This is a genomic window from Acinetobacter sp. ABJ_C1_1 (assembly GCF_044684115.1).
GTDB classification, from domain to species: Bacteria; Pseudomonadota; Gammaproteobacteria; order Pseudomonadales; family Moraxellaceae; genus Acinetobacter; species Acinetobacter nosocomialis_A.
In genome coordinates this window covers 115035-165537 of record NZ_JBITPU010000007.1, presented here as the reverse complement: position 1 = coordinate 165537, position 50503 = coordinate 115035, and the positions used below count along the sequence as shown (strand labels likewise).

Annotated in this window: 49 protein-coding genes, 1 tRNA gene and 1 riboswitch; of the genes, 28 read left to right on the top strand and 22 right to left on the bottom strand. The window is 37.8% G+C overall.

The annotated features are described in order from the left end of the window. Positions 1-14: 14 nt before the first annotated feature. From ACG59Z_RS10760 to cysS, 3 genes are all read right to left on the bottom strand, one after another. Entirely contained in the window at positions 15-632 is a 618-nt protein-coding gene (locus ACG59Z_RS10760; RefSeq protein WP_400199266.1) for an ABC-three component system protein, read from the bottom strand. Between the two features lie 933 nt (positions 633-1565). Beyond that, positions 1566-1641: transfer RNA gene (locus ACG59Z_RS10755), tRNA-Gly, on the bottom strand. Between the two features lie 63 nt (positions 1642-1704). Continuing rightward, complete coding sequence (gene cysS, locus ACG59Z_RS10750) at positions 1705-3126, bottom strand: cysteine--tRNA ligase (RefSeq protein WP_400199265.1); 1422 nt, start codon at positions 3124-3126, stop codon at positions 1705-1707. A gap of 214 nt (positions 3127-3340) precedes the next feature. Between cysS and ACG59Z_RS10745 the strand changes: the two genes are divergently transcribed. The 11 genes from ACG59Z_RS10745 (at position 3341) to ACG59Z_RS10695 (ending at position 14086) form a co-directional block, all read left to right on the top strand. Continuing rightward, complete coding sequence (locus ACG59Z_RS10745; protein ID WP_039248373.1) at positions 3341-4318, top strand: SIS domain-containing protein; 978 nt, start codon at positions 3341-3343, stop codon at positions 4316-4318. 3 nt (positions 4319-4321) lie between these two features. Next, a complete protein-coding gene (locus tag ACG59Z_RS10740) occupies positions 4322-4861 on the top strand; it encodes an HAD family hydrolase (RefSeq protein WP_004709751.1) in 540 nt (179 codons plus the stop codon). A gap of 37 nt (positions 4862-4898) precedes the next feature. Further along, on the top strand, positions 4899-5447 hold the full coding sequence (gene lptC / locus ACG59Z_RS10735; protein ID WP_263613331.1) for an LPS export ABC transporter periplasmic protein LptC: 549 nt from the start codon (positions 4899-4901) through the stop codon (positions 5445-5447). After that, positions 5431-5979 carry a lipopolysaccharide transport periplasmic protein LptA gene (gene lptA / locus ACG59Z_RS10730; RefSeq protein WP_343569285.1) on the top strand — a complete coding sequence of 183 codons (549 nt, stop codon included), beginning with the start codon at positions 5431-5433 and terminating at the stop codon, positions 5977-5979. Before lptC ends, lptA begins: the two co-directional genes overlap by 17 nt. Further along, positions 5979-6725: an LPS export ABC transporter ATP-binding protein gene (gene lptB, locus ACG59Z_RS10725; RefSeq protein WP_212511667.1), complete on the top strand. Its 747-nt coding sequence runs from the start codon at positions 5979-5981 to the stop codon at positions 6723-6725. Before lptA ends, lptB begins: the two co-directional genes overlap by 1 nt. A 273-nt stretch (positions 6726-6998) precedes the next feature. Continuing rightward, entirely contained in the window at positions 6999-8465 is a 1467-nt protein-coding gene (locus ACG59Z_RS10720) for a TolC family protein (protein WP_263613333.1), read from the top strand. Continuing rightward, the gene (locus tag ACG59Z_RS10715) at positions 8462-10597 is read left to right on the top strand and encodes a type I secretion system permease/ATPase (RefSeq protein ID WP_263613334.1); all 2136 of its coding nucleotides are present in this window, start codon (positions 8462-8464) and stop codon (positions 10595-10597) included. The genes ACG59Z_RS10720 and ACG59Z_RS10715 overlap by 4 nt, the downstream gene beginning before the upstream one ends. Positions 10598-10600: 3 nt before the next feature. After that, positions 10601-11791, top strand: a complete 1191-nt coding sequence (locus ACG59Z_RS10710; protein ID WP_263613335.1) for an HlyD family efflux transporter periplasmic adaptor subunit — start codon at positions 10601-10603, stop codon at positions 11789-11791. Positions 11792-11884: 93 nt separating this feature from the next. Then, positions 11885-12484: an IMPACT family protein gene (locus tag ACG59Z_RS10705; protein ID WP_400199259.1), complete on the top strand. Its 600-nt coding sequence runs from the start codon at positions 11885-11887 to the stop codon at positions 12482-12484. After that, positions 12477-13088 carry an acyltransferase gene (locus tag ACG59Z_RS10700; protein WP_289737369.1) on the top strand — a complete coding sequence of 204 codons (612 nt, stop codon included), beginning with the start codon at positions 12477-12479 and terminating at the stop codon, positions 13086-13088. The genes ACG59Z_RS10705 and ACG59Z_RS10700 overlap by 8 nt, the downstream gene beginning before the upstream one ends. Positions 13089-13243: 155 nt before the next feature. Continuing rightward, complete coding sequence (locus ACG59Z_RS10695) at positions 13244-14086, top strand: universal stress protein (RefSeq protein WP_263613338.1); 843 nt, start codon at positions 13244-13246, stop codon at positions 14084-14086. Positions 14087-14202: 116 nt separating this feature from the next. Here the strand turns inward: ACG59Z_RS10695 and ACG59Z_RS10690 are convergent, their stop codons facing one another. The 5 genes from ACG59Z_RS10690 to mutS all read right to left on the bottom strand — a co-directional run bounded on the left by ACG59Z_RS10690 (position 14203) and on the right by mutS (position 19827). Beyond that, positions 14203-14871 (bottom strand): O-methyltransferase, encoded by a 669-nt coding sequence (locus ACG59Z_RS10690; protein WP_002051063.1) that lies wholly within the window; start codon positions 14869-14871, stop codon positions 14203-14205. 193 nt (positions 14872-15064) lie between these two features. Next, a complete protein-coding gene (locus tag ACG59Z_RS10685; RefSeq protein WP_263613339.1) occupies positions 15065-15787 on the bottom strand; it encodes a D-Ala-D-Ala carboxypeptidase family metallohydrolase in 723 nt (240 codons plus the stop codon). 131 nt (positions 15788-15918) lie between these two features. Next, a complete protein-coding gene (gene fdxA, locus ACG59Z_RS10680; protein ID WP_002051033.1) occupies positions 15919-16242 on the bottom strand; it encodes a ferredoxin FdxA in 324 nt (107 codons plus the stop codon). A gap of 344 nt (positions 16243-16586) precedes the next feature. Then, complete coding sequence (locus ACG59Z_RS10675) at positions 16587-17117, bottom strand: GNAT family N-acetyltransferase (RefSeq protein WP_400199271.1); 531 nt, start codon at positions 17115-17117, stop codon at positions 16587-16589. Between the two features lie 64 nt (positions 17118-17181). After that, positions 17182-19827 (bottom strand): DNA mismatch repair protein MutS, encoded by a 2646-nt coding sequence (mutS, locus tag ACG59Z_RS10670; protein WP_400199256.1) that lies wholly within the window; start codon positions 19825-19827, stop codon positions 17182-17184. A gap of 427 nt (positions 19828-20254) precedes the next feature. On the opposite strand from mutS, the gene ACG59Z_RS10665 reads away from it, so the two are divergent. The 7 genes from ACG59Z_RS10665 (at position 20255) to ACG59Z_RS10635 (ending at position 27710) form a co-directional block, all read left to right on the top strand. Continuing rightward, positions 20255-20857 carry a hypothetical protein gene (locus ACG59Z_RS10665; protein ID WP_400199254.1) on the top strand — a complete coding sequence of 201 codons (603 nt, stop codon included), beginning with the start codon at positions 20255-20257 and terminating at the stop codon, positions 20855-20857. Positions 20858-21055: 198 nt separating this feature from the next. Further along, positions 21056-21994 (top strand): CDF family Co(II)/Ni(II) efflux transporter DmeF, encoded by a 939-nt coding sequence (gene dmeF / locus ACG59Z_RS10660; RefSeq protein ID WP_400199252.1) that lies wholly within the window; start codon positions 21056-21058, stop codon positions 21992-21994. Between the two features lie 99 nt (positions 21995-22093). Then, positions 22094-22293: riboswitch (yybP-ykoY riboswitch) on the top strand. Between the two features lie 10 nt (positions 22294-22303). Beyond that, a complete protein-coding gene (locus ACG59Z_RS10655; protein ID WP_263613344.1) occupies positions 22304-23302 on the top strand; it encodes a sodium:calcium antiporter in 999 nt (332 codons plus the stop codon). A 363-nt stretch (positions 23303-23665) separates the two neighbouring features. Then, positions 23666-25039: a putative bifunctional diguanylate cyclase/phosphodiesterase gene (locus ACG59Z_RS10650; protein WP_396464206.1), complete on the top strand. Its 1374-nt coding sequence runs from the start codon at positions 23666-23668 to the stop codon at positions 25037-25039. 267 nt (positions 25040-25306) lie between these two features. Continuing rightward, complete coding sequence (locus tag ACG59Z_RS10645) at positions 25307-25762, top strand: hypothetical protein (RefSeq protein ID WP_396464207.1); 456 nt, start codon at positions 25307-25309, stop codon at positions 25760-25762. 577 nt (positions 25763-26339) lie between these two features. Further along, positions 26340-27272 (top strand): lauroyl acyltransferase, encoded by a 933-nt coding sequence (locus tag ACG59Z_RS10640; protein ID WP_396480744.1) that lies wholly within the window; start codon positions 26340-26342, stop codon positions 27270-27272. 201 nt (positions 27273-27473) lie between these two features. After that, positions 27474-27710, top strand: a complete 237-nt coding sequence (locus ACG59Z_RS10635; protein WP_396480746.1) for a hypothetical protein — start codon at positions 27474-27476, stop codon at positions 27708-27710. A gap of 133 nt (positions 27711-27843) precedes the next feature. Here ACG59Z_RS10635 and ACG59Z_RS10630 read toward each other — a convergent pair whose 3' ends face one another. After that, positions 27844-28311, bottom strand: a complete 468-nt coding sequence (locus ACG59Z_RS10630; protein WP_022574763.1) for an Lrp/AsnC family transcriptional regulator — start codon at positions 28309-28311, stop codon at positions 27844-27846. A 118-nt stretch (positions 28312-28429) separates the two neighbouring features. Between ACG59Z_RS10630 and ACG59Z_RS10625 the strand changes: the two genes are divergently transcribed. From ACG59Z_RS10625 to ACG59Z_RS10615, 3 genes are all read left to right on the top strand, one after another. Next, positions 28430-29290 carry an EamA family transporter gene (locus ACG59Z_RS10625; RefSeq protein ID WP_400199247.1) on the top strand — a complete coding sequence of 287 codons (861 nt, stop codon included), beginning with the start codon at positions 28430-28432 and terminating at the stop codon, positions 29288-29290. 604 nt (positions 29291-29894) lie between these two features. Further along, positions 29895-30455 (top strand): TetR/AcrR family transcriptional regulator, encoded by a 561-nt coding sequence (locus tag ACG59Z_RS10620; protein ID WP_400199245.1) that lies wholly within the window; start codon positions 29895-29897, stop codon positions 30453-30455. Positions 30456-30630: 175 nt separating this feature from the next. Continuing rightward, positions 30631-31935 (top strand): MFS transporter, encoded by a 1305-nt coding sequence (locus ACG59Z_RS10615; protein ID WP_347009693.1) that lies wholly within the window; start codon positions 30631-30633, stop codon positions 31933-31935. A gap of 162 nt (positions 31936-32097) precedes the next feature. Here ACG59Z_RS10615 and ACG59Z_RS10610 read toward each other — a convergent pair whose 3' ends face one another. From ACG59Z_RS10610 to ACG59Z_RS10585, 6 genes are all read right to left on the bottom strand, one after another. Then, complete coding sequence (locus tag ACG59Z_RS10610; protein ID WP_400199243.1) at positions 32098-32823, bottom strand: aspartate/glutamate racemase family protein; 726 nt, start codon at positions 32821-32823, stop codon at positions 32098-32100. A 1-nt stretch (position 32824) separates the two neighbouring features. Beyond that, positions 32825-33847 (bottom strand): D-cysteine desulfhydrase, encoded by a 1023-nt coding sequence (locus ACG59Z_RS10605; protein ID WP_289737815.1) that lies wholly within the window; start codon positions 33845-33847, stop codon positions 32825-32827. 17 nt (positions 33848-33864) lie between these two features. Then, entirely contained in the window at positions 33865-34656 is a 792-nt protein-coding gene (locus ACG59Z_RS10600) for an ABC transporter ATP-binding protein (protein WP_114271502.1), read from the bottom strand. Continuing rightward, positions 34656-35435: an ABC transporter permease gene (locus ACG59Z_RS10595; protein WP_114271503.1), complete on the bottom strand. Its 780-nt coding sequence runs from the start codon at positions 35433-35435 to the stop codon at positions 34656-34658. Before ACG59Z_RS10595 ends, ACG59Z_RS10600 begins: the two co-directional genes overlap by 1 nt. Positions 35436-35444: 9 nt before the next feature. Continuing rightward, positions 35445-36524 (bottom strand): ABC transporter substrate-binding protein, encoded by a 1080-nt coding sequence (locus ACG59Z_RS10590; protein WP_114271504.1) that lies wholly within the window; start codon positions 36522-36524, stop codon positions 35445-35447. A 335-nt stretch (positions 36525-36859) separates the two neighbouring features. Further along, on the bottom strand, positions 36860-37297 hold the full coding sequence (locus tag ACG59Z_RS10585; protein ID WP_400199237.1) for a DUF2147 domain-containing protein: 438 nt from the start codon (positions 37295-37297) through the stop codon (positions 36860-36862). A 295-nt stretch (positions 37298-37592) separates the two neighbouring features. On the opposite strand from ACG59Z_RS10585, the gene ACG59Z_RS10580 reads away from it, so the two are divergent. Together ACG59Z_RS10580 and ACG59Z_RS10575 are read left to right on the top strand one after the other, a co-directional pair. After that, positions 37593-37847 (top strand): transporter suffix domain-containing protein, encoded by a 255-nt coding sequence (locus tag ACG59Z_RS10580; RefSeq protein ID WP_396482277.1) that lies wholly within the window; start codon positions 37593-37595, stop codon positions 37845-37847. A 232-nt stretch (positions 37848-38079) separates the two neighbouring features. Then, positions 38080-38550 (top strand): spore coat U domain-containing protein, encoded by a 471-nt coding sequence (locus ACG59Z_RS10575; RefSeq protein ID WP_039248326.1) that lies wholly within the window; start codon positions 38080-38082, stop codon positions 38548-38550. A 51-nt stretch (positions 38551-38601) separates the two neighbouring features. Here the strand turns inward: ACG59Z_RS10575 and ACG59Z_RS10570 are convergent, their stop codons facing one another. The 4 genes from ACG59Z_RS10570 to ACG59Z_RS10555 all read right to left on the bottom strand — a co-directional run bounded on the left by ACG59Z_RS10570 (position 38602) and on the right by ACG59Z_RS10555 (position 43116). Next, complete coding sequence (locus ACG59Z_RS10570) at positions 38602-39285, bottom strand: hypothetical protein (protein WP_400199234.1); 684 nt, start codon at positions 39283-39285, stop codon at positions 38602-38604. A 48-nt stretch (positions 39286-39333) separates the two neighbouring features. Next, positions 39334-41505: a TonB-dependent siderophore receptor gene (locus ACG59Z_RS10565; RefSeq protein WP_400199233.1), complete on the bottom strand. Its 2172-nt coding sequence runs from the start codon at positions 41503-41505 to the stop codon at positions 39334-39336. Between the two features lie 158 nt (positions 41506-41663). Continuing rightward, a complete protein-coding gene (locus ACG59Z_RS10560; protein WP_400199231.1) occupies positions 41664-42248 on the bottom strand; it encodes a GNAT family N-acetyltransferase in 585 nt (194 codons plus the stop codon). A gap of 49 nt (positions 42249-42297) precedes the next feature. Further along, positions 42298-43116 carry an isocitrate lyase/phosphoenolpyruvate mutase family protein gene (locus ACG59Z_RS10555; protein WP_400199229.1) on the bottom strand — a complete coding sequence of 273 codons (819 nt, stop codon included), beginning with the start codon at positions 43114-43116 and terminating at the stop codon, positions 42298-42300. A gap of 315 nt (positions 43117-43431) precedes the next feature. On the opposite strand from ACG59Z_RS10555, the gene ACG59Z_RS10550 reads away from it, so the two are divergent. Continuing rightward, complete coding sequence (locus ACG59Z_RS10550; protein WP_240060858.1) at positions 43432-44136, top strand: SDR family oxidoreductase; 705 nt, start codon at positions 43432-43434, stop codon at positions 44134-44136. Positions 44137-44257: 121 nt separating this feature from the next. On the opposite strand, the gene ACG59Z_RS10545 is transcribed toward ACG59Z_RS10550, so the two are convergent. Next, complete coding sequence (locus ACG59Z_RS10545) at positions 44258-44578, bottom strand: pyrimidine/purine nucleoside phosphorylase (RefSeq protein ID WP_004702576.1); 321 nt, start codon at positions 44576-44578, stop codon at positions 44258-44260. 238 nt (positions 44579-44816) lie between these two features. Here ACG59Z_RS10545 and ACG59Z_RS10540 point away from each other — a divergent pair, with 238 nt between their 5' ends. The 3 genes from ACG59Z_RS10540 to metC all read left to right on the top strand — a co-directional run bounded on the left by ACG59Z_RS10540 (position 44817) and on the right by metC (position 47477). Beyond that, on the top strand, positions 44817-45287 hold the full coding sequence (locus ACG59Z_RS10540; RefSeq protein WP_004702573.1) for an Lrp/AsnC family transcriptional regulator: 471 nt from the start codon (positions 44817-44819) through the stop codon (positions 45285-45287). A 41-nt stretch (positions 45288-45328) separates the two neighbouring features. Continuing rightward, positions 45329-46057 (top strand): AAA family ATPase, encoded by a 729-nt coding sequence (locus ACG59Z_RS10535; protein WP_400199225.1) that lies wholly within the window; start codon positions 45329-45331, stop codon positions 46055-46057. 238 nt (positions 46058-46295) lie between these two features. Continuing rightward, positions 46296-47477 (top strand): cystathionine beta-lyase, encoded by a 1182-nt coding sequence (gene metC, locus ACG59Z_RS10530; RefSeq protein WP_400199223.1) that lies wholly within the window; start codon positions 46296-46298, stop codon positions 47475-47477. A gap of 176 nt (positions 47478-47653) precedes the next feature. On the opposite strand, the gene ACG59Z_RS10525 is transcribed toward metC, so the two are convergent. Then, positions 47654-48376 (bottom strand): type 1 glutamine amidotransferase, encoded by a 723-nt coding sequence (locus ACG59Z_RS10525; protein WP_400199221.1) that lies wholly within the window; start codon positions 48374-48376, stop codon positions 47654-47656. 749 nt (positions 48377-49125) lie between these two features. On the opposite strand from ACG59Z_RS10525, the gene ACG59Z_RS10520 reads away from it, so the two are divergent. Beyond that, positions 49126-49338, top strand: a complete 213-nt coding sequence (locus ACG59Z_RS10520) for a cold-shock protein (RefSeq protein WP_002054492.1) — start codon at positions 49126-49128, stop codon at positions 49336-49338. A gap of 78 nt (positions 49339-49416) precedes the next feature. Here the strand turns inward: ACG59Z_RS10520 and ACG59Z_RS10515 are convergent, their stop codons facing one another. Further along, positions 49417-50445, bottom strand: a complete 1029-nt coding sequence (locus ACG59Z_RS10515; protein ID WP_263613361.1) for a MerR family transcriptional regulator — start codon at positions 50443-50445, stop codon at positions 49417-49419. Between the last annotated feature and the right edge of the window lie 58 nt (positions 50446-50503).

Sequence of the window (50503 nt, the reverse complement as noted above, 5' to 3'; positions counted from 1 at the left end):
ATTATAAACTAACATTATTTATCCCAACATATGTGGCAGTTTCCTGCAAGAAAATATAAGAAATTATTTATTTGTTTAAAGTGATGTGAAAAGTCTGTTTGACTAATCGTTTCTTCAAGAGGGTTTAAAATGTGATTTTCAATTGCTAAATTAATCTCATATTGAGATTTTCCTTCTTTAATCAATGGGCTGATAAATCTAGTAAAATTCTTTTTTATTAAATAGAGAATGTTGGCAATTAAATATCTAGTTGCTTGATTTTGTTCAGTTTCAATAATGAATTTTGTTGCTAATTCTTTACTTAATAAAGCTTCGTCTATTTCATCTTCTCGATCTGCTGCGATTAACTTTTCTTCCAAATCTCTAATATCTCTAGTTGAATGGTTTTGATATAGTTGTAAGTAAATATTAATGTCACTTAAATATGAATCTATATTTTCACCATTTTGAACTTTATCGATGAGATTTTTGTAACTCTGTTCTAGGGAGGTGAATTTTTTTACCGTAGAATTTAAGTTTACATTACTAGCGTTAATTAAGGTGCCATGATTATTGAGTGGACCATTTGCCATAATACTATTTTGTAAACTATTCTGTCGTTGTTCAGCCCGATCCCCCAATAATCCTGACATTTAAATTTTACTCCTTTCCATTATTTTCTTTTATGGTATTGTCATTCCCATTAATAAAGGATCCATTAACCATCATTGAGTTATCTACTTTATTTTTTGATTGGGTTTTAGAGTTATTCTTAAAAATAAAAGTTAAGAAGCTTCCAGTCCCGAGCCCAGCAATAAAAGTAAATATATAATTTAAAACCTCATTAAGTTCCATACACTTTCTCTCTTTGTTAAGTAGTAAAATTTATTCTGAATGACATCATGTGCCTGACTTCGATACCTATTATTCTTAATTAGTGAGTTACTGTAAAGCTATTCTTTAAAAGATATCTTTATCATGATTGTAGAGATATTAAACATTGGCTTCGTATGAGCTATTTTAGAGAGTACATAAAAGCCCGATTTAAGCGGTATAATGTATCTAATGTAGGTATGCCATCTTTTTAAAAATCTATTTCTACATTATTTATTTGTACAGTTATACCAAAAATTTCTCCAGAATTTTAAGATATATAGGCCGTATGTATTTGATCTATGAAATATAGCCTTATCATGAATGTCTTTATTCCAAAAAGTAGTCTATATAGTGAAAAATAGAAACTGTTTATAAACTCAAATCCCTAATTAAAATATTTTAAAAATCTTCATCATTTATCAGCAAAAGGCTATTCTTAATAATTGAAAAATTTTACCGGCAGTAATTGAGTAAGATAAGAGTATCAACTTTAGACAAGAGCTTTTCATAAACACTTATTAGAATATTCAGGTTAAGTTGTGAGAGAAGAACAGAGTGATGCTCGGTTTGATCTACTAATCAACTATAATAAGATGATGTTGCTACGGGAATATAGGATGTTTTTTAATAAGGGTTATATCTATTTAAAGCTAACCAATAGACAATAAAAAAACCACCTAATCCTTTCGAATTAAGTGGTTTTTAAATTTTGGAGCGGGAAACGAGACTCGAACTCGCGACCCCAACCTTGGCAAGGTTATGCTCTACCAACTGAGCTATTCCCGCAATGTGAGCACATTATAGAGTGTTTCATTAAAGTGTCAACACTCTTGTGATCTAATTGAACGTTTAATCAGCACGACGCCAAACTGTACCTTGACGCGTATCTTCAAGTACCACACCTTGGTCGAGCAAAGACTGACGAATACCATCTGCTTTCGCAAAGTCTTTAGCTTTTTTCGCATCAACACGTTGTTGAATAAAATCTTCAATTTCAGCATCAGACAAAGCAAGCGCTTCTTGTCCAATATCTGATTTTAAGAAATCATCTACATTGTGTTGTACCAAACCTAAAATGTTGGTGAGGTGACGTAATGTTGAATAAAGCACAGTCGCTTGGTCAGCTTGCTCTTCTTTTACAGCACGGTTTAACTCTTTGTTGAGTTCAAACAATACCGCCATTGCTTCAGCAGTATTGAAATCATCACACATTGCATTGTTAAAGCGTTCAATAAAACTTTGATCAAGCGTTTCAGTTGTCGTTTGACCATACACTTGTTGATAAGCTTTAAATGAATGATAGAAACGAGTTAAAGAAGTTTTTGCTTCTTTAAGCGCTACATCAGAGAAGTTCACAGGGCTACGGTAGTGTGAAGACACAATAAAGTAGCGGATCACTTCAGGATGGAACTTCTCCATCACATCACGAATAGTAAAGAAGTTGCCTAAAGACTTAGACATCTTTTCGCCATCAACATTAATAAAGCCAACATGCATCCAGTAATTTACATACTGCTCACCAGTTGAGGCTTCACTTTGTGCAATTTCATTTTCATGGTGTGGGAACATTAAATCTGAACCGCCACCATGAATGTCAAAGTGATTGCCTAGGCAGCAAGTAGACATTGCAGAACATTCAATGTGCCAGCCCGGACGGCCATTACCCCATGGAGATGCCCAAGATGGTTCATTTTCTTTTGCATGTTTCCAAAGTACAAAGTCAAACGGGTGTTTCTTTTCAACTTCTACGTCAACACGTTCACTTGCGCCAGCTTGCATATCATCAAGCTTACGTCCAGAAAGACGACCGTATTTTTCAAATTTGGTCACTTCAAAATACACATCGCCATTTGAAGCAGGGTAAGCCGAGCCTTTATTGACTAAATTGCCAATCATATTTTGCATTTGCTCAATATATTCAGTGGCTTTTGGTGCTTCATCTGGAGCTAAACAGCCTAAGTTCGCTGCATCTTCATTCATTGCATCAATGAAGCGAGTAGTGAGCTGTTGAATGGTTTCGCCATTTTCATTTGCGCGCTTGATGATTTTGTCGTCAATGTCGGTAATGTTGCGAATGTAGCGAACATTCCAACCCTGACTACGTAAAAAGCGAATAATGTAGTCAAATGCAACCATAACTCGAGCGTGCCCGATATGACAGTAGTCGTAAACGGTCATACCGCAGACGTACATATCGATGTGACCTTCTTTGCGAGGTACAAATTCAACTTTTTTTCGTTGCTCAGAGTTATATAAAACAAACGGTTGCATAAGGGTTTTCAAACACTCAACAAAAATAGTGTTACATCATAACTGATGCATCATTTTTAAAAAAGTTTTATGCATTAATTTTATAAGCTTGTGAAATCTTATACATTTAAAAACGTGTAACTGATTGAGTTATGCTAGAATGCCTCCAAATCTTTTGATTAAAATCACCGATCTCAATTGAGAGATCAGATCAATTATTTTGAGTCAAACTCGTATGCCTAATCCTACAGATTTCCAAAGCAGTGCATTAGCTACATTGCGTATTGAGCAACAAGCCATAGATGTATTAGCAACACAAATTGATGACCGTTTTAACCGTGCTTGCGAAGTACTGTTGCAGTGTAAAGGTCGTGTTGTGATTACAGGTATGGGTAAATCTGGGCATATTGGTCGAAAAATGGCGGCAACATTTGCATCTACAGGTACGCCGTCTTTCTTTATGCATCCTGGTGAAGCAGGCCATGGCGATTTAGGCATGCTAGTTCGCGGTGATGTACTTATTGCAATTTCCAACTCAGGAAAAAGTGATGAAATCATGATGTTGATGCCTCTTATTAAACATCTTGGCGTACCAATGATTACCATTAGCCGTGATGATAAAGGCCCAATGCCGCAAAATGCTGATATCGCTTTAACCTTAGGTGAGTCAGATGAGGCTTGTCCTTTAGGCTTGGCACCAACTTCAAGTACGACAGCCACTTTGGTTTTAGGCGATGCATTAGCAGTTGCTTTGCTTGAAGCACGTGGTTTTACTGCTGATGACTTTGCGCGTTCGCATCCGGCAGGTGCATTAGGTAAACGTTTACTTCTACATGTAAAACATTTAATGCATACAGGTGAAGAGTTACCAAAAGTTTCACCTGAGACTCCAATGAATCAAGTGCTTTATGAGATTTCAAATAAGCGTTTAGGTTTAACGACAATTGTTGACGAACAAGACCATTTGCTTGGTATTTTTACAGATGGGGACTTACGTCGTCTCATCGATAAACAGCAAGGGTTTGATGTGAATTTACCTGTGTCTGAAGTAATGACAAAAAAACCGTCAACTATTTCTCAAGAAGCACGTGCTGTAGAAGCGTTACAACAACTTAACCAGAAAAAAATCAGTCAGTTTGTGGTGGTCGACGACCAAAATAAAGTGATTGGTGTAATTAGTATGCATGATCTTATTCAGGCAGGGGTGAATTAATCCATGGCATCGTATGCATTGTTAGAACAAGCACGTCATTTGCAGGCATTGGTTCTGGATGTTGATGGTATTTTAAGTGATGGCTTTGTGACGTTAACCAACACGGGCGATGAAATTAAATCATTCGATATTCGTGATGGTTTGGGTATGAAACTTGCGCAACAAGCGGGTATGAAAGTCATCATCATTACAGGCCGAAAAAGTAATATCGTCGATAAACGCATGTCTGACTTAGGTGTTGATTTAGTTTTTCAAGGCCGTGAAGACAAAGGCTCAGCACTTCGTGAAGCTTGTGCACAGTTTAATATTTTGCCTTCAGATTGCTTATATATGGGCGATGATTGGCCAGATCTTTCAGCATTTGCGATTGCCGGAATGAGTGTTACGGTTCCAAATGGACATGAAGAAGTACGCCGCCGTGCGCATTTGGTGACCCAAGCCATGGGTGGTCGTGGAGCTGTTCGTGAAGTCTGTGATATGTTGCTGATCGCAAAAGGCATTTACCAAGAACTTCTTGAAAAATATCTTGCAGTACCGCATTAATAACAAGATTACTTAAAAAGGTAGGCTATTCCTGCTCATGGATACCAGAGTTTTATATATTGTTGCTGTAGTCGTTGCTGCTGTGAGTGGTGGTTACTACTACTATAGTGGCAAGGCAAAAAAACTGGACATTGGTTCGGCGAAGAATATGACTTATTCGGCGCAGGGCGTCCATTTGACTCAAACTGATGATAAAGGCAATTTGTATATTCGTGCTGAAGTTCGTCAGCTTGAGCAGGATATGCAACAAAAAACGTCAAAGTTGGATCAACTTAATGCCTCTATGTATAAATTAGGTAAAGTTGATGCAACATTCTTTGCTAAACAAGCTTATGGCTATGATGATAATCAAAAGGTTGTTTTATCGGGTGATGTGGTCGCAACCAAGATTGCACCACAAGGAACAATTGAGTTCCAAACCGATGAATTAACTGGTTATCCAAAGACTCGAGATATTGAAACAAATCATCAAGTGATTGTTCAATCTCCACAAGGCGAGTTTGTGAGTAAAGGATTAAAAGGCAATTTGAATAACGGTCAGTACGAATTTTTTAATATTCGAGGAAAGTATGCACCAAAGTCTTAATTTAAAACGTTCTTCAGCTTTCCTAAAACAAGCTGCGGTAATTACATTCGTTGCTTTATCATCTGCTTCGACTTTTGCTTTGCCGTCTGACCGTAATCAACAAATTTCATTGGTTGCAGACCGTGCAACTTATAATGACAAAACTGGTTTGACGACTTACACGGGTAATGTTGTGATTGAGCAAGGTACGATGAAGCTTCAAGCTGACTCAATTGTTGCGAATCTAAACTCGAAACGTGAAATTCAAGTGATTACCGCTAAAGGTCGTCCAGCTAAGTTCCAGCAGCAAATCAATGCCAATAAGGGCGTTGCACGTGGTGAAGGGCAAACGATTGTCTATAATGCAGACACAGGCATTATTACTTTGTCTGGCGGGGCATACTTATATCAAGATGGTTCAAGTATTCGTGGTAACTCTCTGAAATATAGTATGAATAAAGGCGATGTTGAAGCTCAAGGTTCTACTTCAAACCGCGTACAAATCATTATTCCACCTTCAAGTTCGAAAAGTTTCCCAGGAGCGCGTGACTAATGCAGCAAGCTCTTCAACAACCGCAAACTTTGTGTATTAAACACTTAGCCAAAAACTATAGTAAGCGTTGGGTTGTCAAAGACGTCTCTTTTAGTATGCAAAGTGGACAGATTGTTGGTTTGCTTGGTCCTAACGGTGCCGGAAAAACGACCAGTTTCTATATGGTCGTTGGACTCGTGCGTATGGATAAGGGCGAGATTCATCTTGATGACTTGGATATGTCAGACCTAGCGATGCATGAGCGTGCACGTAAAGGTATTGGTTATTTGCCTCAAGAAGCTTCTATCTTTAGAAAATTGACGATTGCTGAAAATATTATGTCGATCTTAGAGACACGTAAAGATTTGAATAAGCAGCAACGTCAACAACGCCTTAATGAATTATTAAATGACTTTAAAATTAGCCATATTAAAGATTCATTAGGAATGAGTGTATCGGGTGGTGAACGCCGCCGTGCGGAAATTGCGCGTGCTTTGGCAGCAGACCCTAAATTTATGCTCTTGGATGAACCTTTTGCCGGCGTTGACCCAATTTCTGTGGGCGATATTAAAGACATTATTCAGACACTAAAAGATCGTGGCATTGGTGTACTCATTACTGATCACAACGTTCGTGAAACTTTAGCGATCTGTGAGCGTGCTTATATCGTAAGTGAAGGCTCAGTGATTGCTGAAGGCACACCACAAGAAATTTTAGACAACGAACAAGTACGTAAAGTCTATTTGGGTGATGATTTTACAGTTTAATTAAAGTCATTAATCTAATTGGTTAAAAAGAGGTCAAGGCCTCTTTTTTGTTTTTTGATGTTTTATAAATAAAAACAACTACATATACCACTCATTTAATAAAAAAATAATGTGTGATTTATTCGACCAATTATGCTGCTTTCATTGAAAAACTATGTAGAATGGAGAGGCTTTTAAACGATAACAAACAAGATCAACAAGATAAGCATGATTGGATATAACCAAAGAAGAGTAGAAGGGAAATGTAGAAAGCAGGCTTTCCTGAAAGGGCTGATGCTTCTAAGTACACTACATGTACCTGTTGTGATATATGCTGCTAAACCAAGTGAGCAATACCACACCCTGAAAGAAAACTTGTCACAACTTTTTGTCCCTAAAAGTAGTGATGATTTCAAAGTTGCCAAGATGCACGAGCTGAGTAATTTTAAGCTAGATCGTTCTATTGTGCAGGAATTTCCAACTGTTCAACTTAATGATAAGTCGGCTTCATCTTTTTCCAACTTGCCATCTCGAACGATGACATTGCAAGATGCGGTAAAAATTGCCATTCAGCGTAGTCCAGATATTTCACAATCTATTGCAACTTTAGCAGGTCAAAATTCAGGAGTTGACGTTGCTAAAGCCGGTTACTATCCCCAGCTAGCAGGCGGGATTTCAACTGGTGATTTAAGCAGTGGAGAACGTGGTAGGCAGCTACTTACTTTAAGTGCCACTCAAATGCTTTATGACTTTGGTAAAGTCAAATCAGGTGTTGATGTTGAGCAAGCTAAGGTTCAAGTTGAACAAGCCAATGTTTTGGTCAGTGTTGATACTCTAGCTTTGGATGTTGCACAAACTATTGTGAATATTCAGCGTTATCTTCAGCTTAATAAAATTGCTGAACAGCAAATTGCCGGTATTCAACGTATTCAAGATATTGCTAACCTACGTGCAAACGCTGGTGTCGCGAGTCAGGCAGACCCAATTCAGGCGCAATCATACTTACAAGCAGCGCAGTCTACCTTGATTGCTCAGCAATCCTTATTACGTCAGTATCAACAGCATTTAAGAACACTACTCGGGGCAGATGTTACTCGTACTGGATGGATTATTTCCGAAGATCTAGTCAAGCAATCTGATCTTTATGGTGAGCCTGAGTTCAATACTATTCCTAAAATGATCGCCGCACAGGCAAGTGTTGAGGTCGCTAAAGCACAAAAAGAACAAACCCGTTTAACACGCTATCCGACTTTAGCCGTGAAAGGCTCAGTCAGTCAGGCGCTTAACGGTAAAAACCCAAATAATGACAAGGATGATGGTTTATATAGTTCGGTTATGCTTGAAGCAACAAGTCAGTTTTACCAAGGTGGTGCAACCGCTTCACAAGTAAAAATGGCAAGTTATGCAGAAGAAGCGGCTAAATCTAAAGTCAATTCTGTTTATTTAGATGTGTTAGATCAAATTAGAACAAGTCGTGAACAAATTGAAAATAAACAACGTCAAATGCAGGTTTTGGCGAGTCGCCAAGCAACGACGGTTCGTACACGTGAACTGTACCAAGAACAATATAAGCTCGGTACTCGCTCACTGGTCGATTTATTAAATGCTGAACAAGCCATTCATAGTGCAAACTCAGAACTCGAATCAGCACGTTATGACATTTATAACAGCATTGTTCAGTACATTGCAGCAACAGGACGTTCCCGCCAAGCCTATGGCTTAAATAATATTTCAATTCAGGGGTTCGAAGTACAACCATGATGACAAAAATAAATTACCAGCCTTGGTTACAGGCGGTCTTAACTATTGCCAAACACTATCGAATAGAACCGTCAGAAGAAAGAATTCGTTTACAACTTGATTGGAACCAAAACCAGAATCTAGACGATGTCTTACAGTTAATGACACGTCAGGTCGGTTTAAATCTTCGTAAGGCACCCTTTTCTTTAGACTTGTTAAATCCATGGCGTTTGCCGGTTATGGTGGAGTTTAATGATGGGCAAGTTGGTGTAATCGATAAAGCAGATACGCAAGGCAATGTCAGTATCCAGTTCAGTGGAGATCAGGGTCTTTCTCAAAATTTATCATTAGACGTTTTAAAAACGACGCTGAAAAATGTCTATATTTTGCGTCCAGAAACGTCTATTCCAGATGCGCGTATTGATGAATATATCAAGCCATACGAAGCAAACTGGTTCTGGTCCATCGTTTTAAGAGACTGGAAACGTTATATCGATATTATGTTTGCCTCTTTAATTGCCAATATTTTGGCACTGGCAACCATTATTTTCTCGATGCAAGTGTATGACCGTGTTGTGCCATCTCAGTCGATTCCGACTTTATGGGTTCTGGCAGGTGGTGTACTGATCGCGGCTCTTTTTGAGTTTACCTTGCGTGTTTCGAGGGTATATTTATCCGATATTATTGGTAAGCGTGCCGACTTACGTGTCTCAGACCGTGTATTTGGCCATGCTTTACGCATTAAAAATAAAGATCGCTCGAAATCTACAGGTAGTTTTATTTCCCAGATTCGTGAACTCGAAGGTGTTCGTGAACTGGTGACTTCAACCACTATTAGTGCAATTGCAGATTTTCCATTCTTTTTCTTGTTCCTGATTATCTTTGCGATTATTGGTGGGAAAATATTCTGGGTCATGTTGCTTGTTGTGCCTCTTATGATCTTGCCGGGTATTTTGGTACAAAAGAAATTGGCTCAGCTTGCTCAAGAAGGGATGAGAGAATCTTCAATCCGTAATGCAATTCTTGTAGAAGCAGTTCAGGGTATTGAAGACATCAAGTTATTACGCGCTGAATCACGTTTCCAAAACCAGTGGAACCACATGAACGAAGTTTCAGCCGACATTGGTATGAAACAGCGTAAAATTGTGGGTACGTTAATGGCTTGGACCCAAATGGTTCAGGGGTTAACTTACGCTATTGTGGTGTTAGTTGGCTGTTTTGCGGTAATGGAAGGGGAAATGACCACGGGTGCGCTCGTTGCATGTTCAATTCTTTCTTCACGTATGTTGGCACCAATTGCCCAAATTACAGGGGTTTTAGGTCGTTTACAGCAAGCAAAAGTTGCGAAACAAAGTCTCGATGAGCTCATGCAACGTCCAATTGATCAGGCTGATCGTGCTCATTTAGTTCATAAAGCTGTTTTAAACGGTAACTACGAATTAAAAAATGTAATGTTCCAATATGGTGATGACGACCCAAAACCAAGTCTTGCAATTCGTCATTTGCAAATTCGTGCTGGTGAAAAAATTGCAGTTTTAGGCCGTAATGGTGCCGGTAAGTCAACCTTGCTTCAACTTTTATCTGGCATGCAATCTCCAACTCAAGGAGCTGTGCATTTAGATGGTTTAGATCTTTCTTTAATTGACCCATCTGATGTACGCCGTGACATGGGATTACTAAACCAAAATGCCCATTTATTCTACGGAACAATCCGTGAAAACCTGACCTTAGGTGCACCGCTTGCAACCGATGAAGATATTCTTCGTGCTTTGGTCGTGACAGGCGCATTACCTTTTATTCAAGAGAAGAAAGAAGGGCTAGATCACTTAATTTTAGAAGGTGGTGTCGGTTTCTCTGGCGGTCAAAAACAAGCTTTATTACTTGCACGTTTATTAATTCGTCAACCTAATATTCTATTGCTCGATGAACCAACAGCAGCCATTGATGATGTTGCCGAGAAGCAACTGATTGATCATCTTAAAGGATGGTTGGCGCATCGTACATTGATTGTGGCAACACACCGCCGCGCTGTTTTAGAACTGGTTGATCGTATTATTGTCGTGAATGAGGGCAAGATCGTAATGGATGGGCCAAGAGATCAAGTACTTAATCAATCAACAGCCCAACAAAAACAAGTAAGCCAAGGGGGATAATTCATGAGCGAACAACAACAAGAACTCACCCGTTCAATGAATGTATCTTATAGTGAACCACCATTACCGCGTGCCAGTTTAGTGATTTGGATTGTAGGTATTGGGCTCGTTAGTTTGTTTATTTGGGCATGGTTTTTCCAGTTAGAAGAAGTATCTACAGGTACAGGTAAAGTTATTCCATCGTCTAAAGAACAGGTCATCCAGTCTTTAGAAGGCGGTATTTTAACTAAGCTGAATGTACAAGAAGGTGACATTGTTCAAAAAGGCGAAATCCTTGCTCAATTGGACCCAACCCGTTTTGCGTCAAATGTAGGTGAGTCGAGATCTTTATTGATTGCAGCTCAGGCAACAGCAGCGCGTTTACGTGCAGAAGTAAACGGTACACCGTTAGTTTTTCCTGAAATTGTCGCGAAAGATCCAAAGCTCGTGCATGAAGAAACAGCACTGTATGAGTCTCGTAGAGCGGATTTACAACAAACGCTTTCAGGTTTAAAGCAAGCATTAGAGTTGGTTCAACAAGAACTCGCCATGACTGAACCTTTGGTTGCTAAAGGGGCTGCCAGTGAAGTTGAGGTCTTACGTTTACGCCGTGAAGCGAATGATTTACGCAATAAAATGAATGATGCACGTAACCAATACTACGTTAAAGCTCGTGAAGAGTTATCTAAAGCAAATACTGATAGCCAAACTCAACAACAAGTCGTAATGGGGCGTAATGACAGTTTAGAGCGTGCTGTATTTAGAGCACCTGTGCGCGGCGTTGTAAAAGAAATTACAGTGACAACGCATGGTGGTGTCGTTCCGCAAAATGGTAAGTTAATGACGATTGTTCCAATTGATGAACAGTTGCTCATTGAAGCACGTATTTTGCCACGTGACATTGCGTTCATTCGTCCTGGTCAAGAAGCTTTAGTGAAGATTACAGCTTATGACTATTCAATTTATGGTGGTTTAAAAGGTAAAGTTACTGTTATTTCTCCAGACACGATTCGTGATGAAGTTAAACAAGATCAATTCTATTATCGCGTTTATATCCGAACTGATACAGATAAGCTCTACAATAAACAAGGTAAAGCTTTTGGTATTACACCGGGTATGGTGGCAACGGTAGATATTCGTACTGGTGAGAAAACTGTACTCGATTACTTGCTTAAACCGTTTAATAAAGCGAAAGAAGCATTACGAGAAAGATAATAGAAGAGGCCCCGAAATTCGGGGCTTTTTTTATAGGTTTGCTTCTACTAAATTCACGCTATAATTTGATTTTTATTATGCTTTATTTAATTTATGGCTTTTACGATTGCAGCACCGGTTACATTTGAAGAAGAAATTAAAAAAAGTAGATTTCAGGCGATTGTTGCGCCAGTAGAAAATGAACAGCAAGTAAAAGAATTTTTAGAACTAAATAAAGACATATCGACCACCCATCAATGTTGGGCATGGAAAATTGGACATAACGTTCGCTTTAATGATGATGGTGAGCCATCTGGTACAGCAGGACGTCCAATCTTGGCTACGATTGAAGGTAATGACTTAACGAATATCATCGTTATGGTGAACCGTTGGTATGGCGGTATAAAACTGGGAACAGGTGGTTTAGTACGGGCTTATGGCGGTTGTGCTGGGCAATCATTATTATTAGCTGAGCGTATTGAACTCATTGCAAAGAAAACCATTCACTTTTCTTGTCATTTTAATGAATGGGCGATTTTTCAATATGAGCTTTCGCAGCAGCAAATAGAATATCAGGAAACTTATACCGCAACAGGTGTAGATATTGAAGCGAGACTACAAGTCCACCAAATTGAACCACTTGCCTTGAAGCTCCGCGATGTCACTCGTGGCCGTGAAGAATTAAAAGTTGAGGAGGAATTAACTGATGACTGACTCCTTACTCAAATACCGTGAGCAACATAAGCACCGTTTAAATTATATGCCATGGCTATATTGGACACTAAAGCCTAAACATCGTGCTTGGGCAGAAGAATGGCAAAAAGAATATCAGGCATATTTAATGGATATGGAAACAGTCGAGATAGGAGAGAACTGTTTTATTTCACCGCTAGCCCATATTTTTGCCGAGCCGGGTCGCAAAATTACGATTGGTGATAATTGTTTTATTGCGGCCGACTGTAGTTTACATGGACCGCTTGAGATTGGTAACGAAGTCGCAATTAACCATCATTGTATTTTAGATGGTGGTCGAGCTGGTATTAAACTACATGATCAAGTGCGTATAGCTGCATATTGTCATCTCTATGCATTTGATCATGGTATGCAACTAGACCGCCCACTTTACCAACAGCCTGTTACTTCCAAAGGAATTGAGATTGAGCAAGATGTTTGGTTGGGGGCACATGTTGGAATTAAAGACGGTATTAAAATTGGTAAACACGCCGTTATTGGTATGAATAGTATGGTCACCAAGGATGTTGAACCCTACCATATTGTGGGGGGAAACCCAGCAAAATTTATCCGTTTAAGAGAATAATATAGTCTTAAGAGTGTAATAAAATGTTTGATCTTTAAACAAAAAAGCGGATTTTAATACATAAACCTTAACATACGGATTTTTATCTATGTTAAGTTAAAGCTAAGTTATAGAAAAATCTCCAAGGCAAATAGACCTGAAGAAGAGAGGCAAAAATGAACCGTGTGATTGCGTGTATTGACTCATCACCTTGTATTAATGCTATTGCAGATGCAGCGGCTTGGGTTGCGAAAGCGACTGGACGAGAGCTTGTGTTATTACAAATTCTAGATTATTACCCAGCAAGTTATCACTTAGGTGAAATTAGCGGTGTAATCGGCTTTGAAAGCAATGCAATGTTGCTTAAAGAGTTGGCTGAATTAGAGCAAAAACAAAGTGAACTCGCTTTAGATTACAGCAATAATTTACTCAGACATATCTCTGACTTAATCAAAGAAAAACACGGTATCACCTGCTCAAAAATTCAGGAAAAAGGGGATTTTTTAGAGCAAAGTTTTAATCTCTTACATGAAAACGATATTGTTATTTTGGGTAGGGTGGGTGAAAGAGCTGCCGAAAAACATAAACCTATTGGTAGTAATGTCGAGAACTTTATTCGAGGCGCAAATTGCACAGTTTTGACCATTGGCGAAAACTTCAAAGTACCGACTCGTTTTATATTCGCCTATGAATATTCGCCTACGTGTCAAAAAATGATGCGCCGTATTGCACAAAGTGATCTGTTACGGACTTTACAGTGCCATTTAGTGTATGTGGGCGACCATCCTGAAATATTGAATGAGCCAGAGCATTACCTGAAAGAGGCAGGCTTAGATGTAGTGACCGTTTACCGATATGGTGATGTAGCCCAAAATATTCTTGAATATCAACAAGAGCACGGCATTCAAATTATTGTGCTCGGTGCATTTAGCCATAGCAAAATTCATCAGTTCTTCTTGGGAAGTATTGCAACGACCATCTTCCGGAACGCGACTGTGCCTTTACTTGTGGCTAAATGATGAGATCAGCATATAGTTATCCGCAAATCTTGTGGATAACTATATGGAAAAGCAAGGGTAATAAAAGTAATTGATTGATTATAAATAATAAAATAAAAAAGATGATTTTTTGATCATTATTTCACAATTGCAATCGCGAAGCCGTCATGACCTTTTGAGCCAACCGTTTGCAAAGCTGTGCAAGACAGAATTTGCGGGTGGTTTTCTAGAGCTTTAAAGGTTTCACGGATACCTTCAATACTTGGTTTTTTGTTTTCAGGATTCAAAATATCACCAGCACGAATGACATTGTCTAGCACAATAATCGTGCCTGATTTTGAGAACTTAAGGCTGAGTTCTAGATATTCCGGATAGCCCTGTTTATCAGCATCAATGAAAATAAAATCAAAAGGTTCAATTGACTGTGGGTCAATTGCAGAAAGTATATCTGCAGCGCGGCCTGCTTTTAGCTCAACTTTTACAGGAAGGTTGGCATGGTCAATATTTTTTTGAGCCATTTCTGCGTGAGTATCACGGCCTTCAATGGTAAGTAAATAGCCATCTTCAGGGAGTGCGCGTCCTAACCAAATCGTACTGTAAGCAGCAAAGGTTCCAATTTCTAAGACACGCTTGCACTTATTCATCTGAATGAGCATTTGCAAGAACATCCCTTGGTTTGGAGCAACTGCAAGATGATTTGAAAAGCCGTGTTCGTCGGTATTTTTTAATGCAAAGTCGAGTCGAGGATCTTCGGGAATTAAATGTGAGTCGATATATTCGTCAATGTCTGTCCACAACTGCTGCATAGTCAAATTTACCTGTATGTTGATAGGCGTATTTTAAACGTTTATGACTAGAGTGCAAAAATCTTCGGATTAAGAAATTTTGGTTGATTAGGGAATGAACAAATTAGCAGTTAATTTAAGAGTGTTTCTTTATGAGAGCATTTAAAAGAAAGGAATAAAAAATCCCCTTATACTTGATAAAGGGATTTTAATTTTAGAAATTACACATTGAAGTATTGCGGGTTAAGTCAGGTCCCCAAGTACGATAGCCTTGAGTATCAATATGGATTTGTCCTGAACTATATAAACCAATACCTAAGTTTAAACTTTGACCATGTTGGGCCCAGAACTGACACAATTTAAACTTGGTGTTTTCAATAAACGCATAGTCTTGTGGCTGTGGAACTTCTGGTCCAATACGGAAATCGATGGCAGAGTTAAACAAATGTTTAGAAGAACTTGCACCACCAGCACATTGGTTTAAAGGTAAGTCACGATAAACCGAAGTCACTTCAAAGTCGGTTAAAACTTTGGCAGCAATTAAATATTTAAAGACACGTAAGGTTGATAAAGAATTATTCCAAAGTTCGCGGTTTGGTACAGCGTATTCCGAACTGCCACATTTTTGCCAATCACGAGCTGATCTTAATAATTCAAAACTTGGTACGATGCCTGCTACGTCATGACGTGCTAGAAATTTTTCATACTCGCGGACGCGTTCATAATGATCGCCAGCATTTAACCAAGAGCGATAGGAAGCAGGCTCAACTTTAGGCGGAATAGGACGTTCGATAATAACGCGTTCTTGAGGAATAAAGATGCGTTTACCACTTGGAGAGGTTTTGCCTGTTGTTGTGTGTTGGGGAGAGCTGGCACAACCCACCATAATCGCAGGGATTATGCATAGGGGCAGCAGACTCTGCAAAAACTTCCGCATAAGAAAAATCAAAAGCTTAATAAATATTGCGCCTATTTTAATGCAAAACAGTGCACAAATTACGAGGAATTTGCAATGAAATGTTTGAATAGGGTATAAAAAAGATCAGCGGTTGCTGATCTTTTTTGAAATTATTTTTCTAGATACTGTAACTTATCTGGTTTGCCGTTCCATTCTTCACGGTCAGCAGGTTGGTCACCAATTTGAGTAATGTTAGGCCATTTTTGAGAAAGTTCAGCATTTAATTCAATAAATACTTCTTGACCTTCCGGTAACTCATCTTCAGAGAAAATTGCATTTGCAGGGCATTCTGGTTCACACAATGCGCAGTCAATACATTCATCCGGATTAATCACTAGGAAATTCGGACCTTCGTAAAAACAGTCTACAGGACAAACTTCTACGCAATCTTGGTATTTACATTTAATACAATTTTCAGTGACAACAAAGGTCATGGCGACAGCTACCTAAAAAATATGGTTTCATTTCGAATAGCTTATTTTAGGCAAAAAAGGGGTAAACAAACAATTGCTTTTATTGATATTGTTTATTTATACATATGAAGATAAGTTAATACTTTGATATTTAAAACAATGTTGTAGGCTTAAGATCAGCCAAATTGTAAAATTAAAATAATAATATGTTTTTAAAAACAACAACTTGAATAAATTTTTTCTGATGACTTTAAATGTCATTTGGATCAAGGTATCTATTTGATTAGATACCTTAAATACAACGTTCACCTTTGAAATTTGTTTTACGGCACATTGATAGCTAAAAAATTGCTAAATAATGAACCTTAAAGCATACAAAGCAAATGAATGTCCTCTGGTTCTAACTCCCATAATTGCTGATCTGGGTGTTTTAATATTGCCGCGCCATGCTTCATATAAAAGTCGACTGTACGTTTACTTGGCGTAGCTGAAATATAAAGTTGAAGGGCACCTAGTTGCTTGGCCAATTCTTTTGCCGCTTGCATGAGCTTTGCACCAATGCCTTGACCTTGTTGATCGGCATCGACATAAAAATATTGCAGTAATTTTGCATCGGGATAATCAGCAATGTGTTGATTCGATACAACACTAATACCCACGAGCTGTTCAGCCGTATTAAAAGCACCTACAAATGAAGCACCTTGTTCATAGAGTTCTTTTAATTTTGGTGGGTCATTTTCTAAATGATATGCATCCCAATGTTTAACATCATACAAACAATCTGTTAATTCGAGTTGATCTTGTTTTTGTATGTAGAGTTGGGTAATCAGTTCACGTCGACTAATTTGTTGCCAAATTAAATCGATCTCTGTGTATTGTAGTGGCCTTAAGAAAATAGAAATTTTATTCTCCTTCAAGTAAGAGCAAACATGCCCATAGACATGTTTGCTCAATCAATAATTATGATTTAAGCGCAGCTTTTAGCTCATAAAGTTGTTCAAGTGCTTGGCGAGGCGTCAAGTTATCGACTTCAATTTGCTTAAGTAAGTCTAGGGCAGGTGACGATACTTCGATTTCAATCACTTTCTCTATGACTTGAGTATTTGATTTCGCGTCCGAATCTAAAGTTGCAAACAAGTCATCTTGAACACTAGTTTGTAAGTGTTGCTGTTGTTGCTTCTCTAAAATGCGTAAACGTTTTTGAGCTTCTTTAATGACATTGGCAGGAATACCAGCTAATTTCGCAACTTGTAAACCGTGACTTTGACTTGCAGGTCCTTGTTGAACTTTATGCAATAAAATCAGGTTGCCGTTAAGTTCTTGTGCAGTCACATGATAGTTATCAATACCTGCTTCACTACCTAACTCAGTCAATTCGAAATAGTGCGTGGCAAATAGACATAGACATTTTACGCGCTTGGTTAAATCAACCACACAAGCCCACGCTAAAGAAAGTCCATCGTAGGTACTGGTACCACGGCCAACTTCATCCATTAACACCAAAGACTGATTGGTTGCATGGTGCAAGATTTGTGAAGTTTCAGTCATCTCGACCATAAATGTCGATTTACCAGTCGACAAATCATCGGCAGAACCAATACGCGTAAAAATACGGTCAATAGGGCCAAGTTTGGCAGCTCGTGCAGGAACATAACTACCGCAGTAAGCAAGTAAACTAATTAATGCAGTTTGACGCATAAAGGTAGATTTACCGCCCATGTTTGGACCAGTAATAATCGCCATACGGTGCTGCACATCAAGGAACGTATCATTTGGTGTAAATGGTGCTTTACTTAACGCTTCAACTACAGGGTGACGGCCACCTTGAATTTTAATACCTGTTTCTGGGGTAAATTCAGGACGAGCCCAATTGTTTAAACGTGCTTGATGAGCAAAGTTTGCAACTACATCAATGTGTGCAATTGCTGAGCTCATCATTTGTAGGTGAGCAATATTTTCACGAAGGTTTTCAAGTAAAGCTTCAAATAATACTTTTTCACGCGCTAATGCACGAGATTCACTTGATAAAACTTTATCTTCAAAGCTTTTTAGCTCAGGCGTAATGTAACGCTCTGCATTTTTTAATGTTTGACGGCGAATATAGTCGGCAGGGGCTTGCTCAGCTTGAGCACGTGTAAGCTCAATGTAGTAGCCACTCACACGGTTATAGCCGATTTTTAAGGTATTAATGCCCGTGCGTTCACGCTCTTTTATTTCTAAATCAATGAGGAATTGGCCTGCATGATCACGAATTTGGCGCAATTCATCGAGTTCTGCATCATAACCTTCTGCAATTACATTGCCATCACGAAGTAATACAGGCGGATTTTCGACAATGGCTGCCATTAAATGCTGATGTAACGATTTAAAGTCACCCAATTCCTGATCAAGTTGTCCTAGTAATTTAGACTTTTTTGATTGAATAACAGGTGCTAAAGCATTTCTTAAAAATGGAATTTGCGCGCAAGCATGACGAAGCTGAACTAAATCACGTGGTCGAGCACTACCCAGCGCAACACGGCTAAGCACACGTTCAATATCACCAATTTCTTTAAGTACCAAACGAACTGGAGTTTCATGATAGCCTTGAATGAGTTGTTCAATCGCATCTAAACGGGCATCGAGTAATGCTGTATCACGAACAGGCTGCATGAGTGTGCGGCTGAGTAAACGGCCACCCATTGCAGTTTGGCAGTCATTCACCAGTTGGAATAATGATGTTCCGTGTTCAAACAACGGTTCAATAATTTCTAAATTACGGCGCGTGATTGGGTCGAGCGCAATAAAGTCTGTGCTTTGTTCCAAAAGAATAGAACGAATATGCGGTAACGCTGTTTTCTGGGTTTCTTTGGCATAGTGAATAAGTGCCGCAGCAGCAGCTTTAGCTAAAGGTAATGGATCGAGTCCGAAACCAGAAAGCGTTGATACAGAGAACTGGTCACATAAGGTTTTTTGTGCATTATTTAAATTGAAGTCTACATTTGGGCGCTTAGTTACAGGGCAATCTAAATGCTTTTTAATTTGTTCGATAATGTTCGGATCAACCAGATCTTCATCAATCAAAATTTCACTTGGCATGAGGCGTGCCAGTTCAATTGGAAGTTGTTCAGGTTTGTAGTCTTGTTGTTGAACTTTAAAAATACCCGCGCTTAAGTCGAGTAAAGCAAAACCGATTTGATTTTGATGAATACATAGCGCAACAAGGTTGGATGACTGATAGCTTGTGAGTAGTGCGTCGTCAGTTAATGTACCAGGTGTAAGAATACGAACAACTTTACGCTCAACAGGACCTTTACCAGTGACTTCACCGACTTGTTCGCAAATGGCTACAGTACGGCCTGCTTTTACCAAACGTGCTAAATAACCTTCGGCTGAATGGTAAGGAACACCAGCCATTGGAATTGGATTACCGTTTGCTTTACCGCGATGGGTTAGGGTAATTCCTAAAAGTTTGGCTGCTAAATGAGCGTCTTCAAAGAAAAGTTCATAAAAGTCGCCCATACGATAAAACAGCAACGCATGTTGATAATCTTTTTTGACCTTGAGATATTGCTGCATCATTGGAGTGTGGTTAGAGAGATCGGCCATGATTTCAGCGCTATTCATGCGTAATAAACCCTTAAAAAATCAATAATATTTTACGTTTGGTCATCTAGCCAATTCTACCAACTTCTGTGTGAATTGGACTTAATCTAAGAAAAAAGTATACCTTTTCGTGTACTTTTTTTATGTCAAAATTGAGTCAACAGTGTGAGAGCCTAACTTAATTTCTCACGGTTGCCATCTTAACAAATTGAGACTGATTGGCAAAAAGGATTCCTAAAATGAGCGAGGAAATAAACAGCAAAAGAAAGCGATCTTTGGGGGAAGATACTGTTTTGCGATTGTTTGTGAATAGACAGGTTTAAAGTGATCTGGCATTTCTTGTCACACTTATTTTAAATAAGTTTTTTGACATTTGGAGGAACTAAAGAATTAAATAAAACTTTGTTTGAATGACATTGGTATTCTAAAAATCTAAAAGAGATCACTTATGAAAATTAAATCCTTACTAATAGCTTTATTAACTTTACCTTTAGCTAGTTGTTTCATGGCACAGAAATCTGCCTTGATTAAAACTAACATCGTATATGATGAAAAGTCACAGTCGCGAATTCGCTTATATGGGCCTTATGGAGATAAATTAATCAAACACTATAATAATAGAACATGCCAAGAATGGAGAAGTACTGCAGGTGCAGCAATCCATCATCGTGTTAATAATGGTTTACCTCGAAAAATTAAAAATATAAGTGTGGGAATACCAGCAACAGAACGAAGTCTAGCTGCTTTAAATGATACAGGGGTAATGTTTCGGGACTCATTTAAAGAGTATGTGATTGAAGCGAATAAACCTCTAGTATTAGATGCTTCTAGCAGTATTGTGATGGATTCATATAGTAAGTCATGTCGAATAGCAGTCTCTTTTATACCAAAGGCAGGTAAAAATTATGAAGCTGCATATGTGGAACAAGGGAATACTTGTACTGTTCGTGTTTATGAAATAACAAATCAAATAACTGAGAAAAAGTTATCTTCTATTCAGGAAGTTAGTCAGGTAGAGAATTGCTCTATGCCTGGTGACAGATCTATTTAAAGTATCAACTACATTTTAAATTGCTTATCTCATAATACTAATAGGACTCCTACCTCATTAGGCAGGAGTCTGAAATTTTGGTACATGAGCCTTGAAGGTCAAATACTTATTAAAATTTTCCTTGCCTCAATAGAGAGACAATATATTTCCTTCCAAAAAATATATACTATGGGGGAGTATCATCAAAAGACCATAAATATGGAAATTAACAGTAATTTAGAACGCTACCACTCTCATCAGTTCGATGAAGGAAACCCGCTGGCTCAAAAGAAAATTTTGATTGCAACGATTTTAACTGCCGTGATGATGGTCCTTGAAATTGTGGGTGGCTGGGTCTTTAACTCCATGGCTCTTTTAGCTGATGGCTGGCACATGAGTTCACACATGGTTGCTCTAGGGTTGGCTTATGTGGCTTATAAAATGGCTCGTCGTTATGCCTACGACAAACGCTTTAGTTTCGGAACTTGGAAAATCGAAATTTTGGGTGGGTATAGCAGTGCAATATTATTAATGGTCGTTGCACTTTTAATGGGGTTTCAATCTATCGAACGGTTACTCCATCCTGTTGATATTCATTATAATGAAGCGATTTCTATTGCTGTTGTAGGTTTGGCAGTCAACTTAATCTGTGCGTGGTTATTACATGATAATCATGAACATCACCACCACCATCATGACCATGAGCATAGTCACCACCATCATCATGATCACCATCACGATTTAAATCATAAAGCTGCGTTTCTACATGTGGTTGCCGATGCCGTAACGTCTGTATTAGCCATAGCCGCACTTATAGCGGGTAAATATTTTGGGTGGAATTTTTTAGATGCTTTATTAGGTATTGTAGGGGCGATACTTGTTGCACAGTGGTCGTGGGGACTTTTGCGTGACACAGGAAAAACTTTATTAGATGCTGAAATGTCACATCCAGTTGTAGCTGAAATACAAGAAGTGATTGAGCAATTATCCCAAGTAAAAATTACAGATTTACATGTATGGAAAGTCGGTAAAGGAAAATTTTCATGCATTTTGGCTTTAGAAACAAACAGAACAGATTTAACACCCGATTCAGTTAAAAAAGCTTTGTCTATCCATGAAGAAATTGTACATGCCAGTGTAGAAATACATTTTATTTAGTCAATGAAGCGAGCTTTAAAAGATTCTATTGATTTTTAGAGTTCATGAGCATTTTGTCTGACCATCTCTGTAGAGTTAGGATGAAATCACTGGTAAAATCCTCAGCATTGTCATTGGGGAGTAGCCATTCCTAGTACCCGCTAGGAAGACCACGTCAACAAACTTGAGATCAGTATCTCATGGCGTGTTCAGCCACTGTATATACAGTAAGAGCTAGGCGAGACCTTTGGCCGCAACGTACTTTGCTAGTCGGGCGAGGAGCGTTGTCGCGCCAATGGTTTCTTATTTCGCCCGGCTGGAACTATTCCTATGCTCCTCACGTTCATCTTATTCTTTTTGTCCGCAGCGGCAATTTACCTAGCCTGTGAATATTTCGTCAATGGAATTGAATGGTTTGGTAAACGTCTTAATCTTGGTGCAACCGCAGTAGGTTCAGTACTCGCAGCTTTTGGTACAGCGCTACCTGAAAGTGCGGTGACCTTTATGGCCGTTGTGTTTGGTAATACCCCAGAACAAAAAGACCTTGGTGTTGGAGCTGCAATGGGTGGTCCATTGGTGCTAGCAACCTTGGGTTACGCCGTTGTAGGTCTGGTATTAATTCTTCATCGTAAAAAGTTAGCTCGAACTTCGCATAAAGTACAAGTTGATTATGGTCGCTTAAGCCGAGATCAAGTCTCTTTCCTTGCCATCTTTGTTTTAAAAGTAGCACTTGGTTTAGTCGCGTTTGCCATTAAGCCTTGGTTAGGTATTCTATTTTTAGCGGCTTATGCAGCTTATGTTTGGCGTGAGATTAAGGAAGCAGATACTTCTGCCGATGAAGAGGAACTCGAACCTCTCAAGTTCCGTCCAAACGCAGCCGAACCATCACTGGGGTGGGCTGGCCTACAGGTATTGGTCGCTTTAGTTGTCATTAGTATTGCGTCGCACACTTTTGTAGCTCAGCTTGAAGCAATTGGTACAGCGCTAAGTTGGCCACCACATTTGGTTGCTTTATTACTGAGTCCAGTTGCAACCGAATTACCTGAAATTATGAATGCGCTGATTTGGGTACGCCAAGGTAAAGAGCGTTTGGCTTTAGCGAACATTTCTGGTGCCATGATGATTCAGGCCACCATCCCAAGTGCTTTGGGTATATTTTTCACACCATGGCGCTTTGATACGTTGCTACTAGCATCTGGCATTATTACTGCACTGGCGATTGTGTTTTTGTGGAATTTATTCCGCCGCGGTGCGGTCGATGATCGATCATTAGTTGCAGTAAGTGCGTTATATGGTGTTTTCGCAGTTTTGGTTGTGATTTATCTCTAATATACATTCATGCGTTGCAAGGTGACCGACGCGTTTCAGCTATTTTCATGACTATTGAACGGCTAATCTTATACACTCACGGGTGTATAAGATTACGATACATAAAATTCTTTAGAATTCGCCTAATTTTTCACTAGTTAGGGGCTGTACCTTAGTCGCAGACGCATGTATCGTTAAGTCATGATACTTTAAAATTAAAAAGTGTTCGAAACGCAGTATCGTTCAGTTAAACCACTGAACTGTAGCAACACTGTTGAAGAACACCAAATCTCAAAATGAATAGTACAAATAAGAAAGGAATAAAATATTACGTTTTATTGGTAAATATTGAGATGGAGTATCAATGACCAAGCTGGGGGTCTATTGAAGAAATATTTTACGGTTGATTTATTTATGATAGCTTCGTCTTACTTTAAAAAACGCAAGAAAAATTACCGTAACGTAAAAGACCAGCAGCTTACAATTGCAGCCAAAGCAAATATCTTTATTTGTATTATTTTTTGTTTGTTTTGGACCATTTATTTCGCATTTGCACACATGTGGCTGATTGTTTGTATGGATATTGGTTTCACACTAGTTTCCATGTTTAGCCTTTTTCTCATTTATAAAAACCGCATTTCGGCGGGCATACTTTTATCACAAGCGGTTCTACTGATTTTCCCAGTCGTTTTTTGCCTGTTTTTCGATATTGCTACACCTCATCGGCCTCAAGTAGCGCATTTATTTTTACCTGCCGGCGCAATACTGGGGTATTTAAATTACCGCCGTGATCCAAGTTTTCTACAAATCATTTTAATTTTATTGTCGATTGGGTGTTTTATATTTTTTAGTGGTACCTCGTTTACGCTTAATAGCGCAGTACCTTTGTCGGATGATATCCGTAATCATGGTGGGTGGATTGCAACTTGTGTGGCTACTCTCATGATTTGTATATCAATTTATACCATGCAATTAGAGATACAAATAGAAAATAGCATGGTGCATGACCTACGTTTAGCCCTCACCAAAGAACAATTTGAGCTTTTTTATCAACCGCAAATCAATTCCTCTGAACAATTAATTGGCGCAGAAGCCTTGTTACGATGGCATCACCCAACTTTAGGATATATTCCTACGCAAGATTTTATTCCAGCAGCAGAAAGTTTTGGATTAATGCCAGAGATAGGCGAGTGGGTGTTGGTTCAAGCCTGCAAAGTTTTACAAGACTGGAGCAAAAAAGAGGAAACTAAAGATCTTACGCTTTCCGTCAATATTAGTGCTGACCATTTCATGCAACCACTTTTTGAGCAAACTATAATTGCTATGGTTGAAAAATATGGCATTACTCCATCTCGACTCATTTTAGAAATTACTGAAAATATTGCCTTAAATAACTGTGCAAGTATGATTGAAAAAATGAATTTCTTGTCTAGACATGGTATTCAGCTTTCACTTGATGACTTTGGTACAGGTTATTCATCTTTAAGCTATTTACAGAAAATGCCCATTAGCCAAATCAAAATTGATCGTAGCTTTGTAGAGGCAGCTTTGGATGATAAACGCAGTAATAAACTGGTCACGGGTATTATTAAAATTGGTCTAGATTTAAACCTTCGCGTGCTGGTAGAAGGAATAGAAACGGCTGAACAATTTAGTGCTTTTAAAAGTAATGGCTGTACCGAGTTTCAAGGCTTTTTATGGGGCTGTCCGATGCCTTTAAATGACTTTATCAAACAATTGCCGCATTTTAATAAATAAGCAAAATAGCTTTTGATAGGAAATATAGTTGATGAAAGAGATTTGATTTTATTTGTTGGAAATATAACGTAATGAAGTTTGATATAGCGCTCTTTCTCTCTTGAAATTAAATAAAACTTAAAAATAGCTGTTTAATAGTCTTAAATTAACACAATATAAACAATACTTACTCAATGTTACTTAAACTTACAAGTTAAAATATAACTTGAATCATACTTACTTTGAGAGACCACCTAATACCGCTTCAAAGATAAGGAAAAACCCTTAATGCCACAATACTTAGCTATTGCAGAAAGTGTGTATAGGAAAGTTAAAGAAGTTGAGCTTTTTTCAGATGACACTATTGAAAATCTTAATAATTTAATGATTTTTATACGTAAAGAGATATCTGGGAGCATATTCAAATTAAAGTATAACTACATTGATTTTGAAGAAGCTTTAACAAAACCATTAAGTGAATGCAAAGTAAAAATAGATGTTAGCCTTATTCCACACCATAGTATGGAAGACGAATATATTTTATGGCTAGCTGGATTTATTGAAAAAATTACAGAAGGAGGCCCTAAACCTCCACCACCTATTAAGAAATATATTCCTGAATTTATTAGCCTAAAATCAGAACTAGATTTTTTAAGCATTCCAAAGGAAAAAGTTTTAAATGAAGGTGGGGAAATTACCGAATATTTTAATTCGGAAGCATTTACCAAAACTTTGAAAAAGTAATTGTTGAATGCACTCATCAATAAAAGCCGCCTTATAGCGGTTTTTTATTAAGTTAAAGAATAATAAGTGACCTTTAGCTTTTAATGATTTCTAGTGAACAAAATCTTTAGAAATTTTCTTTATTTGTTCTATAGTGATGAAATCTTATACTTTTTGAGTAGAACGTTGTTATGGTAAGAGAATATAAGTATTACCAAGTAGGATCTACTCACTACAACCTTGAACAAGTTGTTAAATTTACAACCAGTGCCGATTTGAGATCTGTTCGAGTGCGGTTTACAGATGGCTCAGAAGTAGAGTTTACTTTTGAAAGTGAAGATGAGTATTCAGAGTTTCTGCAAGTGATGAGAGGGTTAGCATTTTAATTTTTGTATATAATTTATTTAATCATTAAAGTAGTTAAATTTTTATAAGTAATTGTTATTTAAAATATAATAAGGAAATAAATATAAGAGGTAATGTTCAGGAAATATAAATCTTCTTAAGAAAATAAGTCTAATATTAAGACACACTTTGCAAACGCGTGTAGATTCGGTGTGTGTTAGCATAATTTCCTATACCTCTAGATATTTACAGTATGACGAAATCTGAACCGCAGTATCAATCTGGGCAGTTTCAATTTTCCTTTCTATCATTAAAGTATTGGGGTATCTGGTTCACAGCTTTTACTCTTATGTTTCTTGCGTACTTGCCTTGGGCAATCCAGTGGCGTTTAGCAAAACTTTTCTCAAAAATTGCTTGGACACTATTAGCTTCAAGAAGAAAAACAACTTTAAGAAATTTAGAAGCTTGTTTCCCTGAAAAAACACCTGAGCAAATTGAAACCAAAGCCAAGTCAGTTTTTACAGATACGATGATTGGTATATTTGAAGCTTTAAATGCTTGGTATTGTCCTGCATGGTTTAAAAAAAGAGTTCATATAAAAGGTTTAGAGCATCTGGAACAGAATCGGGATAGGGGTGTTTTGTTGTTGGGAACACACAGTACTTTATTAGATGCTGGAGGTGCTGCTTGTACCTTATTTTTCGATATGGATGTGGTGTATAGACCTCAAAATAATCCTTTTATGGATTTTCTCATTCATCGTAGTCGCGCTCGGGTTTATAAAAACCAAATTGCGAAAGACAACATGCGTAGCTTAATTGCGAAACTGAAAAATGGTCATGCAATCTGGTATAGCCCTGATCAGGACTTTGGTTTAAAGCAAGGTGTTATGGCATCATTCTTTGGAATACAAGCCGCAACAGTAACGGCCCACCGAAGACTCATGGATATTTCAAATGCTGTCGCAATCCCATTATATTTTTATAGAAGTGGAGATATTCAAGACCCTCAATACAATGTACTGATTGAGCCTAAACTTGAAAATTTTCCAAGTGAATGTGAAGTGAATGATGCTGAACGCGTCAATAAAATTATTGAAAACCAAATTCGAATCGCGCCAACACAGTACATGTGGTTTCACAGACGGTTTAAAACTCGTCCTGTCGGTGAGGCAAAGTTCTACTGATTGAGTTGAACATACTTTTAGTGATTTAAGTTTTAAATTTTTATTATTTTCAATGATCTATTTTATGTTGCTTAAACGGCGTATGAAGTAGATCAGCTTTGCTCAGCAAGCCTTAAACTCCCGTACAGATTATCACTTGTTTCTAGCGATGCATTTATGTATTACTTTAAATTCCAGTACTACAATAAAAAGGAATTTATTATGAAGTACATTAAGTCTATTTTCGCAGCTTTACTGATTGCTCTTTCTGCTCCAGCCTTTGCAAAAGGCCATGGTTACCACGGCTCACATCATGGTTATGGTCATGCTTATCACGGCAGCCATCATGGTAAAGCATATGCTTATCATGGCACTCATCATGGTAAGGGGTACTATCATAACAAAGCACATGGCGATCATGGGTCTGATATGCATAGCCACGGGCGTGGTCATATGTAATTCAACGCACTACAAAAATCCCGCAATATGCTGCGGGATTTTTTATGACATCGTCTTAGTAGTTAGTCTCTTTATTTGTTTAGGTGGGTAAAACCCTAACTACTGTAAGGCCTTAAAGCTTAAATTGAAAAGTTTAAATATTTAACTCAAAGTTTACTTTTACGCGATCTAAAACAATAAGTGTTCTATAGGTTTTGACGTCTTCGTTATCAGCGAAATGTTTTCTAACCAAACTTTCAAAATGAGATAAGTTGTTGCTCAGCATGATAATGATAAAAGAGACTCCGCCATTCACAAAATAACACTGCTGAATTTCTTCAACAGAAGCAAAGTACAGTTTTGCTCTGTCCATAACGACAGAACGGTCTTCGCTCAGTCGGACTTCAATAATAGAAGTAATTTTTTCACCAAATTTAAGCGGATTTAAAATAGCGCAATTTCTTAAAATAATTTCCTTTTCTTCCATACGTGATATGCGCCGTTGAACAGACGCAGCGGATAGTCCAATTTTTTCGGAAATTTCTCGATGAGAAGTTTTATTGTCTTTTTGCAGTATTCTTAAGATTGCGTAGTCAAAATTATCTAAAGAAATTTCTGACATGAGTAAATCTCTCATTAAGCTTTAAATATAGAGTTATTTAATCGTTTTATTGAGGGAAATAGAAGAAATATATTGATTATATAGAACTAAAATTTCAATCATTCCCAGAGTGGTAAATATGATGATTGAGACAAACTCCAGACAAGGCATAGCATTTGCAGCCGCATTTTTATCTTTAGTTTCTGTGCAAATAGGCGCATCAATAGGAAAAGTCCTTTTCCCAATTCTTAGTGCAGAAGGCGTTACCTTAACTCGACTTGCTTTATCAGCATGTTTCTTATGGATTGTGTTTAAACCCTGGAGAGACTGGAATAAACAGACCAATTGGAAAAATCTCATTATTTATGGATTAATCCTCACCTTAATGAATACTTTAATTTATAAAGCATTTTCTTATATGTCTGTTGGCATTGCTATTTCCATTGAGGTGTTGGGACCACTTACAGTTGCTATTTTAATGTCTAAAAATAAATTAGATTATTTTTGGGGTGGATTATCTATTATTGGTTTGCTTTTTTTACCTATGGGCAATTCAAACCATAATTTTAGTTTTATTGGTATGACGTATGCGCTTGTGGCTGCCGTGGGTTGGGGGCTGTATATTATTTATGGCTCTAAAGTTGCACAAGGTGGTGGCAGCTCGGTTGCAACAGGAATGTTTCTAGCGGCTTTGTTTGCAACGCCTTTAGGTGCAACTCACTTTATCCATATTTTTGATAGTTATAAGATTCTTCTTACCTGTTTACTCATGTCGATGCTCGCGAGTGCTATTCCATTTATATTAGATATGGTTGCTATGAAAAAATTGCATCCGCGAGTTTTTGGAATATTAGTGAGCGCATCACCAGCGGTAAGTGCTTTAGCCGGATGGTTGATTTTAGATGAACGATTAAATCATTTTCAGATCATTGGGATAACAATCATTATGGCATCGTGTGCCGGATGTTCTTATTTTTCTTATAAACGTAAAAGTGTATAAGCTCAAATATTCATTTTAATTTTCAACCCCAAATTAACAATAAATTTTAATTATTTATCCTTACTTTTTAATGATCTATTTTAAAACAAATGTCATTTTGTGTGCTTGACTGCAATAGGGTTGAGCACTATCCTTTGCCTGCTGGCCACATTGCCAGCCGGCTTTGACAGGCTGAATCAAACGAGCATTAAAGGTTTTATACTTTTAGTGTTTAGCCACTCTCGCCCCCTCTGCGGTGGAACGGGAGGGGGACACCTACGGGTGTGCTGGCTCGTTTGACCAGTCTGTCAACCCTCTTCCGTTCTGCCACCATAATTTTAATGTCTGGCGGAACTCCCAATAAAAAGGAGTTGGCTTTGCACATCCATTATTTCTTGGCTCTCAATGCCAAAAGCTATAACGACACAGCTTAAAAATTAAAGCAGCTTGAACGCCCTAAGGTTTTCAGGCTTAAAATCATTTTTACTTAAAACTTAGCAACAACAAAACTTGAGATGTGCCAAGCACAGTCTTTACGGCTTTGCTGTGCCTTTTTTTTCTCCCAAAACAGGCACAGGCTTTTTATCTCATTTAGACACAACAAGAATTTTATAACGGTAAAACTATGCCAACTTTAGAACTATCTTCCAAGAAATTACAGGTTATTCAAACCGCAATCCAACTCTTTACTACTCGTGGCTTTCACACCTCAGGCGTAGACCTGATTGCTAAAGAAGCCAACATCACCAAATCCACGTTTTATAAATACTTTGGCTCGAAAGAGCGCTTAGTCGAAATGTGTATCGCCTTTCAAAAAAGTCTACTGAGAGAAGAAGTACTCACCATCATTTACTCAAGCCGTTACTACACTTCAAAAGATAAACTCAAAGAAATTATTGTTTTACATACCAATTTAAACAGCCTGTACAACCTTCTACTTAAAGCTATTTTTGAAATAAAACTACTTCATCCGCAGGCTTACCGTATGGCGGTTGAATATCGAAAGTGGCTGCGCCATGAAATTTTTGACCTGATTTTTAGCGGAGAAATTAATGAGCCAAAATTCGATGCCAACATGGTGGTAAACCTGATTGATGGTTTGCTGCTACAGGTTTTAAGCTCGAACAGCATTGAGCATAGGGATGTAGCCGTAGAGTGCTTTTTTAAGTCGACTTGTTTGAAGTAAAGGGGATTATTTAAATAATAGGATATATGGTTTGCTTGGGGTTTTGTGAGATGAGCAGACCATAGACGCCGTGCAAGGAGGTGTGCTATTTTGTTTTACGCTAATCGTAAATAGATTACGTATATCATAATTAAAATGGAATTAATTTAAAGCGCCTCATGGAGAAAGGAATACCATGAAAGAAGTTGCATTGAGTGATTTGATCAATCAGCAGAAAGTTGGACCTTATCAAAAATTTATTCTGGTTACCTGTTTACTGCTCATGATTATGGATGGTTATGACATCCAGTCCATGGCTTATGCAGCTCCAATGATTATAGAAGACTGGGGCGTTCAAAAAACCATGCTAGGCGTTGTGTTTAGCGCAAGCTTATTTGGTTTATTTGTCGGATCATTTTTATTAAGTTCACTTTCCGATCGTTTTGGTCGCCGTCCGATATTACTTATCTCGACCTTTATGTTCTCGGTACTAATGCTGTTAACACCCCATGTAGGCAATATTGAACAACTGACCGCAATCCGCTTTGTTACAGGAATTTTTTTAGGCGGTATCATGCCAAATGTGATGGCTTATAGCTCCGAAATTGTTCCATACAAATCTCGTATTTTTACCATGATGGTCATTTCTTGTGGCTATACGGTAGGGGCAATGTTAGGAGGCGGTATATCTGCCTTATTAGTTCCTTGGGGTGGATGGCAGTCGATTTTTTATTTTGGTGGAATTATTCCTCTAATCATTTTCTTTATTACATTCTTTAAACTGCCAGAGTCTTTATATTTTTTGAGTGAAAATAGCAAAAACACTCCTAAAATTTTGTTTTGGTTAAAGAAGTTTTATCCCGCATTAACGTTTAATTCAGAAATAAAAATTATCAATAACACTGAAGTTCAAGTTAAAAAGTCTCCGCTTGAGTTGTTTAAAAATAAGCGTGCGTTTTTTACCTGTTCCATCTGGATCATTAGTATTTTAAATATGATCAGCCTTTATTTCCTGTCGAACTGGCTACCGACTTTGGCCAAAGAGTCAGGACTTTCATTAAATCAGGCATTAATGATCGGCTCGACTCTACAATTAGGCGGTACGATTGGTAGTGTGGTAATGGGTCTTAAAATTGATAAGACTGGATTTTATAAAGTATTAATTCCTGTGTTTTTAGTCGCAGTGATAAGTGTTGCTTTAATTGGCTATGCGGTTAGCCATATCGTTTTATTGTTTATTATCATTTTTATTGCTGGCTTTGCCATTGTGGGTGGGCAACCTGCCATTAATGCTCTGTCGGCCAGTTATTACCCAGTTTCACTTCGTACTACTGGTGTGGGCTGGAGTATCGGTATTGCGCGCTTGGGTTCGGTCATTGGGCCGTTATTTGGTGGGTATCTCTCTCAATTTTTGGTTATTACCCATCTATTTGTGATTGCTGCCATACCTTCGCTATTCGTTATTATTATGCTGATTATTCAGGCTAAGTACCGATCATAACACTGTCTACATACATAATTTACGTAGTGCACATATAGACCGTAATTATGATCGGTGAGTAGCTAAAGAGAGTTAGTCAAAAGCTACTTTATGAATTATTTAACTCGATACCATGTTTGGTTACGGCCAATTATTCGGCTTTGAAAGTGGAAGAACATCAATTTAGAGTTGTGTATTTCGATAAAACCAATTTACACAAGCATCTGCCAAAATTTGTGTAGTATCAAAGCTCACATCTAAAATTGGAGACTGGATTGTATGTAATCCAATTGGAATTTCTGTACAGGCTAAAATAATCGAACTAGCACCTTTATCTATGAGTCTTTGACTTAACTCTTGAAAAACCACACCCGCTTTTGCTGATTCATTACGTTTTACAGCATAAACAGCGGGCATAAACTCCTGTTCAATTTCTTCATCTGAATTAATGACAAAAGGAATATCATGCTTGCTTAACTCAAGTTGATACAGCTGAGTAGAAAGAGCACCCTTGGTTGCCAATATTCCGACTTTATCACCAGATTGATAATTCTTTAAAATCTGTTGCACCGTAATTTCAACCATATTTAAGATTTCAATATGGGTGTGTTGCTGTAAGTCAGAATGCCAGAAGTGTGCGGTATTACATGGAATGGCGATTTTAGAGACACCGCTACGCTCTAAAATTTTTAGTCCATGTAACATGGCATTTAAAGGACTTTCACCTAGGTTTTTAAGTGCAAGTTGTCGGTCAGGAATACCGCCGTGATTCCAAGCGATTGTTGGAATATGTTCCTGATCTTTAGTAGCAGGGCTTGCATCGAGCAGACGCTGTTGAAAATCAACAGCAGCGCCCGGTCCCATACCACCCAAAATTCCAAGGGTGGGGAGTTCTGAAAATTCTGTCATCTTACAAACGGTATGCATCTTTGTTAGAGAAGGTTTTACGATAACCGAATAAGCCTACGGCACCGCCTGTATGAAGGAAGATCACTTTGTCATCTTTAGTGAAATGACCCTGACGGATGAGGTCGACTAAACCCGCAAAACCTTTACCTGAGTAAACAGGGTCAAGCAAAATACCTTCAGTTCGAGCCAGTAATTCAACTGCTTCAATCATGCTATCAGTTGGAATACCGTAGCCATCGCCAACATAGTCACTATTTGCAATCACTTTTTCACGAGCAATAAGATCTGCACTTAAACCCAGATGCTCTAAAGTTGCACGAGTAAGTTTATAAACATTTTCTTCTTGTTTGGATTTTTCAGCACGAACGCTAATACCGAGTACTGGTAAGTTGGAGTGCGTTGCCGCAATACCCGCTAAAAGGCCAGCTTGAGTACCTGTGCTACCTGTTGCATGTACAAGATGAGTCGGAGCCAGTTGAATCTGGTTAAGTTGGTTAATTAATTCAATTGCTGTTGAGACATAACCTAAAGCACCAATAGCGTTTGAGCCACCACCCGGAATAATGTACGGACGTTCACCTTGTAGTTCTAACTCTTTTGCTTTGGCTTCTAAAGCCGCAACCATGTCGGTGCCACCCGGAACAACCTCAATTGATGTTGCACCTAAAATCTCATCGAGCAATAAGTTTCCATTGTTGTAATACTCATCTGTACCATCACTAACGCGTTGTTCGAGTAAAACAGATGCCTTTAAACCAAATTTATTTGCTGCTGCAATCGTTTGGCGAACATGGTTAGATTGAGTTGCACCTTGAGTAAGTACATGGGTTGCACCTTTTGCAAGTGCATCACCAATTAAAAATTCTAATTTGCGGGTTTTATTACCACCTGTAGCCAGCCCAGTAGCATCGTCTCGTTTGATATAAATCTGGGGACCATTTAACGCTTTAGTTAGGTTAGGTAAAAACTCTAGTGGAGTAGGCGCATGAACCAGTTGAACGCGCGGCAAATGACTTAATAACATAATGATGTCCTAAAAATTTAATGTATGTAATCAATCATGCGACTTACTTCTTTGCGCATAATTTCTAAAATATGTTTTTTTGTTTCAATAAATTCTTGCTGTGGCGTAATATTTTCAATGCTACGCGCACGAGGTAAATTCACTTGAATATCTTCGGCAATACGCCCAGGATGGCCTGCCATTAAAATAATGCGATCTGCTAAAAGTAGAGATTCATCAATATCGTGAGTAACAAATAACACGGTAGTTTTATTGTCTTGCCAAAGCTGAGTCAGTGTTTCCTGCATCAAAATACGTGTTTGAGCATCTAAAGCCCCGAAAGGCTCATCCATCAATAAAATCTTTGGCTTCATGACCCACGCACGGGCAAGGGCAACACGTTGCTTCATACCCCCTGAGATTTGCCAGATTCGATGATTTTCAAACTTCTTTAAGCCCGTTTTTTCTAAATAATATTCAGTTTGCTCAGCAATATATTTAGCTTCCGCTTTTGATTGCTTAAGTGGAAATTGAATATTTTCTTTTACTGTGAGCCAAGGAAATAACTGAGCTTGTTGAAATACAACAGCTCGGTCAATGCCCGGTGCTGAGATGGTTTGACCATCTACATAAATCTCACCTAAAGTTGGTTTTTCAAAACCAGCAAGCAAGTTCAAAATAGTTGATTTACCACAGCCAGAAGGCCCAAGTAAGCAAACAAACTGACCTTCAGGAATTTTAAGATTAATATCTTCTAAGACCGTATTTTCCGTCTTGTTTTGTTTAAATATTTTCTGAACATTATTTAGCTCAATAAAGGGTTGAGTCATTATGCTTTTCCTGTCCAAGGGGCCCATTTTTGCTGTGCTTTCACAATGAGCCAATCTAAAATAAAGCCAATTGTTCCAAGTAAAATAATCCCGACAATCACAACATCTGTACGCAAATAAGAGCCGGCATTAATAATCATCCAGCCTAAACCAGAAGTTGCTGCAACCATTTCCGCTGCAATTAATGATGTCCATCCAATGCCAATAGATAAACGAATGGTGGTGAAAATTTCAGGAAGTGAAGAGGGTAAAATGACACGGAATAAGATTGCTGTTTTTCCTAAGCCCATCGTTTGTGCTGCTTGAATCAAACCATATGGAACGTTTTGGCTTGCTGCGGTTGCACCCACAATGACGCTAAGAAAAGTTGCAATAAAAATAAGGAAAAATTTAGATTCCTCGCCAATCCCTAGCCACACTACAACTAAAGGGATTAAGGCAATTTTGGGAATAGGGCGTAAGAATTGTACAAATGGATCTAAAACGGCATTAAGTACAGGACTACGGCCCATTAATAATCCCAAAGGCACACCAATAATGATTGCAACGAAGAATGCAAAGAAGGCACGCGCCGTGCTGACTAAAATATGTTGATAAAAAGGAGCATCTCGGTAACCGTTTTTAAATAAATCTAAAACTGTATCTAAAATTTGTAGAGGAGAAGGCAACAAAATTGGTGAGACAAGTTTAAATGTACACACAAGCTGCCAAATAAACACAAAAGTGATGAGCGATAATGTACTAATCACTTTTACTTTAAACGGGTTCAACTGAATCATTTAATAACCTTATTTTGTTGCTTCAATAAGGTATTTGCTGTTGATATTAGGCGCATAACTCTTTGGAACATCAGATTGTTTCAACTCGCCAATACTGACTAAAAATTTAGCAATATCTTGGGTTGCTTTAGCCAAGCCAGAGTTTTCATCGTTTGAGGTTGCACCTAAATATTTTTCAGAGGCTTGATCTTTTAGTGGAATATATTCGATACCAGCAAGTGTGGTTTCGACTTGGTCATATGGAAGACTTAAGTATTTAGAGATTTTTTCAGAAGCAGCTTTAGGATCACGTTTATATTCATCAACTTGATCTTGGTAAGCCTTCAAGAATTTAATAACAAGGTCAGGGTGTTTTTCTGCAAACTCTTTACGGACAGCGAAGTTGTTATAAACCAAAATACCCTTTTCATTCAGCGTCGTTGTACGATAAATTTCTTTACCGCCTTCTTTCTCTAGCTGTTGAGTAAATGGTCCCCAAACATAGGCTGCATCAATATCACCACGTGTCCATGCAGAAACAATTTCAGCAGGCTTAAGTGGAATTAATTTGATTTTTGATTTATCAATTTTATTTAATGCAAGCGCTTGTTCTAAAGCATATTGCGCGGTGGAGTTGGCAGGGAAGGCAACTTTTTTACCAACTAGACCTTGCAGATTTTTAATATCAGGACGAACAATTAAACGTTCTGCACCAGAAATTAGACCTTCCAAACCAATGATTTCAATTGGTAGCCCGCGAGTAATACCTGCAACAGCTGGGCTTGAGCCAAAACGAGCAATATCAATTTCATTTGCGGCGAAGTAATTAATTACATCAGCACCTGAAGCAAATTCAACCCACTTAATTTTTGTACCTAAAGCTTTTTCAAAATCTCCATCAGCTTTACCAAGAACCCAAACTCGTGGACCACCACCCCAAGCAAAACGTACTTCTTTAGGCAGTTCAGCGGCAGGCGAAGTTTGAGAAGCTTCTGCCTTAGTTTCATTATTTTGCTGTGAATTATTTCCACAACCAGTTAAAAGTGCAAAGCTGAGAACCCCTACTGATAAGACAGCATTTTTGAAGTGAAAACGTGTTGCAAACAACATTATATTTCCAGTAATTTTCGAAATTTATTCGATCTTAGTGAAAATTTATGATTAATAAAAATATGAAAAAGTGGAATGGATATATGCAAAGATGAGTTTATGTTTATGAATAAAAAAGAATTATTTATCACTTAAAATTGGTAGTTATCTTTTGAGTTGAAATCGGTGCATGAAAAAAATAGAGATTTTTAAAATTACTTATTTATAGGTTGAGTACATAATTAAAGTAATTAATTAACTTAAGAATATTCAAAAAATTACATGGCTTTTTAGGATAATGATGACTTCAAAAAACCATGCAATTTTTGCAAACAGCACTTTAAAGCGCCTAAAGCTTATTTAACTCGATACCACGTTTGGTTGCGACCAATTGCAGAAATACCAATGTAGCCACGCGCGGTAAGTTTTTCACCATCTGGCGATACAGTTACGCTAAAGCGATAGGTCTTGTCTGACTGAGGGTCGAGAATAGATCCTTTGTCATATTTATTTTTACCTATACTTTTTAAATTTTTGACGATGGTTAAACCAATTAAAGATTTGTTTTTATAAGTACCTTCACACATCGTACATTTGTTGGCTTCGCTTGGAACAAGGATTTTTTCAATATTTGCAGAGAGAAGACCGTTTTTATCTTCGCTAAACTTTACCAAAGCTCTAGGTTGATTGGTTTCATCATCAATTGTTTTCCAAACAGTACCATTAAGTTTGTCCGAAGCAAAGGAATGAATCGAATAAAAGCTAAGTAAAATTAATAATAAATATTTTTTCATATCAATGATTTCTCGAATTAAAAGTGGATGGTTTTAGTCGCTAGAATTATTCATTTTAAATTTAACTTCACAGTTTTCTTAGTATTCAATCTATAAGCTAAACAATATGTAAAGTTATATTCTATTGGGGCTTATATTATTTTGATGCCTTTTTTTATGCAATTGCGAGAATGGACAGAATTCTTCGGTTTTTAAAGATTTTTATTTCTCCATGCTTTTTACACACTTCTTCAATGCTCTATACACAAAGAAGTGAATAATGAGATTTATAAATTTTTAAGTTTAAAAGCTGTTTATGACACGTCCTCAATTGAACCTCAAAAAGAAAATAGGCTTAGTTTTATTAGGATTTGTAGCCTTGTATTGGATTTCGTTTCCTATTCTTCCTTTTCTAGATATTCCTTATAAAGCAGCCGTGATCACAGGGTTGATGGTACTAGGAGAGGTACTATTTTTAATTGCAATTGCTTTATTAGGTAAGGAATATTGGGCTAAGATCAAACAATGGTTTTCTAAAGTATTTAGAAAAGTAAAACCCGAAGAAAATTAATTTATAATGAATGGAAATAAAAAATATTAACTACTTTTTAAACTAAATAAATTACGTTTAATTCATCACAAATTATAAGAATAATATGAAAATCATGTGATTATTATCGATTGACAGTAGGCGATATTAAGTTTTATAACTTAATGACCCTGAAACTGTTTCTTTAGTAAAACAGAAAAATGACATTATAAAGATGAGTAGAAATTAGAACAAAAAAAGATAAGGAGAAGAAATGAAAGTCATTAAATATGCCTTATTTTCCCTTATGGGAATGTTGATAATAAATAACGCAGAGGCTGGAAATGCATCTACTTCATTAAAGGTGAGCTTAACCATTGTAGACACTTGTGAAGTTTCAACCCAAGGGAATTTAGACTTTGGTTCAGTTGTACGCGCTCAGCCAGTCGCTGCTGCAAGAACCGATGTATCTGTCCAATGTAGCCAGAATACGCCATATCAAGTGGCGGTCACCTCAGACAATAACTTTGAACTTAAGTCAGCTACCAGTCCAGCATCTGTGGCATATGTGCTGTATCAAGATGCTGGTCATACTCAGATTTGGGGCGGGGCAGGAAGTAACATACACTCAGGTGTAGCGACAGGTATGAAAGAAAATATTCCTATACATGGGGTAATTACATCGAGTACTAATGTTCAGGCTACAAAGTATGAAGATTGGGTACGCGTAAATGTTGTTTATTAATTGCAGCTCTACAAAGTGTAATGAGAAACCTTGAGAGCTGGATAAATAGTTTTATTTATTGGTAAGCCATTCAATTGAGGCATCAAATAGCTTTAAGCCATCGTCAGATAGATTGGTAAAGGTGTCATTGTTAAGGAAGAACATAAGACGCTTTGCAGGTGCTAAAGACTCATAATCCATGGTTGCACCTTTCTCATATCCCCAAATTGCTACTTTTTCAGGTTGTCCATAAATCGTTGCGATAATGGTGGCACCTAAACCCGGCTTACCCCAACTCATAGGTGCTTGAGCTTTATATACATTGCGGGTTCCTGCAGGAAGATGTGCAGAGAGAGGATGTGGTGCATTGACCAACCACAGATAACGTTCTTTCTCGACTTCGCCAAAATCGCTATTAATGCGTTTGCCTGTCATAGCCAAGTCATCAAGATAATCGTTTTCCCACGTCATGAGTGGAAGGGGAAGTTGACGCCAACCAGATTGAAGGTTTTTAGAAGCAACTGTAGAAGAAATAATGACTAAATCTGTGTTCTTTAAACTATTTGGTGAAACAGATTGATCTAATACCTCAACTTGATAGCCCTTGCTTTGCAAGTATTTTTGAATGGCAATATCGGTATTTGCAGAAGCACCTTTAACTTGAGAGATGAGGGTAATTCGTGTTTGAGCATAAATAGAAGATGTCCATACACAGAGTGCAGTGACCATCATCAGGGTAGAAAGAAACTTTTTCATAATGTTCTCAAAAGAGCAGTGATTTAGGCACTGCTCTGATCCCATGTTTTAAAATTTAAAGGTTGCACGTAATACCGCTTGGCGAGAGTCACCTTGAGACACGGCTAAATTATTGACGCTAGCTGTGTAGTAGGTTCTGTCAAAGATATTATTTAAGTTAAATTGGAACGTAACCGCTTGTTTAGCAATGGTCGTGTCATAACTTACAAAGGCATTGGCAAGGGTATAGTCAGGCAGGTCAAAGGTATTTTCCGAATCGCCAGCACGTTTACCAACATAATTGCCGCTTACGCCAAAACGTAAATTACCGTTGTAAAGTTCGCCATAGTTATAGGCCAATGCTAAAGAAGCAGTATTTTTCGCTACATTATTTAAGCGATTGCCCTCAAGGCCACTTTCATCTTCAGTCACTTTCGCGTCTGTATAAGCATAGGTGAGAGTCGCATCAAGCTGGTCGGTCACACGTCCTGTCAGGTCGAGTTCAGCACCTTTAGAACGTACCGCACCTGTCGTATGCAGTTCAACTTCACCAGTTGATGAATTGGTCACTTTAGCTAAAACGTTACGTTTTTTAATATCGTAGAGTGCAAAGTTTGCTTTAACACGGTCATTTAACTCATATTTCGCGCCAACTTCATAAGACTTGGCTTGTTCAGGTTGAACATCAGAGTTAATGACAGCATCACCACCCAAAGGTGCAATAGAAGAAGACGGTTTAAGTGACTCGGTATAGCTGCCATAGAATGAAAGCTGGTCATTCCATTTATAAACTAAACCTGCATGTGGAAGCCAAGCATCATCATTGGTATTGGTATTTTCTTTAAACGGTCTGCCACGTCCAGCAGTTTGCTGATAGTTCAGGTAACGTCCACCAAGTACAGCAATCCATTTGTCATTTAAGTGAATTGCATCTTGTACATAAAAACCATAGGTATGCAGTTTATCGGTTTGGTCACTATCTGATGCCATAACATTTTGAGATGGCTCAACAGTTCCAAAACTTGGATTTAAATAATCTAAAGTTGAGGTATTACCACGAACCATATCTGGACGGAAATACTTACGGTATTCGATGTCTGAACCGAACTGAATGTCATGCTTTAAACCAAACAAATTGGTTGAACCATTAATATATGCTTGAGCATTACTGTCTACGCTTTGGGCATTTAAAGTCGCATCGGTACGGCGTGTCACGGTATGTTTAGTTGTATCTAACTTGGTTACACGTAATTGGTTAGCATCATAAGTTTCGTAGTTGTAGGTATAACCAAAGTGAGCCGACCAGTTATCATTAATTTGGTGATCTACCAACAATTGCGCCAAATGATCTTCGCCTTTCATTTGGTTAAACGCTTCATCTAGACGTTGGTATTTAGAGATGGGTAGGGCTTTATTGGTTTTCGGGTCAAAAACGGTAGAGCGGTCAAAAGGTACATCAAAGTGACGATATTGATAACTCAGGTTCACTTTAGTTTGACCATTATCCCATGCGACAGACGGAGCAATTAAAGTCTGTTTGAGATTACCAAAATTACGCCAATAGTCCGCGTCGGAATGATCTGCAATAAAGCGATAAGCAAAGTTACTGTCGCTAATTGCACCTGTGGTATCTATGCTTGCACCTAAGCCATTTTTACCCGCAGCAAAGCTTGAGCCGTATACGGAAAGTTCAGTTTTCTGGGTAGTCTCGGGTTTTTTTGTAATGACATTGACCACACCACCCGGGTCCATAATGCCATAGAGTAATGAAGATGGGCCTTTTAAAACTTCAACTTGTTCAACTGCCGCATTCATGGTTCGGCCTTGCACAATTGGCATGCCATTTACAGTAATTGAACCGTCACGGTTATCACCAAAGCCGCGTTTCATTACGGTGTCTTGTGTACCCCCTAAAGTATTACCCTGCGTAATGCCGCTGACTTGGGTCAATGCATTGTCCAAGTTTGCAGGTAAATAATCTTTCATGTATTGCTTCGATACAACGTTTACAGTTTGCGGGCTTTCTAGATTTTTTTGTTTGCCTCTAAGCGTCGACGCTGTTTGTGTTGCGATATAGCTTGAGTCTGCTTCAGCCTGAACCTTAATCGTTTCTAGTTGCGCTGGTTGAATCGCGGTTGCTTCTGCCCAAGACATCATCGGAATGAGGGATAAAAGTAAGGGGCTACTATGTTTTAAAATTTCAACAGTAATTAAATTTTTACGCGGGGAGAAAGCAAACATAAGTATACCTAAGTGATATAAAAATCGTGAAAGGCTAAAAAAGAGCGACTATTCAAGCGAACAAACAGGAGTGCCGACTAGACTCAAAAAAGTGTGTAAAGTATATATAAATGAGACTCATTTGCAATGGTTTGCAGGCAATAAAGCCTCAGGAAAAATTAATAACAATTTAACTTTTTAATTAGTTTATCTTTTATGCTCGGCCACTCTTCATCAATAATACTGAACCTGACTGAATTCCTTTTTCTGCCATCAGGCATGATTCGCTCATTTCTAACCACACCTTCTTTCTGGGCACCGAGTCTTAAAATCGCATTCTGGGATTTTTCATTAAGTACATCTGTTGTGAACTGAACTCTAACGCAATTTAGCTCTTCAAAGGCATATTGAAGCAGCAAATATTTTGCTTCTGTATTTGCGTATGTTCGCTGCCACGATTTTGAGTACCAAGTACTTCCAATTTCTAACTTTAAATTTTTTCTATCTATTTTCCAAAATCTGGTAGACCCAATAATTTTTCCTGTAGCAATGTCTTCGACTACAAAAGGAAGAACCGTACCCGCTTGGTAACCTTCTAGTGCATGGTGAATATAGTCATCTACTGTTTCTGCTGAAGGAACTACAGTGAAAGGGAGGTTCCATAGTTCTCCATCTGAAGCAGCGGTAACAAGGTCTTTTGAATCTTCAATAGTTAATAGGCGCAGTCGTATGCGATGGCTTGAAAGCGTTATGTTTAAAGGCATAACAGAGGTCCTAGCTAAAAGGTACTAAATAAAGCCGTTTATTCAAATCTTATTTAAATCGACTATTAAGATCGCCACTTGAAACCGAAGTATTGAGCGAATGAAAATTACCTGACTCGGCAATCGCACTTGCTGTTTTAATAAAACCATCCCAAGCTGAACGAGCTAATGCACCACCAAGGCTAATACGTCTTACACCCAAGTCTGCAAGTTCTGCTGCCGTTAAATCACTATCCCAACCAATTAAAACGTTTACAGGTTTTGGTGAAACGGCATTCACCACAGCGATGATTTGTTCACGAGTTTTAATACCAGGCGCATACAGGCAGTCAGCACCAGCTTCTGAATATGCTTTTAACCTGTTAATGGTATCTTCTAAATCGGGTACACCCACAAAGAAGTTTTCAGCACGACCAATAAGCATGACGTTAGTTCCACTTTGATCGATCGCTACGCGAGCTGCTCTTATTCTTTCAACAGCATCAGGAATATCACGAAGCGGCTTTTCACTATTTCCCGTTGAATCTTCAATAGAAATACCCGCTATACCTGTATCAAGTGCCATCAGAACATTTTCAATGACGCCTTGAGTTGTATCTGAAAAGCCACTTTCAAAATCAGCATTTATAGGTAGGTTAGTGGACTGAACCATATAACGTAGATGTGCCAAGGTTTCATCTCGGTCGAGTTGACCATCAGCCTTTCCGCAAGACCATGCATAACCTGAGCTTGTTGTTGCCAGTGCTTTATAGCCCAGTTGTTCGAGTATTTTTGCACTGCCTGCATCCCAAGGGTTGGGTAAAATAAAGCATCCGTCTTTATGGAGATCTCGGAAAATTCTTCTTTTCTCATCGACTGAATTTTTCATTATTTCGTACTCTTTTTAATGTATTTACTTAAACTTAGTCACTCAATTTTGCCTTTAAACTCAGAGATTGAAAGACCAATTCAAGTCGAATGACTATAACAACTTTTTAACGTATACAAATACAACCATGTCTTAATTTCAAATAAGAAAATCAAAATAAAGTCATGTCCATTTTGGAGATATTGATTATAGTTTTCTTGAGTTTATATAAATCTGCTTATCGTCATAAAAAATCATAGTGAGTGTTTTATTATTTTTGTAGTTAACAGGGGGAGAACGAACCAGAAACTATTTTATGTCTAATAAGGATCCGCTATGAAAAACACTTATTTAGTGACAGGTGCTACGAAAGGTATTGGAAAAGCAATTAGCGACGAACTGTCCTTGCAGGGACATCACGTGATTGGTATTGCCAGAAATATCGACCATATAGACTTTCCCGGACAGCTTTTTAGTTGTGATTTATCCAATATAGAACAAACTGAAGAAACCTTGGCTTTAATTGCTAAATCTCATGTCATACATGGAATCGTAAATAACTCAGGAATTAGTTTGCCCCAACCTTTGGGCCAGATTTCCTTTCTTGCCTTGGAGGAGGTTTGGAACTTAAATGTAAGAGCGGCTATACAAGTGACTCAGCATTTTGTTGCTCAACTAAAAGAACAACGCTTTGGGCGAATTATTAATATTGGCAGTAGGGCAATTTACGGAGCAAAACAACGGACAGCATACTCGGCAGCAAAAAGTGCATTGGTCGGGTGTACTAAAACTTGGGCACTTGAGTTGGCTGAGTTTGGAATAACCGTAAACTGTATCGCGCCGGGGCCAATTGAAACGGAACTTTTTAGAAAAACCCGACCCGTTGGAAGTGAAGCTGAAAAAGCGATATTAGAAAGTATTCCTTTGGGAAGAATAGGTACTCCACAAGATGTTGCACATGCAGTCGCTTTTTTATTGTCAGATCATGCGGGCTTTATTACCGGCCAAGTTCTCAATGTTGATGGTGGTGGAAGCTTATAGATAATTGTAAAAGTGCTTAGGTACTAAAAATTTAAACTTCATCTTGTCTAGTTTTAAGAAAAGATGAAATTGTTCATAGGAAAACCACATCCTATGAAAGGTATGGCTTTGTAATGTTGATTCATTCTAAATGGCAGACGTAATCAATAACTTCATCTGTAATAATTTTAAATTTACTATTTTCTGGAACATTAAAAGACTCACCACTTGAGTAGACTTTAGTATCCGGATCATCGCCAATTTGAACACTACATTTCCCCGAAATGATCTCAATGCGTTCCGAAACGTGGGTTTTAAAAGTTAACGCTTTTTCTGTTGGAAGAATCACCCCTAAAGTCTTTTTTGTACCATCTTCAAGTTCAATAACATGACTAATAGAGTGTCCCTCGTAATGAACATTCGCTTTTTTTGTTATAGAAACAGCATCAAATTGATTTGGCATTTTTCTTGTCTCTTTTATTGTACCGAATATGTACAAGATAATAATAAAAGCTCATCTAAACTTTCAAGCTTTAAAAATAAATTGTTAGGTGGACAATAGAAATAAATGCGCCTCGAATGCACGAAGATCATTTAAAATATAGGTAAATATCTTTTTTATTAAAATTAGAATAACAATCTAATATATTGTTCATTGATTTGATTTATTGCAAATACATAGTGCAGAGAAGCTTGAAGATATGAAGTTAAATTTAGATAAATATGACCGTGTAATATTAGATCTTCTACAGAAGGACTGCACATTGGCAATAGGTGATATTGCTGAAAAGGTGGGATTAAGCAACACGGCTTGCTGGCGCAGAATACATAAAATGGAAGAAGAGGGTATTATCCGTGCAAAAGTCGCTTTGCTAGACCGTAAAAAACTCAACATTAATGTGATTGTGATGGTGTTTATTAAAACTGCTCAACACAATATTGAGTGGATTCAAAAATTTCACTCTCATATCTATAGCATAGATGAAGTGATTGAAGTGTATAGAATGGCAGGTGAAACAGATTATTTACTTAAAGTCGCCGTATCAGATGTTGCTGAATTCGATAAAGTTTATAAAAAATTAATTGAAATTAATGGTTTGGCTGATGTGAGTTCTAGTTTTGCCATGGAGCAAATTAAATATACGACAGAACTTCCTTTAAATTTTTTCTAATAAAAACTGCGAATACTATTAAAAATTAAGGACCAGCAAAAATGCTAGAAGCTAAGCCTTATTTACGTTCGGTACAAATTAAAGCAAATATGCTGGCAGACTGGTCAATTTATCCATTTACGGTACCAGCCGTTAATAATATTGAACAATTAAGCTTCCATCCAGACGTTACTTTTTTCGTTGGTGAAAATGGCTCTGGTAAGTCGACGATTATGGAAGCCATCGCTTTGGCACTTGGCTTTTCCGAAGAAGGCGGCACTCTAAACGTGCGACTTAATTCAGCGAGTAGTTCATCAGGTTTATTTCAGTATTTAAGAATGATTAAAAGCTTTAAAAAGCCTAAAGACTATTACTTTTTAAGAGCCGAAAGTTATTACAATGTCGGCACATATATGAATGAAGTGGGTTATGTAAAAAGTTATGGTGGTAATATTCATGCGTGTTCACATGGGGAAAGCTTTTTAAAACTGCTCACTCATAAATTACAAGGTGAAGGGCTTTATTTATTAGATGAACCGGAAGCGGCTCTATCACCTACTATGCAATTTGTCGCTTTGTCGGCTATTCACGAATTATGCAAAAACCAATCACAACTCATCATTGCAACGCACTCGCCAATTTTACTGGCTTACCCGAATGCTAAAATCTATCAATTTTCTGAAACTGGGATCCGTGAAATCCAGTATGAGCAAACGGAACATTTCCGCGTGACGCATGATTTTTTAAATAATTACCAAAAGCGTATCCAGCAAATCATGGATGAAGAATAGTGTGAGAAGTACCTTTCAGAACAGCAAGTTCGAACAACAAGCAGATCTACACAGGACGCTATAAAATCATATTTTACTCTAAGAAATAAATATCGGATTTAAATTCTAATTTTAAGTAAAAATAAGAAATAAAAATCTAATATTAAGATAAAAAATAGAAAAGATTAAAATTTATATCCATTGAAACCTCACTATCATGAATTGGTAATAAAGTTGATAGGTTTCTCGGAATATAAAAGTGAATCAATTCAGTACAGATGTCATTAATTTAGGACGAACACCCGAGCGCTTTGATGGTCTAGTCAACACACCTGTTTTTCGCGGTTCTACTATTGTTGTAAATAGCTTTAGAGAGTGGGAAGAATTTAAACGAAATGGTGGGGTATATCGACATTATGGCCGTTTCGGCGCCGCAACAGCTAAATCTTTTGAAAGTGCAATCAATGCACTTGAAGGCGGTGCGGGTAGTATGGTGTTTCCATCTGGCTTATCGGCATGTACACATGCACTTATGGCTTGTGTAGAGGCAAATAGCCATGTCTTGATTGCAGATAACATCTATGGCCCAACGCGAAATTTTGCTGACAATATATTAGTCCGAATGGGGGTAAGTGTTGAATATTTTGACTCTACCAGCCTTGAAGCATTAACTGAAAAAATTAATCATCGTACCAGTGTGGTGTTTATTGAGTCACCGGGTTCAATGACATTTGAACTGAGTGATGTTGCGGCAATTTCTGCAATTAGCCATCAATATGGCGCAAAAGTATTAGTCGATAACTCTTGGGCAACGCCGTTACTTTTTCAACCATTAAAGCATGGTGCTGATATTTCTATTCAGTCCGTAACTAAATACATTGGCGGCCATTCTGACATATTAATGGGCGTAGCTACTGCAAATGCTGAAACATACGAACAACTCGCTAAAACTGGACATTTGTTTGGTGAGACTACAAGTCCAGACGACATTTATTTAGCTTCACGTGGCTTGCGAAGTTTAGCGGTAAGATTAAAGCAGCATCAAAACAGTGCTCTAACTATTGCTCAATTTCTAGCAACACATCCGGCTATTAAGGAAGTGCTTCATCCTGGCTTAGAAACTAGCCCTTATCATGATTTGTGGTTGAGAGATTTTCATGGTTCATCTGGAGTATTTGCTTTTTATTTAAAAGAGTCTGAACCTTCTTATGTACAAAAATTCTTTGACTCGCTGCAATTATTTCACATTGGTTTGTCTTGGGGTGGGTTTGAAAGTTTGATTTTACCTGTTGGGCAAGCTTATCGAACTCATACCACTCTACCTAAAAATGGCTATTTGGTGCGCTTAAATATTGGACTAGAATCGGTGGTCGATTTACAAAAAGATTTGCAACGTGCCCTACAGTGCGCAGAACAAATGCGTGTTGAAAGTGTGATATAGCCGTCTTAAAACCTAAAAGCTAAATTTGCATATCAGCCGCTTCATGTGTGACAGGCGCTATTATTTTATTAGATGTTGTATAGCGACCATCTACTACTTGAGATTCTGTTGCTATCTGCATGACAGTTCAACTCACTTCACGAAAGAAAGCCCTGATAAAAGGGCTTTACTGTGATTTAGTTGAGTTGTAAATATTCATCTTTTAATTTATCTAGAAAAATAAATAGATTTTGATTCATTTCTTGGTAATCGTGTTTTCTTAATTCTTCACGGGTGTTAACAAATTTATAATCATGAGCTTGATCGAGTTCAGTTGCTGAATGTTGAATGAGTAATTCGACGACTTCAGGGGTTAGCTCCATATGACACTGCAAACCATAAACTAATTTCGAATATTCAACGATTTGTCGCGGACAACCTGTACTAAAAGCAATAATTTTTGCATCGCTCGTTAACCCGGGCATATCATTGTGCCAGTGGCCAACTTCTGTCATTTTTCCTAAATGTGAGAATAGAGAATTTTTAAAACCGTACTCTGTCAGCATAATAGGAAACTTACCAATTTCTCTTTCAGGGCTATGTTCAAACTTGGCACCTAAAGCTTCACCGATGAGCTGTGAACCTAAACATATCCCTAAAACAACTTTGTTTGCTTGGATGGCTTTCCTAATGACAGCTTGTTCAGCGAGTGAATTAAAATGAGAACATACTTCAATGGTCGTATCTGGACTTTGCGGCCCACCCATCACAATAAGAAAATCAATTTCTTCAACCGTAGAAGGTAATTCTTCATTTAAATACACTCTTGAATATGTCATTTTGAAGTTATTATTTTGACCCCAAATTTCATATGCACCAGGTGCTTCAAAATCTTCATGAACAATAAAATGTAGGCGCATGATAGTCCTCAAAATTCAAAGAGTGTATAGATAGGTTCATTGCTAGATATAAGCCAAAGATAGGTTACGAACCCTAAGGCCTAATGAATACATCCAGTTTTTTAAAGTTATATGGTCCAGTGAAAGGGTGATGTGCCTATGAAAAGGCGCTTACAATAGACTGTTTGTTTAATAATGATTTTAACGATGCTGGTTAAAATATAATAATGATTGAATTTTTATTTTAAAATTAATTTGATTTATATTTATTCTAATAGTGTTTTTAATAATATTTATATTCTTATATATTTCTAAGCGTGATAGTTTTTGAATAGCATAGGGTAATCATAATATTTAGTAATATTATAGAGTAGGACAGAGACATAGCCTAAGTTATTGTAATTAATAAATACTGTTAAGTCGGATAAAGGTTTTAAATTAATATAAATCTAAGATTTAAGAAGGGGCTATAACAAATAAAATGTTATATGTTTAGATCATAAAGTGTAATTATTTGTACAGATGTAAACAAATGTTTAGTATAGTCGTAATAAATAATTCATATAAAAAGTTTGTATAAGTGATTTTTTGGTGTATAATTAGCTTAACTAGAAAAAAGACTTATTAGTTTAGTAAATCCTCTTTTAGTATCGAAGCTTTATTCATAATCCTCCGTTTTTAAGATCTTAAGCTCAATTCGTTATTTTTTCCAAGTTAAACCCGTCATGTCTCATGACATTAAGTTCTTAAAATTCAATAGGATGTATATCATGTCTAACAACACAGCTACTGGTACAGTTAAGTGGTTCAACGAAACTAAAGGTTTTGGTTTCATTCAACAAGATTCTGGTCCAGACGTTTTTGCTCACTTCAAAGAAATCGCATCTTCTGGCTTCAAAACTTTACATGAAGGTCAACGTGTGACTTTTAATGTTGTGCAAGGTCAAAAAGGCCCTAGCGCTACTAACATTATTCCACAGTAATTATTTCTGTAGAATAAATAAAAAAAGCCCTCTTTAGAGGGCTTTTTTTTGGCAATAAGGTTTAGCTTTTCCTTATAACTAAGCACTGCGCATTAAAGCTGCTACTGCTTTTTCCAGAAATTGTAGGGTAACTGGTTTGAGCCAAGTGCCGTCCGCAAGGCTCGGTTCATTTTGCATTGCCGTACGAATTTTTTCTTGAGTACTTGGGTTATTACCAGCATAGCTTTGTAGCATAGAAAGCCATTGTTGAGCCAAACGTCGTGCACCTTCACTATCTGGTTGGACTTCGGCATCAATCAATTTTTCAATATCGACCAATAATTGAGGCCATTTTTTCATCTCACGAATGTAGTTTTCTTTTAGAAAAGCAAATTCATTGTCAGATAAATAGCGGGCAAAAATACTCAGCTTACTTTCAGAAAACGCTTGAAGTAAAAACTCAACAACTTCTGGTGTAACCCCTAATTTTTCCTGAAATTCAGGCTCGGCTGAATTTATGGCATTTAATTTAACAAGCCATTCGGGGTTAGCTCGCGTATTCTGCTCAAGAGTTTTCATCCACTTTCGTGCCAGATCTTGAGCGGCTTCACTATTATATGGTTCGCCAGCATTAAATAGTGCATTTGCTGCCTGAGTTAACTCTTGCCACTCTTGGTGACTTTTACTACCTGCTTGTAAGAAAGTAAGTTTTTCAAGCTCTTCTTTTGTAAAGTATTTCTCAAACATTGCTATAAGCTCCAGTGTTTTTAGCCAATCCTCCAAACCAAGTTCTTCACCACTCATAATCTGAGATTTCAATTTACTGAGCTGATTTCGCAATTTCTTTTGCTCATTCAGTCTCTGATCAATTGCTTGAATCTGCTGATCAATAATGGGTAAAAGCGCAAGATTGGGGTCTTCAAGAACCGTATGGATTTCGGCTAACGACATTCCCATTCCTCGTAATGCTTGAATTTGATGCAAACGAGTAATGTCTTTACGGGTATATAGTCGATAACCGGCATCGGAACGGACCGAAGGCTGAAGTAAACCGATATCGTCATAGTGATGAAGAGCGCGGACAGTAAGTCCTGTTTGTTTAGCTAATTCACCAACTTTTAACAGCATCTTTTTAGCTCCTTCTTCCTTAGGCGTGTTTTATGCTAGGGGCTTACGTTACGTGAGG

Excerpts from the sequence above, each read along its gene's own strand:
- ACG59Z_RS10720 (WP_263613333.1), top strand. The coding sequence starts at position 6,999 with ATGCTTCTAAGTACACTACATGTACCTGTTGTGATATATGCTGCTAAA.
- ACG59Z_RS10615 (WP_347009693.1), top strand. The coding sequence starts at position 30,631 with ATGAAAGAAGTTGCATTGAGTGATTTGATCAATCAGCAGAAAGTTGGA.
- ACG59Z_RS10545 (WP_004702576.1), bottom strand. The coding sequence starts at position 44,578 with ATGCCAAATCAATTTGATGCTGTTTCTATAACAAAAAAAGCGAATGTT.
- ACG59Z_RS10760 (WP_400199266.1), bottom strand. The coding sequence starts at position 632 with ATGTCAGGATTATTGGGGGATCGGGCTGAACAACGACAGAATAGTTTA.
- ACG59Z_RS10640 (WP_396480744.1), top strand. The coding sequence starts at position 26,340 with ATGACGAAATCTGAACCGCAGTATCAATCTGGGCAGTTTCAATTTTCC.
- ACG59Z_RS10570 (WP_400199234.1), bottom strand. The coding sequence starts at position 39,285 with ATGAAAAAGTTTCTTTCTACCCTGATGATGGTCACTGCACTCTGTGTA.
- fdxA (WP_002051033.1), bottom strand. The coding sequence starts at position 16,242 with ATGACCTTTGTTGTCACTGAAAATTGTATTAAATGTAAATACCAAGAT.
- ACG59Z_RS10580 (WP_396482277.1), top strand. The coding sequence starts at position 37,593 with ATGACACGTCCTCAATTGAACCTCAAAAAGAAAATAGGCTTAGTTTTA.
- ACG59Z_RS10740 (WP_004709751.1), top strand. The coding sequence starts at position 4,322 with ATGGCATCGTATGCATTGTTAGAACAAGCACGTCATTTGCAGGCATTG.
- ACG59Z_RS10535 (WP_400199225.1), top strand. The coding sequence starts at position 45,329 with ATGCTAGAAGCTAAGCCTTATTTACGTTCGGTACAAATTAAAGCAAAT.
- ACG59Z_RS10550 (WP_240060858.1), top strand. The coding sequence starts at position 43,432 with ATGAAAAACACTTATTTAGTGACAGGTGCTACGAAAGGTATTGGAAAA.
- ACG59Z_RS10605 (WP_289737815.1), bottom strand. The coding sequence starts at position 33,847 with ATGTTATTAAGTCATTTGCCGCGCGTTCAACTGGTTCATGCGCCTACT.
- ACG59Z_RS10560 (WP_400199231.1), bottom strand. The coding sequence starts at position 42,248 with ATGCCTTTAAACATAACGCTTTCAAGCCATCGCATACGACTGCGCCTA.
- ACG59Z_RS10610 (WP_400199243.1), bottom strand. The coding sequence starts at position 32,823 with ATGACAGAATTTTCAGAACTCCCCACCCTTGGAATTTTGGGTGGTATG.
- ACG59Z_RS10705 (WP_400199259.1), top strand. The coding sequence starts at position 11,885 with ATGGCTTTTACGATTGCAGCACCGGTTACATTTGAAGAAGAAATTAAA.
- mutS (WP_400199256.1), bottom strand. The coding sequence starts at position 19,827 with ATGAATAGCGCTGAAATCATGGCCGATCTCTCTAACCACACTCCAATG.
- ACG59Z_RS10700 (WP_289737369.1), top strand. The coding sequence starts at position 12,477 with ATGACTGACTCCTTACTCAAATACCGTGAGCAACATAAGCACCGTTTA.
- ACG59Z_RS10695 (WP_263613338.1), top strand. The coding sequence starts at position 13,244 with ATGAACCGTGTGATTGCGTGTATTGACTCATCACCTTGTATTAATGCT.
- ACG59Z_RS10600 (WP_114271502.1), bottom strand. The coding sequence starts at position 34,656 with ATGACTCAACCCTTTATTGAGCTAAATAATGTTCAGAAAATATTTAAA.
- ACG59Z_RS10555 (WP_400199229.1), bottom strand. The coding sequence starts at position 43,116 with ATGAAAAATTCAGTCGATGAGAAAAGAAGAATTTTCCGAGATCTCCAT.
- ACG59Z_RS10710 (WP_263613335.1), top strand. The coding sequence starts at position 10,601 with ATGAGCGAACAACAACAAGAACTCACCCGTTCAATGAATGTATCTTAT.
- ACG59Z_RS10515 (WP_263613361.1), bottom strand. The coding sequence starts at position 50,445 with ATGCTGTTAAAAGTTGGTGAATTAGCTAAACAAACAGGACTTACTGTC.
- ACG59Z_RS10565 (WP_400199233.1), bottom strand. The coding sequence starts at position 41,505 with ATGTTTGCTTTCTCCCCGCGTAAAAATTTAATTACTGTTGAAATTTTA.
- ACG59Z_RS10630 (WP_022574763.1), bottom strand. The coding sequence starts at position 28,311 with ATGTCAGAAATTTCTTTAGATAATTTTGACTACGCAATCTTAAGAATA.
- ACG59Z_RS10585 (WP_400199237.1), bottom strand. The coding sequence starts at position 37,297 with ATGAAAAAATATTTATTATTAATTTTACTTAGCTTTTATTCGATTCAT.
- ACG59Z_RS10745 (WP_039248373.1), top strand. The coding sequence starts at position 3,341 with ATGCCTAATCCTACAGATTTCCAAAGCAGTGCATTAGCTACATTGCGT.
- ACG59Z_RS10520 (WP_002054492.1), top strand. The coding sequence starts at position 49,126 with ATGTCTAACAACACAGCTACTGGTACAGTTAAGTGGTTCAACGAAACT.
- ACG59Z_RS10645 (WP_396464207.1), top strand. The coding sequence starts at position 25,307 with ATGCCACAATACTTAGCTATTGCAGAAAGTGTGTATAGGAAAGTTAAA.
- ACG59Z_RS10690 (WP_002051063.1), bottom strand. The coding sequence starts at position 14,871 with ATGCAGCAGTTGTGGACAGACATTGACGAATATATCGACTCACATTTA.
- ACG59Z_RS10525 (WP_400199221.1), bottom strand. The coding sequence starts at position 48,376 with ATGCGCCTACATTTTATTGTTCATGAAGATTTTGAAGCACCTGGTGCA.
- ACG59Z_RS10665 (WP_400199254.1), top strand. The coding sequence starts at position 20,255 with ATGAAAATTAAATCCTTACTAATAGCTTTATTAACTTTACCTTTAGCT.
- ACG59Z_RS10715 (WP_263613334.1), top strand. The coding sequence starts at position 8,462 with ATGATGACAAAAATAAATTACCAGCCTTGGTTACAGGCGGTCTTAACT.
- ACG59Z_RS10655 (WP_263613344.1), top strand. The coding sequence starts at position 22,304 with ATGCTCCTCACGTTCATCTTATTCTTTTTGTCCGCAGCGGCAATTTAC.
- ACG59Z_RS10590 (WP_114271504.1), bottom strand. The coding sequence starts at position 36,524 with ATGTTGTTTGCAACACGTTTTCACTTCAAAAATGCTGTCTTATCAGTA.
- ACG59Z_RS10635 (WP_396480746.1), top strand. The coding sequence starts at position 27,474 with ATGAAGTACATTAAGTCTATTTTCGCAGCTTTACTGATTGCTCTTTCT.
- lptB (WP_212511667.1), top strand. The coding sequence starts at position 5,979 with ATGCAGCAAGCTCTTCAACAACCGCAAACTTTGTGTATTAAACACTTA.
- dmeF (WP_400199252.1), top strand. The coding sequence starts at position 21,056 with ATGGAAATTAACAGTAATTTAGAACGCTACCACTCTCATCAGTTCGAT.
- lptC (WP_263613331.1), top strand. The coding sequence starts at position 4,899 with ATGGATACCAGAGTTTTATATATTGTTGCTGTAGTCGTTGCTGCTGTG.
- ACG59Z_RS10625 (WP_400199247.1), top strand. The coding sequence starts at position 28,430 with ATGATGATTGAGACAAACTCCAGACAAGGCATAGCATTTGCAGCCGCA.
- ACG59Z_RS10575 (WP_039248326.1), top strand. The coding sequence starts at position 38,080 with ATGAAAGTCATTAAATATGCCTTATTTTCCCTTATGGGAATGTTGATA.
- cysS (WP_400199265.1), bottom strand. The coding sequence starts at position 3,126 with ATGCAACCGTTTGTTTTATATAACTCTGAGCAACGAAAAAAAGTTGAA.
- ACG59Z_RS10620 (WP_400199245.1), top strand. The coding sequence starts at position 29,895 with ATGCCAACTTTAGAACTATCTTCCAAGAAATTACAGGTTATTCAAACC.
- ACG59Z_RS10595 (WP_114271503.1), bottom strand. The coding sequence starts at position 35,435 with ATGATTCAGTTGAACCCGTTTAAAGTAAAAGTGATTAGTACATTATCG.
- ACG59Z_RS10540 (WP_004702573.1), top strand. The coding sequence starts at position 44,817 with ATGAAGTTAAATTTAGATAAATATGACCGTGTAATATTAGATCTTCTA.
- ACG59Z_RS10685 (WP_263613339.1), bottom strand. The coding sequence starts at position 15,787 with ATGCGGAAGTTTTTGCAGAGTCTGCTGCCCCTATGCATAATCCCTGCG.
- lptA (WP_343569285.1), top strand. The coding sequence starts at position 5,431 with ATGCACCAAAGTCTTAATTTAAAACGTTCTTCAGCTTTCCTAAAACAA.